The organism is Amycolatopsis sp. NPDC028719 (assembly GCF_055565395.1).
The window spans coordinates 714,016-771,686 of the sequence record NZ_JBVHUL010000002.1 but is presented as its reverse complement, the minus strand read 5'-3'; the positions used below and the strand labels follow the sequence as shown (position 1 = coordinate 771,686).

The window sequence follows — 57,671 nt, the reverse complement described above, 5'->3', positions numbered from 1 at the left end:
GATCGGCACGATGTGGAAGGGGCACCTGAGCTTCGAGACGCCGATGCTGTGGTCGATCGGCTTCATGGTGACCTTCCTGTTCGGCGGCCTCACCGGCGTGATCCTGGCGTCGCCGCCGCTGGACTTCCACGTCACGGATTCCTACTTCGTCGTCGCGCACTTCCACTACGTGCTGTTCGGCACGATCGTGTTCGCGACGTTCGCCGGAATCTACTTCTGGTTCCCGAAGATGACCGGCCGGCTGCTCGACGAGCGCCTCGGCAAATGGCACTTCTGGACGACGTTCATCGGCTTCCACACGACGTTCCTGATCCAGCACTGGCTGGGTGACATGGGGATGCCGCGCCGGTACGCGGACTACCTGTCCACGGACGGCTTCACGACGCTGAACACGATCTCGACGATCGGCGCGTTCATCCTGGGCGCGTCGACGCTGCCGTTCATCTGGAACGTCGTGAAGAGCTACCGCTACGGCGAGCAGGTCCTGGTCGACGACCCGTGGGGCTTCGGCAACAGCCTCGAATGGGCGACGACGTGCCCGCCGCCGCGGCACAACTTCCTGGACCTGCCGCGGATCCGGTCGGAGCGGCCCGCGTTCGAGCTGCACCACCCGGAGGCCGTCGAGCAGATGAAGGAGGAGCGGTACGTCCGCTCCAAGCGGGCCCAGGCCCGGGCGCTGGACCGGGGCGGGCAGCCGCCCGCGTCGCGGGAGGGGCACGCGGGCACGGCGGGTTCGTCGCGCTGACCCCGCCGTGCCGGTGGCCGCTCAGGCCGGTGCGTGCTCCGGGGCCGGGGCGGAGAGCGTCAGGCGCCGGTCGGCCTCCGTCACCCGCAGGGCCCGGCGGACCATCGGGTTCGTCCCGGGGATCACCCGCAGGTCCGTGCCGTTCTGTTCGGCCTGCAGTGCCGCGTGCAGCAGCACGCGGACACCCGCCACGCCGAGGAAGTCCACTTCGGACAGATCGAGGGTCAGCCGCTCCGGGGTCGCCCACAGGCGGTCCGCGAGCAGGGCGGCCAGGTGACCGGCCGTCGCGGTGTCGAGAGCGCCGCGGGCGGTGATCAGCACCGCGTGCGGGGCGGGCCACGCCGTGCGCAGCCGCAGGGCAGGATTTCGAGGTCGGGGGATCATCACCACGCCGGTTCGCCGCCGTCCTGGTACCGCGCGGAGCCAAGGCGCCGCGCTCGGGGTGTTCCGAGCCGGCTGCTGTGCTGAACCGATACCCGAGCCTAACCGGGTGAGAGCCGCCCGCAACCGCCGTTACTCCGAACGGGCGTGTGGCGCGCGACGGCGGTGACCGCTTGTGCCTGCGGTGATCGGGATGCAGTAATCTCGCGTCGGACCCGTTAAAGCGCTAGCGGCCCACTAGTGGCGCGCGCCCGGGTCCTCCCTGGTTGAGAGCGCCCTGAGAACCGAGAAGAGGGGCGTCACCAGGATGACGGGCGGCGATGAGCGGCTCACCGCGCGGTTGGACGAAGTCACGGTAGCGATGGAATCGCTCACCTCCATGCTGGACTCGGAGCTCGATCTCGGTCAGATGCTGCAGGCGATCTGCGACCACGTGGTGCAGGTGGTGCCAGGGGCCGACATGGCCAGCATCACCCTGGTACGCGAAGGCGTGCCGGAGACGGTGGCCAGCACCGACCAGCGGGCGGTGAACTTCGATCGCGAGCAGTACCGGATCGGGGACGGCCCGTGCCTGCGCGCGGCCGAGACCGGGCAGCCGGTGCGCGTGGGTGTCGGCGCCGTCGGCGACGTGTGGCCGCAGTTCGTGTCGAAGGCCGAACAGCTGGGGGTGGCGAGCTTCCTGGCCGCGCCGCTGACCGTGGACGGCGACATGGCCGGCGCGGTGAACCTCTTCGGCTTCGGCGAGCATGGCTTCAGCGAGCTGGGCACGAAGATCCTCGAGCTGTACACGGCGACGGTGGTGTTCGGCCTGCGCAGCGCGCGCCGGTACTTCGCCGCCCGCGAGCTGATCGACCAGCTGAACCGGGCGCTGGAGACGCGCGCGGTCATCGACCAGGCCAAGGGAATCCTGATGGCCGCGCACCGGATCACCGCGGAGGAGGCGTTCCAGCGGCTGGTGAAGCGGTCCCAGGACGGCAACCGCAAGCTGCACGAGGTGGCGGCGGAGTTCGTGGAGGCGGTCGCGACCACGACCGCGTGACGTCCCGCGTACCCGGATAGTCGGCTCACGTACCTGGACAGTCGGTTCGCGTACCTGGACGGTCGGCTCGTGAGCCGACCCTCCGGGTACGTGGCCGACCCTCTGGGTACGGCTAGCCGGCCGGGACCTCGTCCGGGGGTGCGTCCGTTTCCGCCACCGGGTCGGGCCGGTGTCTGCTGCGCTGGCACGTCGTGCAGACCAGGGTGCGGCCGAGCACGGTCCCGTCGTCGCCCACGACCTGGGCCACGTGCATCGTGGGGAAGCCGCAGACTTCGCAGGGCAGCGACCCGTCCTCACGGCTGATGCGGAGCTGGGTGCCCATCCGGCCTCCTGTGTGACGTGGGTCTCACCACCTTGCCGGGTTCCCGGTCGGAGACCGGTGAATTCACTCGTTCGGCCTAGCGTCGGCGGTCTCCGGGAACCCGGTCGGTGCCTCTTGTGTTTGGTGGGGTGAGGCCGGGTAACCGGCCGGCGGAAGGGTTGACCCGGGGATTGCCGGAGGGGAGCGAACATGCGAGACAAGCGGAACGACCTGCGACCGGTGGCGGACCTGCTGCTGGAAGGTGGGGACACGCCGGGGCAGGCCGCGACCCGGCGCCAGGCGGCCTTGGCCGTCGCGGCGAACGCGAAAGACTCCGAAGACTGCGCGCAGCTGCTCGACATGCTGGGTCTGCACCGGGCCGGCGGACGCAGCAGCGAGGTCGCCTGACGCACGACGCACCCCGGAGCCCGCCGAGACCCCCGGTCCGGCGGGCTCCGGCACGTCACCCTCCGCCACCACGCCGCGTTTCGCGGCCCGGCCACGCGGGTATCGCTGCCGGTGAGGAGGTCGAGACATGGCCAGACCGGTGTGGAGCGGCGCGCTGAGCCTGGGGCTGGTCACCGTTCCGGTGGAGCTGTACCCGGCGGTGGCGGACCACACGATCCACTTCCACCAGTTCGAACGCGGGACGTCGGACCGGATCCGCAACCGCAAGGTCAACGAGCGGACCGGCGACGAGGTCACCCAGGACGAGATCGTCAAGGGCTACGACCTCGGCGGCGGTGACCACGTGCTCGTGGAGCCCGACGAGCTGGACGAAATCGCTCCCGAGCGATCCCGGCGGATCGACATCGAGCAGTTCGTCGAGCTCGACGAGATCGACCCGTGGTTCTACGACCGCACGTACTGGCTCAAGCCGGCGAAGGAGGATTTCGCCAAGGCGTACGGCCTGCTGCTGCAGGCGATGGACCGCAGCGAGAAGGCCGGGGTCGCGAAGTTCGTGTTGCGCGGCAAGGAATACCTGTGTGCGGTCCGCGCCGGTGAGGACGTCATGGTGCTCAACACCCTGCACTTCGTCGCCGACCTGCGGAAGCCGAAGGACGTCATGGGCGGCCTGCCCAGCCTCCCGAAGCCGCGGCCCAAGGAACTCGACATGGCGCTCTCGCTCGTCGACGAGATGACCGCGCCGTGGAAGCCGGACGACTACCGCGACGAGTACTCCGAGCGCGTCGAGGACCTGATCAAGGCCAAGAAGCAGGGCAAGGAGATCGCCCACGAAGAGGAGCCGGAGCAGTCGGCCGACGTCGTCGACCTGTTCGAGGCGCTGTCGCGCAGTGTGAAGAACCGCAAGGGCGGCGGCGGCAAGAAGCCCGAGAAGAAGGCGGCGAAGAAGAAGGAGCCCGACCTCGCGGAGCTGTCCAAGTCCGACCTGGACAAGCTGGCCCGCGAGCAGGGCGTGAAGGGCCGGTCGAAGATGACGCGCGCCGAGCTGGAGAAGGCGCTGAAGGCCTCGTGACCAAGGTGACCGGACCCGGCTGGCGCGAACCGACCCTGGCCACGCTCACCGGCCGCCGGTTCTCCGACGAGGACTGGCTCTACGAGCGGAAGCTGGACGGCGTCCGGGCGATCTGCGTGCGCGACTCGGGGACGCCGACGCTCTACTCGCGCAACCACAAGGTGATGGACAACGCCTACCCCGAGCTCGTCGAGGCCCTCGCGGCCCAGGGCGGGGCGCGGTTCGTGGCCGACGGCGAGATCGTGGCGTTCGACGGCGGCAACACCAGCTTCGCCGCGCTGCAGCCCCGGATCCACGTAAGCGATCCAGGCCGCGCGCGGGCGACCGGCGTGCGCGTCTACTACTACCTGTTCGACCTGTTGTACTACGACGACCAGGACACGACCGGGCTCCCGCTGCGGCAGCGGAAGGCGTTGCTGCGCGACGCGTTCGACTTCGAAGACCCGCTCCGGCTGTCGGCGCACCGCAACACCGAGGGCGAGAAGTTCTACGCGGAAGCCTGCCGGCGGGGCTGGGAGGGCGTCATCGCGAAGCGGGCCGACGCGCCGTACCACCACGGGCGGTCACCCGACTGGCTGAAGTTCAAGTGCGCGCAGGGGCAGGAGCTCGTCATCGGCGGCTTCACCGATCCGCAGGGCGCCCGGCACGGCTTCGGTGCGCTCCTGCTCGGTTACCACGAGGACGGCGGCCTGAAGTACGCCGGCAAGGTCGGTACCGGGTTCGACGAACGGCTGCTGTCGTCCCTGCACGCACAGCTGCGCGAGCGCGAAACGAAGCGGTCGCCGTTCGCCGGGGCGGTGAAGGAACCGGGCGCGCACTGGGTCCGGCCGGACCTGGTCGCGCAGATCGACTTCTCCGAATGGACGCGCGACGGGCGGCTGCGGCACCCTCGGTTCGCCGGGCTGCGCGAGGACAAGAAGGCGGCGGACGTGGTGCGGGAGCGGGCGTGAGCGACGAGATTTCCCATGCGGACAAGGTGTACTACCCCGCCGACGGGCTCACGAAGGGCGACGTTGTCGAGTACTACCGGACGGTCGCCGAGGTGATGGTGCCGCACCTGCGCGGCCGCCCGCTCACCCTGCGGCGGTTCCCCGACGGCATCGACGGGCAGGGCTGGTTCCAGAAGCACCCGGGGGAGCACTTCCCGGACTCGATCCGCGTCGAGAGCGTCCCCCGGCGGGGCGGCGGCACGGACGACTACGTGGTCTGCGACGACGCCGGGACGCTGGACTACCTGGCGCGGCAGGGCACCCTGGAGTTCCACGTCTGGCTGTCCACGGCCGACGCACCGGAGCGGCCCGACCGGCTGGTGCTGGACCTCGACCCGCCGGACGGCACGCCGGTCGCCGAGCTGCGCGCGGTCGCGCGGCGGATCCGCGACCACTACGAGCGGGCCGGGCTGACGCCGTTCGTCCAGGCGACCGGCGGCCGCGGCTTCCACGTGCTCGCGCCCCTCGACGCGAAGTCGGACACCGAGGTCGTGCTCGAGCTGTCCCGCGCGCTGGCCGACGCCGTCGCCGCGGACGACCCGGACCGCCTGACGACGGCCCAGCGCAAGGACAAGCGCGGCGACCGGATCTTCCTGGACGCCAACCGCAACGGCTACGCGCAGACGTTCGTCGCGCCGTACTCGCTGCGCGCCCGCCCCGGCGCGGCGGCCGCGACTCCGCTGGACTGGCGCGAGCTGGGCAAGGCCGAGCCGGACGGCTGGAGCCTGGCCAAGGAGAAGCAGCGCTTGGCGCGCAAGGAGGACCCGTGGCGAAATCTGGACGAGCACGCGGGGTCGGCGGAAGCGGCGCTGCAGCAGCTCACTTGAGGGTCTTGCCCGCCGCCTTCAGGTCCGCGACGAAGGCCGCGTAGGCCTCGTCGCGGTCCGGGGCGCGCAGGACGGCCGACGGGTGCACGGTCGCGACCGCCGACGGCACCAGCTCGGCCACGTCTTCGGGTGCTTCGACGGGTTCGCCGCGGTGGGCCGTCAGCCGGAACTTCGGGCCCAGCAACGACTGCGCGGCCGTCGCACCCAGCAGCAGCACCAGCTCCGGGCGCACCGCGCGCAGCTCGGCCAGCAGCCACGGCCGGCAGGCGACCACCTCGGTGCGGCCGGGCTTCTGGTGGATGCGCCGCTTCCCGCGTTCGTCGCGCTTGAACTTGAAGTGCTTGACCGCGTTGGTGACGTACATCGCCTGCCGGTCGAACCCGGCTTCTTCGAAGGCCCGGTCCAGGAGCCGCCCGGCGGGGCCGACGAACGGCTCGCCCGCGAGGTCCTCCTTGTCACCCGGCTGCTCGCCGACGACCAAAACCTTCGCCTTCTTCGTCCCCTCGCCGAAAACGGTCTGCGTCGCGTCCTGGTACAGGGCGCATCCGTGGCAGCCGGCCGCGGCCGACCGCAACGTGTCGAGATCGGTGCTGTCCGGCGGTTCCGCTCCGTGCGTCTGCGGCATGAGCGGGGAAGTTCCCCGTTCCGCGGCCGGGTAAACCACGGTTCCGGCCCGCGCGGCTCGGGTACCCGCTGTCCATGCCCCGGAGCCGAGGAAAGATCGAAGTCGCGACGCGCGTCATCCTGGACACCCCCGACGACCTGGCCGAGCACTACACGCCGGGCGTCGCGGAGCAGGCGAAGCGGGTCACGGACGATCCGTCGGCGCTCGCCCGCGAGACCGTCAAAGCGAACTCCGTCGCCATCGTCTCCGACGGGTCGGCCCTGCTCGGGCTCGGTGACCGGGGGCCGGCCGCCGCGCTGCCGGTGATGGAGGGCAAGGCGGCGCTGCTCAAGCGGTTCGCTGACGTCGACGCGTGGCCGATCTGCCCGGTCAGCCGCGAACCCGACGACCTCGTCCGCACCGTCAAGGACCTCGCGACGTCGTTCGGCGCGATCAACCTCGAGGACATCGCCGCGCCGCGGTGCTTCACGATCGAACGGCGGCTGCACGACGAGCTCGACATCCCGGTCTTCCACGACGACCAGCACGGTACGGCGGTCGTCGTGCTCGGCGCCCTGCACAACGCGCTGAAGCTGACCGGCCGCGAGCCCGGGAAGACGTCCGTCGTCATCGCCGGCGCCGGCGCGGCCGGCAGCGCGATCGCGCGGCTGCTGCTGCGCGCCGGCCACCGCTCCGACGGGATCGTCGTCTGCGACAGCGAAGGCGTGCTGCACCCGGGCCGGGACCTGACGGGGGAGAAGGGGTGGCTGGCGGAGAACACCAACTCCGCCGGAGCCACCGGAAGCGTGCGGGACGCGGTGCGCGGCGCGGACGTGTTCGTCGGCGTCAGCGCGGGCGGCCTCCTCGGCCCGGACGACATCGCCGCGATGGCCGATCGCGCGATCGTGTTCGCCCTGGCCAACCCGGATCCGGAGGCCGACCCCGACGCCGCGCGCGAGCACGCGGAGATCGTCGCCACCGGCCGCAGCGACTTCCCCAACCAGATCAACAACGTGCTGACGTTCCCGGGGATGTTCCGCGGCCTGCTCGACTCGGGCGCGCCGCGGGTCACCGGCGAGATGCTGCTGGCGGCGTCGCGCGCCCTGGCGGACGTGGTGGGGGACGACCTGGACGCGGGCCACATCGTGCCGAGCGTGTTCGACGAGGCTCTGGTGCCGGCGGTGGCGGACGCGGTCGCCGGCGCGGCGAAGGCGGCCGAATAGTCCTTTGTGGACCCTGGGCTCAGTGCGGGCCGGTGGCCGGGGAAGTGCCGTCGGGCGCGGGCTTGCGGGTCGTCTCGGCGCGGGCGATGTGCCACGCGACGAGCGCGCCGGCGCCGACCGTGCCCCAGAGCACGAGCTCGGCGTCGCGGGCGAAGAGGCCGACGACCAGCATGACCACCGCGGTGATGTCGCACAGCACGAGCAGCAGGTTCCACCGCCGGGCTTCGCGCAGGGTGCGGCCGGCGAAGGCGGCCGCGAACGCGGGATCACTCGCCTGCAGTTCCCGCTCGATCTCGTGCAGCGCGTGGCGTTCGCGATCCGGCAGCATGATGGGCCTCCTCGCCTCGGCTGTCTGAGTGGTACCCGCTCCGCGCCCCTTCGAAGCGACACTTTTTCGTGAAAGTCAGTGGTTGTCGCGGGGGATGCCCTTCGTCTTCGCGATCCGCTGGTACGCCACCGCCGGGCGCAGGACCATGCCGTCGCACAGCTGGTCGACCATCGACCGCTGGATCTCCTGCCACGGCGTCTGCGCGTCGGGGACCGGGTACCCGCCCGACTCTGCCAGCTCCTTGTGCCGCAGCGCGAGCTCTTCGTCCGGGATGAGCACGTCCGCGGTGCCGGCGGCGAGGTCGATGCGGACCCGGTCGCCGGTCCGCAGCACGGCGAGCCCGCCGCCCGCCGCGGCTTCGGGAGAGGCGTTGAGGATCGAGGGGGACCCGGACGTACCGGACTGGCGGCCGTCGCCGAGGCACGGGAGTTCGCGGATCCCCTGCTTGATCAGCGCCGCCGGCGGCCGCATGTTGACCACCTCCGCCGCGCCCGGGTAGCCGAGCGGCCCGGTGCCGCGCATGACGAGCAGCGAGTGCTCGTCGGCGCCGAGGTCCGGGTCGTCGATGCGGGCGTGGTAGTCCTCGGGACCGTCGAAGACGATCGCCGTGCCCTCGTAGACGCCACCGCCGAGGTAGCGGCGCCGGAACTCCGGCGAGATCACGCTCGACTTCATGATCGCCGCGTCGAAGAGGTTGCCCTTGAAGACCAGGAACCCGGCGTCTTCGGTGAGGGCCGTGCCGAACGTGCGGATGACGTCCCGGTCGCCGGCCTCGGCGTCGCGGCAGTTGTCGCCGAGCGTGCGGCCGTTGACCGTGCGCGCGTCCTCGTGGACGAGCCCGTGCCGCATCAGCTCGTGCACCACGGCCGGGACGCCGCCCGCGCGGTGGAACTCCTCACCGAGGTACTTCCCGGCCGGCTGGAGGTCGACCAGCAGCGGGACGTGGTGGCCGAGCCGCTGCCAGTCGTCGAGGGGCAGGTCGACGCCGACGTGCCGGGCGATCGCGCCGATGTGGATGGGCGCGTTGGTCGAACCGCCGATCGCCGAGCTCACCACGATGGCGTTCTCGAACGCTTCGCGCGTCAGGATGTCGGAGGGTTTGAGGTCCTCGCGCACCATCTCGACGATCCGCAGCCCGGTGCGGTAGGCCATCCGCGCCCGGTCGCGGTGCGGCGCCGGGATCGCCGCGCAGCCGGGCAGGCTCATCCCGAGCGCTTCGGCGAGCGCGTTCATCGTGGAGGCGGTGCCCATGGTGTTGCAGTGCCCGGGCGACGGCGCGGACGACGCGACGAGCTCCATGAACCCCGCGTCGTCGATCTCCCCGGCGGCGAGGAGCTCGCGGGCCTTCCAGACGATGGTCCCGGACCCGGTGCGCTCGCCGTTGTACCAGCCGTTGAGCATGGGACCGCCGGACAGCACGATGGCCGGGATGTCCACTGTCGCGGCGGCCATCAGGCACGCCGGGGTGGTCTTGTCGCAGCCGGTGGTGAGGACGACGCCGTCGATGGGGTAGCCGTAGAGCGTCTCGACCAGGCCGAGGTAGGCGAGGTTCCGGTCCAGGGCGGCGGTCGGGCGCTTCCCGGTCTCCTGGATGGGGTGCACCGGGAACTCGATGGCGATCCCGCCGGCCTCCCGGATGCCTTCCCGGGTGCGGTCGGCGAGCTGCAGGTGGTGCCGGTTGCAGGGGGACAAGTCGGAGCCGGTCTGCGCGATGCCGATGATCGGCCGGCCGGACTGCAGCTCCTCCCGGGTGAGGCCCCAGTTCATGTACCGCTCGAGGTAGAGGGCGGTCATCCCGGGGTCGGCGGGGTTGTTGAACCAAGCTTCGCTGCGCAGTCCCATACCGGCCAGTCTGTCAACGGCACGGCCGGAGCGCATCCCCCTGCGGCTCGCCGGAAAGCCGTGAATGTCGCATCGAGGGACTTCAAGTCCCTCGATGCGACATTCACGGACTTCGCCGGTGGGTCAGCCCAGGCCGTTCAACCCGATCACCCGGGAGTACCAGTGGGCACTGCGCTTCGGCGTCCGGACCTGGGTCTCGTAGTCGACGTGGACCAGCCCGAACCGCTTCGCGTACCCCTCGGCCCACTCGAAGTTGTCGAGCAGCGACCAGTAGAAGTACCCGCGCAGGTCGACGCCCGCCGCCAGCGCGTCGTGGGCCGCCCGGAGGTGGGAGTCCAGGAACGCCACGCGGTCGGTGTCGACGATGTCACCGCCGTCGGAGACGACGTCCGGGTAGGCCGCGCCGTTCTCCGTGATGTACAGCGGCACCCGGCGGTAGCCGCGGTGGACCTGCAGCAGCGACTCGGTCAGCCCGGCCGGCTGGACCTCCCAGCCGGAGTCCGTGCGGGGAGCCGCCGGATCCGGGACGAAGTGGACGTCGCCCGCGCCGACCCACTCGGGGCCCGCCGGCTCGCTGCCCGGCACCGGACGCCCCGCGACGCGGTAGTCGCGGTAGTAGTTCACGCCCAGCCAGTCGACGTGCGCCGCGATGATCGCGCTGTCCTCGGGCTCGACGACGTCGGCCAGCCCGAACGGCTCGAGGTCGGTCACCAGGTCGTCCGGGTAGCCGCCGCGCAGCACCGGGTCGAGGAACAGCCGGTTCTGCAGGCCGTCGATCCGCCGGGCCGCGGAGACGTCGGAGACGTTCGCCGGGTCGTGCGGCACGACCGGGTAGAGGTTGAGCGTGATCCCGGCCGGGGTGCCCGGCGCGTGCCGGCGGATGATGTCCATCGCCAGCCCGTGCCCCAGCAGCAGGTGGTGCGTGGCGGCGACGGCGGCCCGGTGGTCGGAGCGGCCGGGCGCGTGGATGCCGCCCGCGTAGCCGAGCATCGCCGCGCACCACGGCTCGTTCAGCGTCGACCAGCTGGCGACGCGGTCACCGAGGCGCTCCAGCACCGTCTCGGTGTACTCGGCGAACCGGTACGCGGTGTCCCGGTTCGTCCAGCCGCCCTGCTCCTCCAGCGTCTGGGGCAGGTCCCAGTGGTAGAGCGTCGCCCACGGCTGGATCCCGGCCTCGAGCAGGCAGTCGACCAGCCGGTCGTAGAAGGCGAGCCCGGCGGCGTTCGGGGCGCCGCCGTCCGGGCGCACCCGCGGCCAGGCCAGCGAGAAGCGGTAGGCGCCGAGGCCGAGCCGGCGCATCAGGCCGACGTCCTCGGAGTACCGGCGGTAGTGGTCGGCGGCCGGGTCGCCGGTGTCGCCGCCCACGACCGCGCCCGGGCGGCGGGCGAAGACGTCCCAGACCGAGTCGGTGCGGCCGTCGGCCGTGGTGGCTCCTTCGACCTGGAACGCGGCGGTGGCGGCGCCCCAGACGAAGCCGGGCGGGAACATCAACGCGGCGCTTTCCCGGTCCTCTGTCGCCCGAACGCTGTCGGGATGTACGGACATGTTCACCCTTTCACGGCACCTTGCATGATCCCGGCCACGATCTGGCGGCCGAGGAGGACGAAGACGATGAGGATCGGGATGGTGGCCAGGGTCGTGCCGGCCAGCACCAGCGAATAGTCGACGTAGTAGCCGCTCTGGAGCTTCTCCAGCGCGACCTGGACGGTCGGGTTGCCCGCGTCCAGGACCACCAGCGGCCACAGGAAGTCGTTCCAGGACATCATGAACGTGAACATCGCGAGGATCGCCGCGGCCGGGCGCACCGCGGGCAGGCAGATGTTCCAGAAGATCCGGATCATGCTGCAGCCGTCCACGCGCGCGGCCTCGATCAGCTCGTACGGCAGGGCATCCACTGTGTACTGCCGCATCCAGAACACGCCGAACGCGGTGACCAGGTTGGGCACGATCACCGCCGTCAGGGTGCCGGTCCAGCCCAGTTCGGACATCGCGATGAACAGCGGGATGATGCCGAGCTGGGTGGGCACCGCGAGCGTGACGACGATGAACACGAACAGCTTGTCGCGTCCCCGGAAGCGCAGTTTCGCGAAGGCGAACCCGGCCAGCGAGGAGAACAGCACCGTCGTCAGGGTCACCGTGCCCGAGACGAGGACGCTGTTGCCCAGCGCCTTCCAGAACGGCACGGTGTCGAACACCCGCGCGGCGTTGGCGAAGAAGTTGCCGCCGGGCACGAACGGCGGGATGCGCTCGGTGAGCATCCCGTTGTCGCGGCTGGCCACGAGGAACGACCAGTAGAACGGGAACAGCGAGCCGAGGACGAAGATCGCCAGGACGATGTAGGTCGCCTTGCGTGGCTTGCCGAGCGTGGCGACCTTCTGCCGGAATCCCGGTTTCCGGACGTCATCGCTGATGTCACTCTGGAGGGTGGTCATTTCTTCTTCACCGCCGGGGTGCGGGCGATCCGGCCGGTGAGGAAGAAGTTCACCAGCGCGATGAGCACGATGATCAGGAACAGCACCCAGGCGATCGCCGAGGCGTAGCCGAGATCGGCGTTCTGGAAGGCCGTCTGGTAGAGGTACAGCGTCACGGTCTGGAATTGGTTGGTGGAGCCGCCGTTGTTCGACCCGGGCATGGCGTCGAACAGCTTCGGCTCGGTGAAGATCTGCAGGCCGCCGATCGTCGAAGTGATCGTGACGAAGATCAGCGTCGGCTTCAGCAGCGGCAGCGTGACGTTGAAGAAGCGGCGCCACGTGCCCGCGCCGTCGATCAGCGCCGCCTCGTGCAGCTCCTTGGGGATGGCCTGCATGGCCGCCAGCACGATCAGGGCGTTGTAGCCCGTCCAGCGCCAGTTCACCATGATCGCGATCGCGACGTGGCTGCCGAACCGGTTGGCCTGCCAGTCGACCGGGTCCAGCCCGATGGTCTGCAGCACGCCGTTGATCAGCCCGTACTTCGGGCCGAAGAGGTTGGCGAAGATGATGCCGATGGCGACGAGGCTGGCCGCGTACGGCAGCAGGATGCCGACCCGCCAGCCCGTCGCGCCGCGCAGCCGGGCCCCGAGCAGCGCCGCCAGCAGCATCGCGATGATGAGCTGCGGGACGCTGGAAAGCAGGAAGATGCTGATCGTGTTCGTCAGCGCGTTCCAGAACTGCGCGTCGGCGAAGAGCTCCTTGAAGTTGTCGAGGCCGATGAAGTCGGGGTCGTCGCTGCCGGCTTCCCACTTGAACAGCGAAACGTACGCGGTGTAGAGCAGCGGGAACAGCCCGACGATCCCGAACAGGATGAAGAACGGCGCGATGTAGAGGTACGGCGAGACCTTGACGTCCCACCGGCTCAACCGGTGACGGAAGGTGGGCCGGGGAGACACTCGCTCCCCGGCCTTACTCCCTTCCGGCGCGATCTTGTCGATGACGGTCATCTGCTCAGCGCGTGATCTTCTTCGCGGCTTCGACCATCTGGTTCCAGCCGTCCGCAGCCGACTTGCCCTGCTCGACCGCCTGCAGGGCCGGGCTGGACGCGTTCTCCTGGATCTGGCCGTCGCCCGGGCCCTTGTACTGCGGCTTCTGGACCTTCTTGGCCTGCTCGGCGAACAGCTCGCCGACCTTCGTGTCACCGAAGTAGTCGTCGGTCTTGCTCAGCAGCGCGGGGTCGGTCAGCGCCTTGACCTGGCTCGGGAAGGTGCCCTTGGCCTGGAACGCCTTGATCTGCTGCTCCGGGGCGGTCAGCCAGGCCGCGAGCTCGGCGGCTTCCTTCGGGTGCTTCGACTGCGTCGGGACGGTCAGGTACGAGCCGCCCCAGTTGCCGCCGCCGCCGGGGAAGGCCGCGGTGACGGCCCACTTGCCGGCGTTCTCCGGGCCGGCCTGCTCCTTGATCACGCCGAGCATCCAGGCGGGGCACACCTTCGTGGCGAACGCGCCCTGCTTGAAGCCGGTGTTCCACTCGTTGCTGAACGCGGTCAGCTTGGCCGACTCGCCCTTGGCGACGGCGTCGGTGACCTTGGTCCAGGCGTCCTTGATGCCCTGGTTGCCCTCGACGGCCAGCTTGTCGTCGGTGCCGATGTAGCCCTGGGGGAGCTGGTTGACCATGGCGTTGAAGTTCTGCGCGGCCGAGTCGAACCAGGCCTTGCCCTTGCTCTTCTGCACGAAGTCCGCGCCGGCGGAGAAGTAGCTGTCCCAGGTGGCGAACAGCGGCTTGACCGCTTCGGGGTCGTCCGGCAGGCCGGCGGCCTTGAACATGTCCTTGCGGTAGCACATGGCGAGCGGGCCGATGTCGGTCCCGTAGCCGATGAGCTTGCCGTCCTTGGTCTTGGCGGCTTCGTACTTCCAGTTCAGCCAGCGGTCGGGGGAGGCGTCGGCCGGGCCGATCTTGCTCAGGTCGTTGAACTTCGAGCCCTTGTCGAGGAAGTCCGACAGGTGGCCCTCTTCGAGCGCCGTCACGTCGGCGAGGCCCGAGCCCGCGGCCATCTTGGTGACGAGTTCCTCGTGGTACGGGCCGCCCTGGCCGGTCTTGCGGTGGGTGATCTTGATGTTGGGGTGCAGCCGCTCGTACTCCGGGATGAGGGCCTCGTACCCGAACTCGGTGAACGTCGCCAGCGTCAGGTCGACGTGCTCGTTCGGAGCCGCCGCGGGCGGGGTCGCGTCACCGCCGCTGCCGCAGGCTGTGGCGCCGAGCGCCGTCATCGTGATGCCCAGTGCGAGGACCAGGCCGTTCCGGATCGTTCTCACGTGTCCAACCACCTTGTTGACGGGAATGAGCGCTCTCACTGCTGGGAGCCGATCTGGGAGCGCTCCCAGGTGTCGCAGAGTCTGCTGGGGCCCTTCACCGGTGTCAAGGGGTCGTAACCGGAGTGTTTCCTGCGAGGAGCGCTCCCGGACGTGCGCGGGCGTGAACGTTAAGCTGGGGCGGTCAGGGTGGTAACGGGTGGATGAGGGCGGTGCCGTGGGGCCTCGAGCAGGGGATGAAGAACGGCCGACGCTGGAGGACGTCGCGGCGTTCGCCGGCGTGTCGCGGTCGACGGCGTCCCGCGCGTTGAACGACGACGCGTACGTCAGCGCGGCGGCGCGCGAGAAGGTCCTCGCCGCGGCACGCGACCTGGGCTACTCCCCGAACCAGGCGGCCCGCTCCCTGGTCACGCGGCGGACCGGGGCCGTGGCGGTGGTGCTGTCGGAACCGGAGTCCCGGCTGCTCGACGACCCGTACCGGGCCGCCGTCATGCGCGCCGGCTACCGGGAGCTCGCCGACGTCGGCCGCCAGATGGTGCTCATCTTCAGCGACATCCGCGAGGACCTGAGCCGGACGGTCCGCTTCCTCGAAGGCGGCCACGTCGACGGCGCGCTGGTGTTCGCGCCGCACCGGGCCGACCCGCTGCCCAAGGCGCTGCGGCTGCTGCGCATCCCGGTGGTGTTCGGCGGCCAGGCGGCCGGCATCCGCCGCGGCGTGCACGTCGTCGACTTCGACAACGAGGGCGGCGCCCGGCTCGCGGTCGAGCACCTGGTCGCGTCCGGGCGGCGGCGGATCGGCACCATCGCCGGGCCGCAGGACCAGGGTGCCCCGATCGACCGGCTCGCCGGCTGGCGCAAGACCCTCCTGGACGCCGGGCTCGACCCCGCCGACCTGGCCGAAGAGGCCGACTTCACGCTGTCCGGCGGCGCGAACGCGATGGCCGCGCTGCTGGCCCGCCACCCGGACCTCGACGCGGTGTTCGTCGCGAGCGACATGATGGCGGTGGGCGCGCTGCGCACCCTCGACTCGGCGGGCCGCCGCATCCCCGAGGACGTCGCGGTGGTCAGCTTCGACGACAACGCGACGCTCGCCCCGGCGATGGACCCGCCCCTGACCTCGGTCCACCAGGACCCACGCGAGCAGGTCCACGCGATGGTCGAGACGCTGATGCAGCTGCTCGACGACCAGAACCTCAAGCCCCGGCAGCAGATCCTCCCGACCTCCCTGGCGGTCCGCGCCTCGAGCTGACTCCGTGGCGACCCTCCGATCACGCGTGTCGACCCTTCGCGTCCGTGCCCGGCCGGCGAACTCGCGTGCCCAGAGGGTCGGCTCGTGTGATTGAAGGGCCGGCACGCGTGATTAGAGGGTCGACACGGTCGCGGGCGGCGGTGGCTGGGAGCGGTCCCGGCTGAGGTGCACGCCTTTGGCGCTAAACGGCGTTTCCTCAGCACGCCGCGTGACCAAGTCGCTGGGCCGTTCGAGTGGTGGGGCGACCATCGGCCGCGGCTGTTCAGGAACGTTCAGTGAGCCGTCGTGCGCCGGGCGCGCAGATGTGACGTCTTCGTCCGAGGTGTCCTTCTGACTCGATTCTTTACATCCACGTTTCCGGCTGGCTACCGTCTGCGCCTGGAAGCGCTCCCAGATCGCTGGCTCCCTACGGACAAAGGAGTTCCGCAGCCATGCGTTCCTCTCCCCGATGGCGCCGTGTGCGCCGAACGCGCTGGTTACGCGGCCGCGCGCTGGCCCTGGCTTCGGCCGTGGTCGCGCTCACCGCCGGGCTGGTCGCCCCACCTTCGGCGCTCGCCGCCGACGTCGCCTGTTCCGTCACCTACACCACCAACGACTGGGACTCCGGGTTCACCGCCAGCGTCTCGCTGCGCAATGACGGCGCGGCCCTCGACAGCTGGAAGGTCGGCTGGACGTTCCTCGACGGCCAGAAGGTCCAGCAGGGCTGGAGCGCCACCTTCGCCCAGACCGGCACCGCGGTCACCGCCACGAACCTCTCCTACAACGGCCACCTCGACACCGGGGCGAGCACCAGCTTCGGCTTCAACGGATCCAAGGGCTCCGCCAACCGCCCACCCACCGACTTCTCCGTCAACGGCACCGCCTGCACCGGCGCCAACAAGGCCCCCACCGTCAGCCTGACCTCACCGGCGTCGACCGGCACCTACTACGCCCCGGCCACCGTCCCGCTCGCCGCCACCGCCGCCGACAGCGACGGCACGGTCAGCAAGGTCGAGTTCTACGCCGGGGACACCCTCCTGGCCACCGACACGGCCGCGCCGTTCGAAGGCAGCTGGGCGAACGTCCCGGCCGGGACGTACTCGATCACGGCCAAGGCCTACGACAACAAGAACGCGTCGACGACGTCCAGCCCGGTGAGCGTGAAGGTCCTTTCCGGACCCACGATCGTCGCGGCTCCCGCGACCGCGCAGGTCAAACAGGGCGGGACGGGCACGTTCGCCGTCTCCCTCGCCGGCGCGCCCACCGGCCCGGTCACCGTCGCCCTGGCCAGGACGGCGGGCAGCACCGACCTGACGGCGAGCCCCACGAGCCTCACCTTCACGACGGCGAACTGGAGCACCCCGCAGAACGTCACCGTGCAGAGCGCCGACAACGGGGGAGCGCTGGGCAGCGCGACCTTCACCGCCAGCAGCAGCGGGTACACCGCGGCGACGGTGACGGTGAACGAGATTTCGTCGTCCACTTCGGACTACCAGCTCGCGTTCCTGACCCAGTACAACAAGATCAAGGACCCGAACAACGGCTACTTCCGCAAGTTCGGCAACATCCTGGTGCCCTACCACTCGATCGAGACCCTGATCGTCGAGGCGCCGGACCACGGCCACGAGACGACTTCGGAGGCGTTCAGCTACTACCTGTGGCTGGAAGCGTCCTACGGGCGGATCACCGGGGACTGGGCACCGTTCAACCAGGCGTGGACGTCGATCGAGACGTACGCGATCCCGTCGGCGGCCGACCAGCCGGGCAACTCGGGCTACAACGCGAGCAAGCCCGCCACCTACGCGGCCGAATACCCGAGCCCGAAGCAGTACCCGTCGCAGCTGCAGTCCGGCGTGTCCGTCGGTGCCGACCCGATCGCGGCGGAGCTGAAGGCGGCCTACGGCTCGGCGGACGTCTACGGCATGCACTGGCTGCTCGACGTCGACAACATCTACAAGTTCGGGCACTGCGAGGACGGCACTAACACCGCGCCGGCGTTCATCAACACCTTCCAGCGCGGTTCGCAGGAGTCGGTCTGGGAGACGATCACCCAGCCCAGCTGCGACGTCCTGAAGTTCGGCGGCAAGAACGGCTACCTCGACCTGTTCACCGGCGACACGTCCTACGCGAAGCAGTGGAAGTACACCAACGCACCCGACGCGGACGCCCGCGCCGTGCAGGTGGCCTTCCAGGCCGAGAAGTGGGCCGCCGCGCAGGGTAAGAGCTCGGACATCGCGGCCACCGTCAAGAAGGCCTCGAAGATGGGCGACTACCTGCGGTACTCGCTGTTCGACAAGTACTTCAAGAAGATCGGCAACTGCGTCGGCGCGTCGAGCTGCGCCGCCGGCACCGGAAAGGACAGCGAGCACTACCTCGTCTCCTGGTACTACGCCTGGGGCGGCTCGATGGACTCGTCCAGCGCGTGGGCGTGGCGCATCGGGGACGGTGCGGCGCACCAGGGTTACCAGAACCCCTTGGCGGCGTACGCCTTGTCGACGGATCCGGGCCTGAAGGTGACGTCGGCGACCGGCGCGAGCGACTGGGCGACCAGTCTCGGCCGGCAGCTGGAGTTCCTGCAGTGGCTGCAGTCGTCCGAAGGCGGGCTCGCCGGCGGCGCGACCAACAGCTGGGAAGGCCAGTACGGCACCCCGCCGTCCGGCACGCCGACGTTCTACGGGATGTTCTACGACCAGCAGCCGGTCTGGCACGACCCGCCGAGCAACCAGTGGTTCGGCTTCCAGACCTGGGGCATGGAACGGATCGCCGAGTACTACCAGGCGACCGGCGACGCCCGGGCGAAGAAGATCCTCGACAAGTGGGTCCCGTGGGCGATCGCGAGCACCACGGTCGGGGCCGGCGGCAGCTTCCAGATCCCGGCCGACCTGACGTGGAGCGGCGCGCCGGACACCTGGAGCGCCACCAGCCCGGGCTCGAACACCGGCCTGCACGTCACCGTGAAGAACTACAACAACGACGTCGGGGTCGCCGCCTCACTCGCCAAGACGCTGCTCTACTACGCGTCGGGATCGAGCAACGCCCAGGCCAAGTCGGTCGGGGAGCAGCTGCTCACGGCGCTCTCGGCGAACGCCGACACCAAGGGCATCACGGTGCCGGAGACCCGGTCCGACTACGACCGGTTCGACGACACCTACAACGCCACCACGGACCAGGGGCTGTACGTGCCCACGGGCTGGACGGGCACGATGCCGAACGGCGACGCGATCAACTCCAGCTCGACGTTCACCTCGATCCGCTCCTTCTACAAGAGCGACCCGCAATGGCCGAAGGTCCAGTCCTACCTGGACGGTGGCGCCGCACCGACGTTCACCTACCACCGGTTCTGGGCGCAGTCGGAGATCGCCACGGCGTTCGCCGCGCACGTCGCCCTGTTCGGCTGAAAGGCACTCGATGAAGCGACTGCTCTCCCTCGCGGTCGCCGCACTGGTCGGGGGCGCCGTACTCACGGCGTCCCCGGCCACCGCGGCCCCCGCTCCGGCACTTTCCCGTGAAAGTGCCGCCCTGGCCGGAACCGGGACCGGTTTCTGGCACGCGAACGGGTCCCAGCTCGTCGACGCGACCGGGACCCCGGTCCGGATGACCGGCGTCAACTGGTTCGGCGCCGAGACCGGCAACTACTCGCCGCACGGCCTGTGGAGCCGCAACTACAAGGACATGCTCGACCAGATGGCGAGCCTCGGCTACAACACGCTGCGGCTGCCGTACTCCAACCAGCTCTTCGACTCCGGCGTCAAGCCGACCAGCATCGACGCCGTCCAGAACCCGGACCTGCAAGGGCTTTCCGGGCTCCAGGTGCTCGACAAGATCATCGGGTACGCCGGAACCAAGGGCATGCGCGTGATCCTCGACCGGCACCGGCCGGACTCCGGCGCGCAGTCCCCGCTCTGGTACACCAGCGCCTACCCCGAAAGCCGCTGGCTGTCCGACTGGACGATGCTCGCCCAGCACTACAAGGGCAACACCACGGTGATCGGCGCCGACCTGCACAACGAGCCGCACTCGATCCAGGGTGGCGGCGGCGCGTGCTGGGGCTGCGGCGACACCGCGACCGACTGGCGCCTGGCCGCCGAACGCGGCGGCAACGCCGTGCTCGCCGCCAACCCGGACTGGCTGGTCATCGTCGAGGGCGTCGACTGCGTCAGCGGCACCGGCGACCCGCAGTGCGGCTGGTGGGGCGGCAACCTCTCCGGCGCCCGCCAGTTCCCGGTGCGGTTGTCCAAACCGGACAAGCTCGTCTACTCGGCGCACGAGTACGCCACGTCGGTGTTCGCGCAGCCGTGGTTCTCCGACCCGTCGTTCCCGGCGAACCTGCCGGCGCTGTGGGACCACTTCTTCGGCTACCTGCACAAGGAGCACATCGCGCCGGTGCTGCTCGGCGAGTTCGGCAGCACCCTCGCCGACCCGCGTGACAAGACCTGGCTGCAGGAGCTGATGAAGTATTCGGGCACCGGCACGACCGGGATGAGCTTCACGTACTGGTCGTGGAACCCCAACTCGGGTGACACCGGCGGCATCCTCAACGACGACTGGACCACGGTCAACCAGGCCAAGCAGGCGATCCTGCAGCCGTACCTGATCCCGCCGACGGGCTCGGGCGGCGGCACGACCGATCCGCCCGCGGTGAGCTGCGGGGTCACCTACCACGTCGACAACACGTGGCAGGGCGGTTACGTCGCCTCCGTGACGCTCAAGAACACCGGCACCACGCCGCTGAAGACCTGGGCGCTCGGCTGGACCGTGCCGTCCGGGACGCAGATCACCGGCGGGTGGGGCGCCACGATCACCCAGTCCGGGCAGCAGGCGACGGCCAAGGCACCGTCGTGGGCGCCCGACCTGGCCGGCGGCGCTTCGACGTCGATCGGTTTCCAGGCGACCGGCGCCTCGACCGGCTCGCCCGGCGGCTTCGCGGTCGGCGCGACCGCGTGCACCACCTGACCCGTCCACCGAACACGAAGGAGCACACTCGATGAAGAGTGAATTCTGGAACCCGAGGAGGAAGGTGCGGCTCGCCGCGGCTTCCTCGGTGACGGCCGCCGCGGTCGTCGCGGGGCTGCTGGTGGCCGGCGGCAGCCCGGCGACCGCCGCTTCCGGCTGCAAGGTGACCTACACCGTCAACCAGTGGGACACCGGGTTCACCGCGAACGTCGCGGTGACCAACCTCGGCGACGCCGTCACGAGCTGGGACGTCCAGTGGGACTTCGCCGGCAACCAGCAGGTGCAGCAGGGCTGGAGCGCCACGTTCAGCCAGAGCGGCAAGCACGTGAGCGCGAAGAACCCGTCGTGGGGCGGCGCGCTCGGGTCGAACGCGTCGGCGAGCTTCGGCTTCAACGGCTCGTTCTCCGGCACGAACGACATCCCGGCGTCGTTCTCGCTCAACGGCGTCCACTGCGACGGCGGCACGACCACCACGACCACGCCCACGACGCCGACCACCCCGACCACCCCGACGACACCCACCACCCCGACGACCACGACCACGCCGCAGCCGGGCACCCACGTGGACAACCCGTACGCCGGCGCGAAGGGGTACGTGAACCCGGACTGGTCGGCCTCGGTGACCGCGGCGGCCGCGGCCAAGGGCGGCACGCTCGGCGCGCAGATGGCCAAGGTGGCCAACACGTCCACGGCCGTGTGGCTCGACCGGATCGCGGCGATCGAGGGCACCTCGAGCGCCCGCGGCCTGCGCGGGCACCTCGACGCGGCGCTGGCCCAGCAGAGCGGCGGCACGCCGGTGACGATCCAGATCGTCGTCTACGACCTGCCGAACCGCGACTGCGCGGCGCTGGCGTCCAACGGTGAGCTGCAGGCGGGCTCGGGCGGCCTGGCCCGGTACAAGAGCGAGTACATCGACCCGATCGCCTCGATCCTGTCGGACTCGAAGTACGCGCCGCTGCGGGTCGTGGCGGTCGTCGAACCGGACTCGCTGCCCAACCTGATCACCAACACCGCGACGGCCAAGTGCGCCGAAGCGCAGTCGACCGGGGCGTACACCCAGGGCATCCAGTACGCGCTGAACAAGCTGCACGCGATCTCCAACGTCTACAACTACCTGGACATCGCGCACTCGGCGTGGCTGGGCTGGGACAGCAACTTCGGCCCGTTCGTCAACCTGGTCAAGCAGACGCTCCAGGGCACGACCGCCGGGGTGAACAGCATCGACGGGTTCATCAGCGACACGGCGAACTACACCCCGCTGACCGAGCCGAACCTGCCGGACTCGAACCTGAACGTCGGCGGCCAGCCCCTCCGGTCGGCCACGTTCTACCAGTGGAACCCGTACTTCGCCGAGGTGCCGTTCGCCACGGCGATGTACAACGCGTTCGTCTCCGCGGGCCTGCCGAGCGGCATCGGCATGCTGATCGACACCTCCCGCAACGGCTGGGGCGGCTCGGCGCGGCCCAGTGGCGCCTCGGGGTCCACAGTGGACAGCTACGTGAACTCCGGCCGGATCGACCGGCGGCTGCACCGCGGCAACTGGTGCAACCAGAGCGGGGCCGGGCTCGGCGTGCGGCCCACCACGGCGCCCGCGGCGCACTTCGACGCCTACGTCTGGATCAAGCCGCCGGGTGAGTCCGACGGCGCGAGCCAGCAGATCCCGAACGACGAGGGCAAGGGCTTCGACGGGATGTGCGACCCGGCCTTCCACGGCAGTGAGCAGGCCAACGGCGGCAACCTGACCGGCGCCCTGCCGAACTCGCCGCTGTCCGGCAAGTGGTTCCAGGCCCAGTTCGAGGAACTGGTCCAGAACGCCTACCCGCCGGTGCAGTAGCAAGTCTCCCGGGCCGGGCGGTGCCGCGCAGCCGCCGTCCGGCCCGGGTCTCCACTCCGTCCCTTCGAGCAGAGGAGCTCCCATGAAGAACCGGCTACGGGCCACACTGGCGTCGTTCGGAGCCGCGACCGTGCTGCTGTCCGGCGGTGTCCTGGTCACCGCGCCCCCGGCGGCCGCGGACACGCAACTGTGCGACAAGTACGGCTCGCTGCGCATCCAGGGCGGCAAGTACATCGTGCAGAACAACAACTGGGGCGACGACACGACCCAGTGCCTTTCGGTGTCCACCACCGGCTTCACCATCACGACGGCGTCGCACAACCGGCCGACCAACGGTGCTCCGGGCAGCTACCCGTCCGTCTACGCGGGCTGCCACTACGGCAACTGCAGCAGCAACAGCGGCCTGCCCCGCCAGGTCCGGTCGCTCGGGTCGCTGCGGTCCCAGGTGAACTACACGACCGTCCAAGCGGGACAGTGGGACGCCGCCTACGACGTCTGGTACGACCCGTCGCCGAACCCGTCGGGCCAGAACACCGGCGCCGAAGTGATGATCTGGGGCAACCACCGGGGTGCCCCGCAGCCGGTCGGCAGCGTGATCGGCACCGTGCAGCTCGCCGGCGCGACGTGGACCGTCTGGTTCGGCAACATCGGCTGGAACGTGATCTCCTACGTCCGGAACTCCGGCACGGACAGCCTCGACGTGAACCTGTCCGACTTCACCCGGGACGGCGTGAACCGCGGGAAGATCAGCGACTCCTGGTACCTGACCAGCGTCCAGTTCGGGTTCGAGCCGTGGCAGGGCCAGACCGGGCTGGGCGTGCGCTCGTTCAGCGTGTCGGGCTAGAGGTCCTTCCGGAAGGACAGCCGGTCCAGCCCCGGCCCGTCGTAGTCGGGCTGGACCGGCAGCCCGTCGAACTCCTTCGGTCCCGGCTCGGTCACGAAGCCCATCCGGGTGTGGAAGGCGTGTGAACCCTTGTTCACCGGCGACGTGATGGCGCGGACGGTGCTGCGCCCGTTCTCGCGGCTGTAGGCGAAGAAGCGTTCGTACAGGGCGGCGCCGAGGCCCTTGCCGCGTTCGGCGGGGTCGACGCCGACGAAGTGGACGTAGCTTTCCGCCGGCCGGGACGGCGAGAGGAACCCGATCAGGAACGCGACGATCCGGTCGTCGCCGGTCACCAGGAAGCTGCTGCCGGTGAAGTGCTGGAACATCAGCTTCGGGAGGAGCAGGGCCCGCTGGCGGGAGCCTTCGTCGCCGCCGAGCCCGCCCCACCAGGAGTCGAGGACGGCGAGGACGGGCAGGTGGTCGTCCGGGCCGGGGTGGCGCACGGAATGGCCGGCGAGCGGCGTGAGGTCGGGAGTCGTCACCGGGCCAGGGTGCCGGACGGGGGAGGGGAACGCGACCGGGTTTCTCCGCCGGTCCACTGTGTCCGAACCGTCGACAGGAGCTCACCGGGTGTCCGTCCCCGAAGAAAATCCGTCCCGGACCGCCGAAGGATCAGGGCACCACCTGGTGCACCCCGATCAGCACCTGCTGCCAGACGGCGGCCGGGTCGGCCCCGCCCTCGACCGCCTTGAGCGCGGGCGCGACCACCGTCTCCTGGATCTTGCCGTCGCCCGGGCCCTTGTACTGCGGTTTCCCGACCTTCTGGGCCTGCGCGACGAAGACCTGCCCGGCCAGCGCGCCGCCGAAGTAGCCGTTCATCTCGCTGAGCAGGTCGGGCGAGGTGAAGGCGTCGACCTGGCTGGGGAAGTTGCCGCTCACCCGGAACGCGTGCAGCTGCTGCTCCGGCGCGGTCAGCCAGGCGGCGAGCGCGGCGGCTTCCTTCTGGTGCTCGCTCGCGGCCGGCACGGTGAGGTAGGAGCCGCCCCAGTTGCCGCCGCCGTCCGGGAACGCGTCGGTGATCGCCCACTTGCCGGCGTTGCCGAGCCCGGCCTGCTGCTCGATGACGCCGAGCATCCACGAAGGACAGACCTTCGTCGCGAAGGCGCCGAGGCGCAGGCCGTCGTTGCCGTCCTCGGCGAAGGCGGTGAGCCCGGCCGACTGCCCCTGCTTCACGGCGGTGGTGACCTGGTCCCACGCGCTCCGGAGCGCGGTGTTCGACTCGAGCGTCGAATGGTCTTCGCGGTCGAGGTAGCCGACCGGCAGCTGGTTGACCATGGCGTTGAAGCTCTGCGCCGCGGAGTCGAACCAGGCTTTGCCCTTCGAGCGCTTGACGTACTTCTCGCCGGCCTTGAAGTAGCTGTCCCAGCTCGCGAACATCGTCTTGACCGAACCCGGGTCGGTCGGCAGCCCGGCCGCCTCGAGGAGGTCCTTGCGGTAGCACATCGCCAGCGGTCCGATGTCCGTGCCGTAGCCGATGAGCTTGCCGTCCTTGCTGCGGCCGGCCTCGTACTTCCACTCCAGCCACCGGCCCGGTTTCACGTCGGCCGGGCCGATCTCGCCCAGATCGGCGAACTTCGCGGACTGCGCGAGGACGTCGGAGAGGTGACCCTCCTCGACGGCCTGGATGTCGGCGAGGCCCTGCCCGCTCTGCAGCTTGCCCAGCAGGTCCTGGTGGTAAGGGCCGCCCTGGTCGGTCCGCACCTGGCGGACGTCGATCCCGGGGTGGGTGAACTCGTACCCGGGGATCAGGTCGTCGTAGCCGAACTCGCCGAACGTCGCCAGGGTGAGCGTGATGTGCTCGGGCGTGCTCGGGCCACAGCCGCCGGTGAAGACGAGCAGGACGACAGCGACGGCGAAAGCCAGCCGTCTTCGGATCAGCCTCATGCGCTCCCCCTCCAGGGCTCACTCCCTCGTGATTGGGAGCGCTCCCGGTCGGAGTGTTGTTTCCGGGACCACCGGGTGTCAAGGTGCGCGACGGCGGGTGTCCGTGCGGACACGCTTGCGTGCTCGAAACTTTCGCGTGAGGAAGGACTGCGATGAAGCGTCCGACGATCACCGACATCGCACGGGAGGCCGGCGTGTCGAAGGGTGCGGTGTCCTACGCGCTCAACGGGCGTCCTGGCGTTTCGGAGGCGACCCGGCGCCGGATCACGCGGATCGCCAGGGAGCTGGGGTGGTCGCCGAGCAGCACGGCGCGCGCCCTGTCCGGCGGCCGCGCCGGGGCGATCGGGCTGGTCCTCGACGGACCGTCCGAAGTGGTCGTCCCGGCCCTGCTCGACGGGTTCTCGCCGGAGCTCGTGGTGCAGGTCGCCACCAGTCACGACGCGGCGCTGGCGGTCTACCGGCGCTGGCGCGCGGAGCGCAAGGTGGACGGCGTGCTGCTGATGGGCCCGGACTGCGCGGCGGAGCTGGTCCGGATCGGCCTCCCGGCGGTGGTCCTCGGCGGCCCGGGCGGGCTGCCGGGCGTGCCGTCGGTCCGGGTGGACGACACCGCGGCGGCGGCCGAGGTACTCGAGTACCTGGCGGCGCTGGGACACCGGCACGTGGTCCGGATAGTGGGGCCGGCGGCGTTCGCGGAAGAGGAGGAGAGGGAAGAAGCGTTCACGGTCGAAGCCCGGCGGCTGGGGTTGACGGGTGCGGGGGCCACCGGTGGGGCGGGCGCTCTCACGGACCGCCGGAGTGGAGGCGGCGGGCCGGTCGCGCTGCCGGCCGCCGGCGCCGACGATTCGCCGGCCGGCGGCTTGCCGGCGGCCGGCCGGCGTGACCGGGGCGGGCTTTTCGGCGTGGATCCGGTCGCCGATTTCGGAATCCGGGCCGCGGGGCTCGCGAGTCGTGCCGGTATTTCCGCCGTGACCCCGGCTTTCCGGTGGGGAGACCCCAGCGCCCATCCCGTCATGGCCCGCATCGAACCCTCGGCGGACGCGGTCCGGCACGTCCTGACCGCGTGCCCCCGGCCCACCGCCCTCCTCTGCGACACCGATTCCCTCGCCGTCGCCGCGCTCGTCGCCGCCCGGGAGCTCGGGCTGGCCGTGCCCGGTGATGTCTCCGTCGTCTCCTGGGACGATTCCGCGCTCTGCCGCCTCGTCCGCCCGGCTCTCACCGCGATCCGGCGCCCCCTGGCGGAGCTCGGCGGGCTCGCCGCGTCGATGCTGCGGGACCTGATCGCCGGCGAAGAGGTCGGCGACGGCTGGGCCTCCCGGCCGCGCCTGATCACCCGCGGCAGCACCGGCCCCGCCCGCTGACCGGGGCCGGTGCTGCCGGCCCCTCAGGTGCCTTGGCAGGTGAGCGACGGCTGGGCCGGGTTGCTCCCCGACGCGTTCACCACCAGCCCGAACGTGGTCGTCCCGTCGGGGGCGACGGCACCGTTCCAGTCGGCGTTGCGGACCGTCACCGTCGAGCCGGACTGGCTCAGCGTGCCGTTCCAGACGCTGCCGATCGTCTGGCCCGCCGGCAACGTCCAGCCCGCCTGCCAGCCGCGGTAGGCCGCGGTGCCGTGGTTCATCACCGTCACCGTCGCCTGGTAGCCGCCGTTCCAGGTGTTCGTGACCTCGTACATCGCCATGCACGAGCCGTCCGGGGGCGGCGTGGTCGTCGGCGTCGTCGGCGTGGTCGTCGGGCTGCCCGGCTCGTGGACGCCCGTCACCTCGCCGTGCCCGCCGTCGAACGTGACGTCGGAGCAGCCGTAGAACGTCTCGGCGCTGTCGGAGCGCTTCCACACCGAGTAGATGATGTGGCGTCCGGACTTGTTCGCCGGCAGCGCGCCGCTCCACTTGTACTGCCCGTCCACCGTGCCGACCTGGCCGGTCACCGGCGGGTGGTCCACCGTCAGGAACGGCTGGTCCTCCAGCGAGTCCCACGTCAGCGGCCGTGACGGGTCCCAGCCGTCCTTCGTCACGTACGTGTAGAACCAGCCCGGGTGCGCGGCCCACGCGTTGTACGAGAAGTCGAACGTGGCCCCGGCGGTGAGGTGGGTCAGCGGCCAGTCGCCGACCTGGTCGAAGCCGGCGTAGCCCGGGTTGCCGCCGGAGCACAGCTTCCCGTCCGGGATGAAGCCGCGCGTGCGGCCGGCGCCGTCGGACCGCAGCACGGCGAACCAGTTGTACAGCGAGTTGGCGCCGCTGGTGGTCACCGCGGCCGCGCAGGCGGGGTTCTGCGGGATGATCTGGCCGGTCGAGCTGAGCCCGTCCTGCCAGCACAGGAACGTCCGGCTGCCCGGCTTCATCATGGCGCCGTGTGCTTCGGCCGTGCCGGTGTTCAGCAGGATCGCCGTCAGGCTCGCCAGCAGCACGGTGACGGCGGCGAGGATCGTACTTCGTCTCCTGGTCACGTCTGTCCCTTCGTCGGGTAGCGTGCGTCGAAGACTGGGAGCGCTCTCACGATCAGGATACGCGGTGGTGGTCGCTTCCGGAATCCCGCGGTGACGACCGGCGGTGCCGTGGCCTACCTTGGCGGGGGGAGCCGATCACCGGGCCGGCCGTGGAGAAGGGCAGAGAGTGGACAGTCCGTCATCGGTTCCGGCCTGGGTGCGCGCCGAACCCGCCCGCCTTCTCGGCTTCGCCGCCCACGCGGCCCACCCCGCCGGCGGCTTCGCCTGGCTCGACGACGCCGGGCGCCCGGTCCTCGACCGGCCCGTCGAAACCTGGATCACCTGCCGGATGACGCACGTCTTCGCGCTGGCGTCGCTGCAGGGCTCCGACACCGGGGAGCAGGTCGCACACGGCGTCTTGGCACTGACCGGCCCGCTTCGCGACCCGGAGCACGGCGGCTGGTATGCCACGACAACGTTGTCAGAGAAGCGCGCCTACGAGCACGCCTTCGTCGTCCTGGCCGCCGCGAGCGCGGTCGCCGCCGGCGCCGAGGGCGCGGAACCGCTGCTGGCCGAGGCCCTCGAGGTCGTCGAACGCCGGTTCTGGGAGCCCGGCCCGGGCCGCGTCGCCGACGTCTGGGACCGCGGCTGGACGGAGCTCGAGGCCTACCGCGGGGCCAACGCCAACATGCACACGGTCGAGGCGTTCCTGGCCGCGGCCGACGTCACCGGCGACCGGGTCTGGGCCGGGCGCGCGCTGTCCATTGTGGACCACCTGGTGCACGGCGAAGCCCGGGCGCACGGCTGGCTGCTGCCGGAGCACTACGACGCGGGCTGGCACGTCGAGCTCGAGCACAACCGCGACGAGCCCGCCCACCCCTTCCGGCCGTTCGGCGCCACCATCGGCCACCTCTTCGAATGGGCGCGGCTGGCCGTGCACCTCAAGCGCGCACTCGGCGCGGGCGCGCCGGCCTGGCTGGTCCCGGACGCGGAAGCGCTGTTCGCGACCGCGGTCCACCGCGGCTGGGCCGTCGACGGCCGCCCGGGATTCGTCTACACCACCGACTTCGCCGGGACGCCGGTCGTGCGCACGCGCCTGCACTGGGTCGTGGCCGAAGCGATCGCCGCGGCGTGGACGCTGCACCAGGAGACCGGCGAAACGGCCTACCTCGACCGGTTCCGGGAGTGGTGCGAGCACGCCGACACGTGCTTCGCCGACCGCGAACTCGGTTCGTGGCACCACGAGCTGGACCCCGAGAACCGCCCCGCGGCGGCGGTCTGGGCGGGCAAGCCGGACGTCTACCACGCCTACCAGGCGACGCTCCTGCCCGCGTTGCCGCCCGCCGCGTCGTTCGCCGGCGCGCTGATCGCCCGCGGCTAGACTGCGCCGGACCCCGCTGACAAGGAGAACGATGTCGCCTTACGCCGCCGCCGAAGACCGGTACGCGGGCATGCCGTACCGGCGGGCCGGGCACAGCGGGCTGAAGCTGCCCGCCGTGTCGCTGGGCCTGTGGCACAACTTCGGGGACGACAAGCCCCTCGACGTCCAGCGCGCGGTGCTGCGCCGGGCGTTCGACCTCGGCGTGACGCACTTCGACCTGGCCAACAACTACGGTCCGCCGCCCGGGGCGGCGGAGACGAACTTCGGCCGGCACTACGCCGCCGACTTCCGCCCGTACCGCGACGAGATCCTGGTGTCGTCCAAAGCCGGCTACCTGATGTGGGACGGCCCGTACGGCGAGTGGGGCTCGCGCAAGAACCTCCTGGCCAGCCTGGACCAGAGCCTCGCGCGGACCGGCCTGGACCACTTCGACGTCTTCTACTCCCACCGCCCGGACCCGGAGACGCCGATCGAGGAGACCATGGGTGCCCTCGACACCGCGGTCCGGTCCGGGAAAGCGCTGTACGCGGGCATTTCCAACTACTCGCCGGAGCAGACCGAAGCCGCGATCGCCGCGCTGAAGGAGCTGGGCACGCCGCTGCTGATCCACCAGCCGTCGTACTCGATCCTGAACCGCTGGGTGGAAGATGGCCTCCAGGACGTCCTCGACGAGCACGGCGTCGGCTCGATCGCGTACTCGCCGCTGAGCCAGGGCTTGCTGACCGACCGCTACCTCGACGGCGTCCCCGCCGACTCGCGGGCGGCCGGCGCCAGCCCGTTCCTCACCCGCGAGCGGCTCACCGAGGAGACCCTGACGACGATCCGCGCGCTGGACGACGTCGCGAAGCGGCGCGGGCAGACGCTGGCCCAGCTGGCCATCGCCTGGGTGCTGCGCCGCGGCCGCGTCACGTCCGCGCTGATCGGGGCCAGCAGCGTCGCCCAGCTCGAGAACACCGTGGCGGCGACCGCGAACCTGGACTTCACCGACGACGAGCTGGCCGAGATCGACCGGATCGTCGCGGCCTAGCAGCCGATGCGCGCGGAGCCCCAGGCCACGTCGTCGAACCAGAGCGTGTCGGGGTCGGTGCCGTAGCTCTCCCAGCCGAGCCGCAGGTCGGTCACCGCGGGGTGCCAGGCCCGGCCGAGCCACTGCTGGTCGACGTCGGGGGTGGGCACGCCGTCGACGACGAGCCCGGGCACCTCGGAGCCGCCGAGCCACGTCCGCAGCTGCCCGGCCGCGCCGTCGATCGCGAACTCGAAGCAGGACCACGTGCCGGTCGGCAACGGGACGCTCTGGGCGACGCCGGCCGGGCTCTGCGCGGGCAGCGTCGCGTCGTCGGACTCGCGGTTCCACTGCAGGGCCTGGTTCTGCCCACCGGCCCGCAGGTCGCGGCCGCCGTCCGCGGTGTCGCGCAGGGCCATGAACGTGACGTGCGCGGCGGGCAGCGGGGTCGTGTGGCGAACCCAGAACCGGCCGTACAGCGCGCCGGAGCCGGGCACGCTCGCGCCGAAGAAGGCGTGGTTGCAGTAGCCGCCCGGGCTGGCGACCTTCACCGAGCGGCTGCCGGAGTGCGCGACCGCGGTGTCGACGGTGACCGTGCCGGCGCCCTGGCAGTTCGCCGCGCCGACGGTCCACCGGCCGGCCGGGGCGGTGCCGGTCTGCTGCTCGAAGTCGTCGCAGACCGCCGCGTCCGCGCATCCGGCGGGCGGTGTCGTGGTCGTCGGTGTCGTGGTGGTCGTCGGGGCGGTCGGCGTCGTGGTCACCGGGGGAGTGGTGTCGCCGCAGGAGACGCCGTTGAGCGCGAAGTCCGTCGGCTCCGCGTTGGTCCCGCTGTAGGTGCCCTGCACGCCGAACGAGACGGTGCCGCCGGCGGGCAGTGCGGCGTTGTAGGGCAGGCTCTCCGCGGTGACCGCCGTGCCGGACTGGCGGACGGTGGCGTTCCAGCCGGAGGTCACGGACTGGTTCCCGGCGTAGTGCCAGGTGAGCGCCCAGGACGTGAGCGCGGAGGCGCCGTTCGTCACGGTGATCTCGGCGGTGAACCCGGTCTGCCACTGGTTGACGCGGTAGCCGACCTGGCAGGCCGGCGCGGCCGTGGCCGGCCCGGCGGCGACGACCGCGGTCGTCGCGGCGGCGGCGAGGCAGACTGCGGCGAGGGCGGCGGCGAACCTGTGCATCGGGGCCTCCCGGGGACGCGGACAGGGGCGCCGCGGCTCGCGCCACGGCGCCCCTGGGTGGTGGCCGCGTTCTGACGAGGCGACCTGGCATGGGAGCGCTTCCAGCCGCCGGAAAGGTAACCCCCGTGTGTCGTCGTTGTAAAGCGCGACCCGGACGCGAGCCGATCCGGTGGTCCGTTTCCGGATGTGCCCGAGGGGCTCCGCGTGAACTGAACGCTCCTGAACGGACGAAGCCGTTGGGCGGTAAAGCATCCTGTGGTGGCCGTACGCCACCGGCCGGAGGGCCCCGATGCCGCCGTTGGAGTGGATTCCGCGAATCCTTGCCGAAGATCACGACGGGGTCCACCGCGCCGGACTTCCCCGTGTACTCCACCCGGCTGGGAGCGCTCTCACGGGCTCCGTCCACCCGCCGCCCTGCCCAAAAGCCGTGAAGGCCTCCTTACCGGCGCTCATGGCCGGTAAGGAGGCCTTCACGGCTTTCAGCTGGTCGCGCAGACGCTGCCGTTGAGCGCGATCGAGGTGGGCTTTCCGTTGGTGGCGCCGGAGGTACCGGTGAAGCCGAACTCGGCGCTGCCGCCCGCCGGGATCGCCTTGTTCCACCCCGCGTCGACCGCCGACACCGCCGCCCCCGTCTGCATCACCTGCGCGTTCCACGCCTGCGTCACGCGCTGACCGTCGGCGAAGGACCAGGTGACGGTCCACCCGCTCACCGGCGCGGTCCCCGTGTTCCCGACCTTCACCGCGGCCTGGAAGCCGCCCTGCCACTGGTTCGTCACGCCGTAGGCCGCCGTGCACGACGAAGACGGCACGGGGGTCGTGGTGGTCGTCGGGGAAGCGGACGTGGTGGTGGTGGTCGTCGTCGTGGCCGGCGGCTGGTCACCGCCGGACTCGCCCACGATCACCCCTCGCCCGTTCGTGCCCACGTACACCCTTCCGTACACCCGCGGATCCCCGGTCAGCGCCGCCCCGATGTTGCCGTACTGGTGCCGGTCGTCGTTGATCCGCGTCCACGACCCACCCGCGTCGTCCGACCGGAAGATCCCGCGCACCCCGCCGATCTTCGCGATGGCGTATAACGCCGCATACGTCCGGCCTGGAGCAGCCTTGCCGAACCCGATGTTGTCGGCTTCGGTGACACCGCTCAGTTTCGTGAAGGACGCTCCGGAGTCGGTCGAGTGCCAAAGGCCGTACGTCGTGCCGGAGCCGCCGGCCAGCCAGACGTCGCCGGTCACGCCCGCCATCGCCTTGAAGTGCGCCGAAGAGGCGGGCAGCCCGGTGGCGGCGGTCGCGGTGAACGTCGCGCCGCCGTCGGCGCTGACGTAGAACCGGCCGGCGGCGAACCCGTAGAACCGCTTCGGGTCCACGCGGTCGGCCTCGACCACCGCGCCCGCCGGGATGCCGGCCGACGCCGTCCACGACGAACCGAAGCCCACGGAATAGCTGACGCCGGTGCCGTCCGGGCTCCACACGAAACGGCTGCCGTCGGCGGCCGCGGCCACCGTCCCGCCGCTCGCGCCGCCGCCCGGTTCGGCGCCCTGGAACCAGTTCTTGCCGCCGTCGGTGGAGAAGGCGACGCGGTTGTCGTTCGGCCGGGCGGCCCGGTCGAGCGTGCCGGTGCGGACGATGGTCGCCGGGTTCAGCTCGGCGTAGTCGAGGCTGGTCGTGGTCGTGAAGACCGGGGAGGTGAACATCGTCGACGGGACGGCGTCGAGGCTCTCGTGCCGGAACCCGCCGATGTCGCCGAGTCCGGAGAGCAGCGGCGCCCCCGACGGCGGGCTGATCAGGTCCAGCACCGCGGTCTCCTCGAGGCCGCCGACGACCGGCTTCAGCGTGATCTTCCCGCCGCTGTCCCACTTCGTCAGGTCGGACGTGCCGTAGATGGTCGCGCCGGTGCCGTAGAGCAGGTGGTCGGAGTCGAACGGGTCGATCTCCACCGACTCGGTCATCCAGCCGAGCTTGGGCGAAGGCACCGGGGGAGCGGCCTGGACGCCGAAGGTCAGCCACGGCACCGACGAGATGTCCTGGGTGTACCGCAGCGAGCGGTCCGGGTAGCTCGTGAAGTCCCAGATCCGGCTCCAGGTGGCGCCGCCGTCGGTGCTGCGGAAGAAGATGACGTCCGGCCACCACGACACCTGCGTCGCGACCATCAGCGTGCCCGGGTGCTGCCGGTCGATCGTGAGGCCGCTGTAGCCGAAGTAGTCGTCGGCGCTGTCGGAGGCGATCGGGCTGATCCGCGTCCACGCACCGGTCTTCGTCGCGTACTTCCAGACGTCGCCCTTCGCGCCGTCGTAGGGCCCGCCGGTGTCGCTGGTGGCGAGGTAGAGGTAGCCGCCGACCGGGTCGAGGACGCCCTTGTGCGCCAGGAACCCGGTGGGCTGGCCGGCCAGCCGTGCCCACGTCGTGCCGCCGTCGGTGCTGCGGTAGACGGTGTTCGCCTTGTCCGCGACGCCGACGTAGATCGTCTGCGTGGTGCTGCCGCGGGTGCCGGTCGACGGGTCGAACGTCACCCAGGTGACGCCTTCGTTGTCGCTGGAGTAGCCCGTCGGGTCGTTCGGATCGGGCGCGTAGTCGCCGGGGTTGGGGAAGGCGGTCACCTTCGCCCACGTGACGCCGGAGTCGGTGCTGCGCCAGAGCCCGTTGCCGCTCGGGGCGCCGAGGTAGAGGACGCTGTCGCGGTTCGGGTCGATCGCGAGCCGCTCGCCCATGCCGCGCCCGGGCATGTTGCCACCGAGCTTGAACGGCAGCGCCGAGGCCTGCCAGGTCGCGCCGCGGTCGGCCGAGCGCAGGACGGCGCCGTTGTTGGGGTCCCAGCTGTTGGTGTACATCCCGGCCGCCGCGTAGACCCGGTTCGGGTCCACCGGGTCCGTGGCCAGGCTGACGACGCCGTTGTGGCCCCAGTCGGCCCAGCCGACCGAGTCCAGTAGCGGGATCCAGCGCCCGGTGGCGGCGTTCCAGCGATACGCGCCGCCGATGTCGGTGCGGGCGTAGGCGAGGCCCGGCTCGGCCTGGTTGAAGACGATGCCGGGGACGAACCCGCCACCGCCGATCTCCGCGTTGCGCCACGTGGTGGCCGCAACGGCGGCGGGGGACGCCGGCGCACCGGCGACGATGACCGCGACGGCGGCCGGCACGACGAAGGCGAGCGTGCCCGCCAGCAGTCGTCTGAGGGAACGGGGTGATGAGCTGCGCACGTCTGCCTCCAGGATTCTGGGAGCGCTTCCAGAGGAAGGTAGACCGGCGCTCGGAGCGTTGTAAAGGGTCCTCCGTCGGGGTCTGGACCAGGGAAAACGGCTTCGACGATTTCGCTTGCCCGGCTGTGTCCACAGTGGATTGAGTGAACCGGCGGCCGGTTCCCGGCGTGTCCATTGTGTACCGATGAGCGACCGGAAAGGAGGGTGTGGCGGATGGAGCAACGATGTGCGCCGGTCGGTATCACATATGTGAACGGCGATCACGTTTCTGAATCGTTATCAACGACTGTCTTGCCCGGCTTTTTCCGGCGTGTGAGTGTGGTGCCCGCTGGCTGGACTGGACCTACGAAAGAGGCGACCCGGCAATGACGCAGACAGCCCCGGCGCGGCATATCGGCCGAACCACCTTGTACTTCTTCGGCGCGCTCGGCGGCATTTTGTTCGGCTACGACCTCGGGGTGATCTCCGGGGTGCTCCCGTTCATCGGGAAAGCCTGGTCGCTGACCGCCTGGGACAAGGGCGTGATCACCGCCAGCCTGTCGGTCGGTGCCATCGTGGGTGCGCTGCTTTCCAGTCGCATCAACGAAGCACTCGGCAGGCGGCGCACCATCATGGTCGCCGCGGTGATCGTCATCGTGGGGACGCTGGCGGCGAGCTTCTCGCCGACGTTCGCGCTGCTCGTGATTTCACGGCTGGTGATCGGCCTCGGCATCGGCGTTTCGTCGTCGACCGTGCCGACGTATTTGTCCGAATTGGCTCCCGCCCGGTTGCGGGGCGCGATGGGCGCGCTGAACCAGATCTTCATCGTGCTCGGCATCCTGATCGCGTTCCTGGTCAGCTACTGGCTCGGCCCGATCTCCGCGTGGCGCTGGATGTTCGCCGGCGCGATCGTGCCCGCCGTGATCCTGCTCGTCGGGCTGGCGTTCCTGCCGGAGACGCCGCGCTGGCTGCTCAAGAACGGCCGGGAAGCGGAAGCCCGGCGGGTCCTGGAGAGCGCGCACGGCAACACCGTGAACCTCGACGAGGAGATCGCGACCATCCGCGAGGTCATCCAGATGGACACCGAGGGCAAGCCGCGTTTCCGCGACCTGTTCTCCGGCTTCGTGCGGCCGATGATGATCGTCGCCATCCTGCTCGCGGTCGGCCAGCAGTTCAGCGGGGTCAACGCGATCAACGCCTACTTCCCGACGATGCTGATCGGCCTCGGCTTCGCCACGCAGGCCGCGCTGCTGTCCGGCGTACTGCTGGGTGTCACGAAGTTCCTGTTCACCGCGTGGGTCGTGTTCGTCGTCGACCGCTGGGGCCGCAAGCCCCTGCTGCTCATCGGCAACGTGATCATGGTGATCACGCTGGTGGCCGCCGGGCTCGTGGTGCTGAACGTCCACGACACCGGCACGCGCGGCATCCTGATGCTGGTGATGATGGTGCTGTACCTGGTCGGCTACGAACTCGGCTGGGGCGCGGTCGTCTGGGTGATGATGGCCGAGGTGTTCCCGCTGAAGTACCGCGCGGCGGGCATGGGCGTCAGCAGTGTCATCCTCTGGGCGGCGACGGGCATCGTGAGCGCGGTGTTCCCGCTCATCTCCGCCGTGGGTTCGCTCGGCATCGGTGGTTCGATGTTCCTGTTCGCCGGCATCAACGTGGTGCTCTTCGTGCTGACGAAGTGGCTCGTGCCGGAAACCAAGGGGCGCTCGCTGGAGCAGATCGAGCTCGACCTCCGGGCGCGGCAGGGGGTCGCGGCCAAGAGCTGACCCCGGGGGGTCTCGGCGGCGGGGCCCGGATGCGTCCGGGTCCCGCCGCACTTTCGCGTAAATCGCTTGCCCCGCCGCGTCCGGCGCTGCACTGTGACCGGACCACGAGCCAGGGGAGCAGCACCGCCGATGGAGATCCGTCCCACGACCGAGCAGGACCGCGAGGTCTTCGTCGACACGCTCTTCGCCGCGTTCGGACGGTTCCCGGAGCCTCCGGGCGAAGCGGAACGGGTCTGGTCGGCCCTGGAAATGGACCGCGCCCTGTTCGCCGTGACGGCGGAGGGCCGCCCCGTCGGCACCGCCGCGGCGTACTCGTTCGAGCTGACCCTCCCCGGCGAAACCGTGGTCCCGGTCCCCGGCGTGACGGCCGTCGGTGTCCTGCCCTCGCACCGGCGCCAGGGCGCGCTCACCGCGATGGTGCGGCAGCACTTCGCCGACGCACGGGCGCGCGGGGAGTTCCTCTCCGTGCTGCTGGCCAGCGAGGCGGTGATCTACCGCAGGTTCGGCTACGGCCCGGCGACCACCACGCACCGGCTGACGGTGCCGCGCCATCAAGCTGCCTTCGCCGCCCCGAGGGCGACGGCCGGTCCGGTGCCCGGTTCGATCGAGGTGCTGCGGCGCGCCGACTGCGCCGACATCCTGGAAGACGTCTACGACCGCTACCGCCGGACCCGCCCGGGTGCGCTGTCCCGGCCGCACCACTGGTGGGCCCGGGGCGCGGGCCGGCCGCCGGTCGCCCCGGCGCAGCGCTACGTCGCCGTCCACCGCGACGCCGACGGCGTCCCGGACGGGTACGCGACCTACGTGCTCGAAGGGGCGGGCGCGATGACGGTCGACGAGACGATCGCGGCCGACGACGCGGTCGCCACCGCCCTGGCCCGGTTCCTGCTCGACCACGACCTGGCCACCGAGGTGGTGTTCCGGCAGTGCCCGCCGGGGCACCCCCTGCGCTGGCAGCTCGAAGACGTCCGCGCGGCGCAGGTGAGCGACGAAACGGACTGGCTCTGGGTGCGGATCCTGGACATCCCGCGAGCGCTGACCGCACGCGGCTGGACGACCGACGGCGAGCTGGTCCTCGAGGTCGCCGACCCGTTCGCCGGCGAGCGAGGCCGCTACCTGCTGACGATTCGCGACGGCAAGGCCGAGTGCGGCCCGACGGACCGCGACCCCGACCTGTCCCTGGACGTGAGCGACCTGGGGTCGCTGTACCTGGGTGGAACCGCCCCGAGCACGCTGGTCCGGGCGGGGCACGTCCGGGCACACCACCCGGGCGCGGCCTCCCTTGCCGACGCGCTGTTCCGTGCCGAGCGGGAGCCGCACTGCCTGCACTGGTTCTGACCCGTTCGGAAGGAGGGATGACCGCCGGTCCGAGCCTCGGCCTGCTCCGGCGACCGGTTCGGCAGGGTGACCGCACGCTTGTGGGCGAGTGGAGGTGCGTCGCGCGGCACCGCCCCGAGCACGCTGGTCCGGGCGGGGCACGTCCGGGCGCACCACCCGGGCGCGGCATCGCTTGCCGACGCGCTGTTCCGCGCGGAGCGGGAGCCGCACTGCCTGCACTGGTTCTGAGGGGCGCTCCGGGCGGCGTCAGCGAGCGGTGGCGGCGACCAGCCCGAGCTTCCCGGCCAGCCGGCCGATCCAAGCCTCGACCTCCTCCGGGGACCGGTCCGGCAACCCGAAGATCGTCTCGGTCACGCCGAGGGAATCCAGGTGGGCCAGCCGGTCCCGGTCGGGCCGTTCGCCGAGTGCGCAGATCCGCGGCGCGCCTGAACGGCCCTCGGCGAGCCAGATCTCCTTCAGCAGCGCCACGTGCCCGTCGAGGTCGGAGTCCGCCGGGGTCGTGATCCAGCCGTCCGCGTGGCGGGCGATCCAGCGGAACGTCTTCTCCGTCGGGCCCGCGCCGAGCAGGACCGGGATGTGGGCCTGGGCCGGCTTCGGCCACGCCCAGCTCGGGCCGAACGAGACGAACTCGCCGTCGTAGGAAGCTTCTTCGGACGTCCACAGTGCATTCATCGCTTCGAGGTACTCGCGCAGCGCCGTGCGGCGGCGGTTGCCCGGGACGCCGTGGTCGGTCAGTTCGTCGACGTTCCAGCCGAAACCCGCGCCGAGCGTCACGCGGCCGCCGGAGAGGTGGTCGAGGCTTGCGATCGTCTTGGCGAGCGTGATCGGGTCGCTCTCCACCGGGAGGGCCACCGCCGTGGACAGCCGGATCCGCGACGTCACCGCGGCCGCCGTCGCCAGCGCCACCCACGGGTCGAGGGTGCGGCTGTAGCGGTCGTCGGGCAGGGACGCGTCGCCCGTGCGCGGGTGCGGCGACTCGCGCTTGACCGGGATGTGCGTGTGCTCCGGCACGTAGAAGGTGGCGAACCCCGCGGCTTCCGCGGCACGCGCCGCGGAAGCCGGGGTGATGCCTCGGTCGCTGGTGAACAGCACGATTCCGTAGTCCACGCGGGGAGCGTATTAGAACGTGTTTCAGTTTTCAAGGTGGATGCCTGGTTACTCCGCGTATTCAGTCCACTGTGGACGGCCACTGTCCCAGCAGGTGGGAGAACCGGGTGGGGCGGGATGGTGTGAGCCGTCCGGTTTCCAGTACTCTTGACCACAGGTCGAGAGGCGCTGCAACGGACCACGGGTCCGCCACGCTCGGCCGGATCCACCGAACCAAGGGCGCCTCCCGGATGAGGGAGGCTGCCGATGAACCCCAGCGAGTCCGACACCACCAGGCGCTTGCGCGAGCTGCTCGGGCAGCGGGTGGCGGTGCTCGACGGCGCGTGGGGCACCATGCTGCAGGGCGCCGGGCTGACCCCGGCCGACTATCGCGGCGACCGCTTCGGCGAGCACACCCACGACGTCACCGGCGACCCCGACCTGCTGAACCTCACCCGCCCGGACGTCATCCTCGATGTGCACCGCCAGTACCTCGCGGCCGGCGCGGACATCACCACGACGAACACCTTCACCGCCACCAGCATCGGCCAGGCCGACTACGGGCTGCAATCCCACGTCCACGAGATGAACGTCCGCGGCGCGCAGCTGGCCCGCCAGGCCGCCGACGAGCTGGGCGGCAAGTTCGTCGCCGGGTCGATCGGCCCGCTGAACGTCACGCTCAGCCTCTCGCCGAAGGTGGACGACCCGGCGTACCGCGCCGTGACGTTCGAGCAGGTCAAGGCCGCGTACGCGGAGCAGATCGCCGGGCTCGCCGAAGGCGGCGTCGACCTGCTGATGATCGAGACGATCTTCGACACGCTCAACTGCAAGGCGGCCATCGCGGCCGCCCGCGAAGTCGCGCCCCACCTGCCGCTGTGGATCTCCGTCACCATCGTCGACCTGAGCGGCCGGACGCTCTCGGGCCAGACCGTCGAAGCGTTCTGGAGCTCGATCGAGCACGCCGAGCCGCTGGTCGTCGGGGTCAACTGCTCGCTCGGGGCCGAGGAGATGCGCCCGCACGTCGAGGAGCTCTCGCGGATCGCCGGCACCTACGTCGCCTGCCACCCGAACGCCGGGCTGCCCAACGCGTTCGGCGGCTACGACCAGACGCCGGAGGAGACCGCCGGGCTGATCGGCGGGTTCGCCCGTGAAGGCCTGGTCAACCTGGTCGGCGGCTGCTGCGGCACGACCCCGGCGCACATCGCGAAGATCGCCGCCGCCGCGAAGGGCGTCACGCCCCGCGAGGTGCCCGCGCCGCCGGTCCGCACCCGGTTCAGCGGGCTCGAGCCGTTCGGCATCGGCGCCGACACCGGGTTCGTGATGATCGGCGAGCGCACCAACGTCACCGGGTCCAAGCGGTTCCGGCGGCTCATCGAGTCCGGCGACCACCAGGGCGCCGTCGACGTCGCGCTGGAGCAGGTCCGCGGCGGGGCCAACCTGCTCGACGTCAACATGGACGCCGACCTGCTCGAGTCCGAGCAGGCGATGACGACGTTCCTCAACCTCATCGCCACCGAGCCCGAGGTGGCCCGCATCCCGGTGATGGTCGACAGCTCCAAGTGGAGCGTGCTCGAAGCCGGCCTGCGCTGCCTGCAGGGCAAGGGCGTGGTCAACTCGATCAGCCTCAAGGAGGGCGAGGAGCCGTTCCTCGCCCAGGCCCGCACCATCCGCGACTACGGTGCCGGCGTCGTCGTGATGGCCTTCGACGAGCAGGGCCAGGCCGACACCGCCGACCGCAAGGTGGCGATCTGCGGCCGCGCGTATGACCTGCTGACGCAGAAGGCCGGGTTCGCGGGCGAGGACATCATCTTCGACCCGAACGTCCTGGCCGTCGCCACCGGCATCTCCGAGCACAACGGGTACGCGAAGGCGTTCATCGAAGCGCTGCCCCGGATCAAGGAGCGCTGTCCCGGCGCCCGGACCAGCGGCGGCATCTCGAACCTCTCGTTCTCCTTCCGCGGCAACGACGTCGTGCGCGAGGCCATGCACTCGGCGTTCCTGTTCTACGCCGTGCAGGCCGGGCTGGACATGGGCATCGTCAACGCCGGCCAGCTGGCCGTCTACGAGGACATCCCCAAGGACCTGCTCGAACTGGTCGAGGACGTGCTCTTCGACCGCCGCGAGGACGCCACCGACCGGCTGGTGAGCTTCGCCGAGAACGTCAAGGGCAGCGGCACCAAGCGCGTCGTGGACCTCTCGTGGCGCGAAGGCACGGTCGAGGAGCGGCTGTCGCACGCGCTCGTGCACGGCATCGTCGACTACATCGAAGAGGACACCGAAGAGGCGCGCCTGCTCAAGGCCCGGCCCCTCGAGGTGATCGAAGGCCCGCTGATGGACGGCATGAAGATCGTCGGCGACCTGTTCGGCGCCGGCAAGATGTTCCTGCCGCAGGTGGTCAAGAGCGCCCGCGTGATGAAGCGGTCCGTGGCCTACCTCGAGCCGTTCATGGAGGCCGAGAAGGAGGAGGCCCGGCTGGCGGGCCGGGCCGCGGTGTCGAACGGCCAGGGCAAGGTCGTGCTCGCCACGGTTAAGGGCGACGTCCACGACATCGGCAAGAACATCGTCGGCGTGGTGCTGGGCTGCAACAACTACGAGGTGATCGACCTCGGCGTGATGGTGCCGGCGGCGAAGATCCTCGACACCGCGGTCACCGAGGGCGCCGACGCGGTCGGGCTGTCCGGGCTGATCACGCCGTCGCTCGACGAGATGGTCAACGTCGCCACCGAGATGCAGCGCCGGGGCCTGAAGCTGCCGCTGCTGATCGGCGGCGCCACGACGTCCCGCCAGCACACCGCGGTGAAGATCGCGCCCGCCTACGACAACGCGACGGTGCACGTCCTCGACGCGTCGCGGGTGGTCGGCGTGGTGTCCGACCTGCTGGACCCGGACCGGTCGATCGCGCTGTCGGAGAAGAACCGCGCCGACCAGGAGGTGCTGCGCGAGCAGCACGCGAACAAGCAGCGCCGGCCGATGCTCACCCTCGAGCAGGCGCGGGCGAACCCGGAGAAGGTGCCGTTCGACGAGCTGCCGACCCCGGAGTTCACCGGCCGCCGCGTCGTCGAGCCGAGCATCACCGAGCTGCGCGAGATGGTGGACTGGCAGTTCCTGTTCCTCGCCTGGGAGCTCAAGGGCAAGTACCCGGCCATCCTGGAGCAGCCGGTCGCCCGTGAGCTGTTCGACGACGCGAACACGCTGCTCGACGAGATCATCGCGAACGGCAGCTTCACCGCGAAGGGCGCGTACGCGTACTGGCCGGCGCACTCCGAAGGCGACGACATCCTGCTCGACGGCGAGTTCTCGCACGTCGGGTTCCCGATGCTGCGCCAGCAGACGTCGAAGCCGGCGGGCCGGGCGAACCGCTGCCTGGCCGACTACATCGCGCCGGCGGGCGACCACCTCGGCGGCTTCGCCGTCGCGATCCACGGCGCCGACGAGCTCGCCGCGAAGTACGAAGCCGAGCAGGACGACTACCGCGCGATCATGGTCAAGGCGCTGGCCGACCGGCTCGCGGAGGCGTTCGCCGAGTACATCCACCTCAAGGCGCGCCGCGGGTGGTTCGAGCCGGACGCCGACCCGAAGCTGGAAGACCTGCACGCGGAGCGGTTCCGCGGCATCCGGCCGGCGCTCGGCTACCCGGCCAGCCCCGACCACAGCCAGAAGCGGGAGCTGTTCGAGCTGCTCGAGTCGGATGAGCTGGGCATGGCGCTGACCGAGTCGTACGCGATGATGCCGGCGGCGAGCGTGTCCGGGCTGATCTTCGCGCACCCGGACTCGAAGTACTTCACCGTCGGCCGGCTCGCCCGTGACCAGATCGAGGACTACGCGCGCCGCAAGGGTGTCGAGGTGGCCGAGGTCGAGCAGTGGCTGCGGCCGAACCTGGCCTACGAGCCCGGGGCGTAGTCCTTCAGCTCGATGTCCGTGGCGAAGTTGTCGGTCGCCTTGAGCATCATGCGGAGCAGGAAGCGTGACTTGAACGTCCAGTCCCGCAGCTTGATCCGCAGCCGGGACGGCGGCGCGAGGAACGGGCCCGCGCTGCCGCGCTGCGAGACCTTCGCGTAGCCGCGGAAGAGTTCTTCGTAGCGCGCGAAAGCGGCGCGATGGTCGCCACCGGCCGCGAGCAGCTCGCCGGCGAGCACGTACGCGCCGACGACCGCCAAGCCGGTGCCGAAGCCGCCGAGGGTGTTGCCGTAGGCGGCGTCGCCGAGCAGGACGACCCGGCCGCGGGAATAGCGGTCGATCGTGACGCGCGCGAGTGAGTCGAGGTAGAACTCGCGAGCCTGTGGGAGCTTCTCGATCAGTTCGGGCACCCGCCAGCCGGCGTCGCGGTAGGCGGCGGCCACCAGCTTCCGCTGGGTGCCGGTGTCCGTGCGGTCGTAGTCCAGCTCGGGTGAGGCGAAGACGAAGAACGCCGACGCCTTCGGCCCGCCGACCGCCGCCATCCGGCCCGGCTCGTTGTACATCACGGCTTCCCCGTCGGCGACCTGCTCACCCAGCTCGGCCAGGGCGTAGTAGTGGCCGAGGAAGGTGACGTAGCCGCGTTCCGGGCCGAAGGCGAGCCGCCGGACGGTCGAGTGGATGCCGTCGGCGCCGACGACGAGGTCGAACCGGCGGGGCGCGGCGTCGGCGAAGGTGACGTCGACGCCGCCGGCCGTCTCGGTCAGCGACGTGATGGTGTCGCCGAAGAGGTACTCGCAGTACGGAGCGGTGCGCTCGTACAGGAGGTCGGCCAGGTCGCCGCGGCGGATCTCGATGTCACCGCCGGTGAATTCGCCGGGGATCACGGCCTGGGGCCGCCCCTCGGCGTCGATGATCGTCTGGTCGGTGCCGCCGGTCTGGCGGGCGATGACGTCGTCGAGGATGCCCATGCGCTCCAGCACGGTCCGGTGGGTGGCGCCCTTGAAGTCGACGGCCTGCCCGCCCGGGCGCACCGACGGGGCGCGCTCGACGACGGTGACGGTGCAGCCGTAGCGGGACAGCCAGAGGGCGAGGGCGGGGCCGGCGATGCTCGCGCCGGAGATCAGGACAGTCAGGTTCTTCATGCCGCCGAGCATCGCCAGGGCGGCTTACCGGTCGCTGGCGAAGCGCTGACGGCCGCCGTCAGCGACGGTCGCGAGTGGACCGCGCGCCGACCGTGACGGCGGAAAATTCCCGGCCGTGAGCAGGGTTTTCCCGCCGGTTTTCGCACGTTGACCCCGGCCGGTCGCGCGGGCACCATTTGCCGGGGGAGAGGGGGCGGCGATGCTGGACAGCGAAACGCGACCGGCGGCCACCGCACTCGGCGAGCTGCTGCGCAACGGGGAGCGCGCACTCGAGGCCGACGGCGACCTGCGCGCCGGCCGGGAGTGGTTCGACCGGGCGTACCGGGCCGCGGAGGCGGACTGCGACGGGGCCGGGATGGCGCGCGCCGCGCTGGGCCTGGCCGGGCTGTGGGTGCACGAACACCGGAGCGTGCCCGCGGCGGCGTTGCTGCAGGCGCGGTTGCGCAGTGCCCGCACGGCCGTCGACCCGGGGTCGTCGCTGGCCCTGCGGCTCAAGGCGCGGCTCGCGGGCGAGGCCGACTACGTGGCGGGGGAGAGCGACGAGATCCTCGCCGTGCTCGAAGAGGCCAAGCGCGCGGGTGACCCGGTCGCCTGGGCCGAGGCCGCGAGCCTGGCCCACCACTGCCTGCTCGGCCCCGGCCACGGCGGCCGTCGGCGCGCGCTCGCGCAGGAGCTGATCACCGAGGGCTTCCGCACCGGGCGGCGCAGCGACCTGCTGATGGGCCTGCTCTGGCGCACGGTCGACCTCTTCCTCGACGGCGACCCGCACGCCCAGCGCGGGCTCGCCGACCTGCGTGGCCTGCTGGCCGAGCGCGACCACCTCGCGGTCGGGTTCGTGCTCGACGCGATCGACGTCATGCTCAGCATCCGCGCGGGCCGGTTCGAGGAGGCCGAAGCCCGCGCGGCCGCCTGCGCGCTGCGGGGCGAGGAGGCCGGGGACGCCGACGCGATCGGCTGGTACACCGCGCAGCTCGGAGCGGTGCGCTGGTACCAGGGCCGGGTCGCCGAACTGCTGCCGGTGCTGCGGGAGACGGTGCACTCGCCGACGCTCAGCGTGGTGGACAACGCGTTCGTCGCCGGCCTGGCCGTCGCCGCCGCTTCGGCCGGGGACGAGCGCGAGGCGGCCGGCGCGCTGGCCCGGCTGCGCGGGCGGGACCTGGCGCTGCTGCCGCGGTCGAGCAGCTGGCTCGTGTCGATGTACGGGATCGTCGAGTCGGCCTACCTGCTCTCGGACGTCGAGTCGGCGCTCGCCGCCTACGCGCTGCTCACGCCGTTCGCGAGGCTGCCGGTGATGGGCAGCCTCGCCGTCGCCTGCTTCGGCTCGGTGCAGCACGCGCTGGGCGTGGCGATGCTGACCGCGGGCGAGACCGGGCGCGCCACGGAGCACTTCCGCGCGGCGGTGCGCGACAACCTCGCACTGGCCCACTGGCCGGCCGCGGCGTTGTCCCGCGCGCGGCTCGCGCAGGCGCTGGGACCCGGCTCGGCCGAAGCCGGGCGGGAGCTGGCCACCGCGACGCGCGAGGCCGCGCAGCTCGGGATGGTGCTGCCGGCCTTCGCCACCCGTGTCGCGGACCGCCGGGTCACGTGCCGGCGCCAGGGCAGCCACTGGCTCTTCGCATTGGACGGGCGGTCCGTTCAGGTCGAGCACAGCGTCGGGATGGGCTACCTGGCGACGCTGCTGGACAACCCGGGCCACGAGCTGACCGCGGTCGAGCTGGCGCACGGGGTGGTGGCCGAGGTGACGTCCGCGCAGCCGGTGCTCGACCCGGCGGCGTCCGCGCACTACCGGCGCTGGCTCGCGAACCTCGAGGCCGAGCTCGACGAGCACGAGGCCAACCACGACGCGGGCCGGGCGGAGCGGGTGCGCACCGAGCGCGACTGGCTGCTGGGCGAGCTGTCGGCCGCGGCGGGGCTCGCGGGCCGCGTCCGCGAGTTCGCGGGCGCGGAGGAGAAGGCGCGGATCGCGGTGGGCAAGGCGATCCGCCGCGCGCTGACCCGCATCGCGGCGGCGGACGCGGCGATCGGCGACGTCCTGCGCGGCGGCGTCCGCACCGGCACCCGCTGCTCCTATCACCCCACCTGACCCGCCTCGCTTGGGGCCGGTGACTACTCGACGGCGCCGTTCTGGGTCAGCAGGGTTTGATACCAGGCGTCGTACGGGTGGTTGGTCGCCGGGTAGTTCGCCAGGGGCGACGTCGCGTCGCCCGCCGAGTCGAAGTCCCAGCCGCGGACCAGCTTGCCCGACTGGCGGGCCGAGGTGATGAACGCCGACTCCGTCGCGGGTGCCCCGTAGAACAGCGCGCCCTGCTGCAGCTCCGCGCTGTCGCCCTTCTGGAACTCGTCGAACGCGACCTGGCGGTAGCGGACGCGGTCGCCGGTGACGCTCGCGGTGTCCACGCGCAGGGTGTTCGACGGCGTCGGCCCGTCGGCGCCGGTCCACACCTTCACGCGGCGGGTGCCGCTGGTGGCGGTGTCCTTGGCGAACCGCGCGTCGGACGTCTTGGCGTTGCCGGTCCACGCCACCGTGGTGGCCGACAGGGTGCCGTTCCAGGTCCAGTTCTGGCTGCCGCTCTGGCTCTGGTGGATCTCCCGCAGGTGCGTCCCGTCGGTGAAGGCGACCGTCGGCTGGACGCCGTTGTCGTACTGGTGGCTGGCCTGCCAGGTGATCTCGCCGTCCGCACCGAGCTTGCCGACGTGGTACCAGAGCGTGGTCGCGGTCGGCGACTGGTGGACCTCGACGAGGTCGCCGTCGTCGTTCAGCGCGACGGCCGGCGTCTGGCCGCTGTCGTACTTCCCGTGCCGCAGCCAGGTGACGCGGCCGTCGGCGCCGTAGGTCCCGGTCCAGTACCAGAGCGCGCCGCCGCCCGAGTCGTGCACCTCGACGATCTGGCCACGGCCGTTCAGCGCGACCGCCGGGTGGTACCCGACGTCCCGCTTGTACTCGCCGCGGCTGCCGCCGTCGCCCGACAGCAGCGGCAGCACGCGCCCGCGCAGCGCGTCGACGGTCGGCGAGCCGGCCGGGTAGTCCTGCGCCCGCAGCAGCCGGGCGCCGAACACCGACTCCAGCTCCTGGTTGACCGCGACGAGGTTGCCCGCCGCGAAGTTCGCGTTGTCGGTCAGGTCGTCCTTGAGGTCGAGCATGACGACGATCGGCGCGGCCGAGGGGTGGGCCGCCGACCAGGTGTTCACCACCGACAGCCAGTCCCGCAGGTTGTTCGACGCCGGGTTGCCGCCGCTGTGGTCGACGGCGTTGCCGGGCGAATCGTGGCCGACGCCGTAGTCGTGGGTCGTGGCGTAGCCGTTGTCGTGGATGTCGTACTCGATGAACCGGACGCCGTGGTCGAGCTGGTAGGTGATCGAGTTCTTCGCCCCGTCGACGCTGCCCGAATAGCTGTTGTGGGTCGCGCGGAAGACCGAAGAGGTGAACGGCGGGCTCGCGGCTTCGGCGGTGCCGCCGGTCAGCAGCGCGGCGGCCGTCAAGGCAGTGACGGCCAAAGCGGGCAGTCGGGTCATCCTCGGGTCCTCACGTCGGGAGCGGGTGCCGATCATCCTGGCCGTCCGGAGCGGTCGTTGTCCCGAACATCGGGTGGAACGTGGTGGAACGCGAGTGGAACGCCTAGAAGGCGACAGCTGGACGTTCGAGGGAGGAAACGCCATGACCCAGACCGGTGGACCCCAGTACCCGGACCCGGCCCGGCCGGTGCCGCCGCAGGCGGGGATGCCCGGACCGCCGCCCCCACCGCCCGCGCCGAAGAAGTCGAAGCGGCGGCAGAAGATCGTGCTCACCGTGTTCCTGATCCTCGTCGCGGGGGTCCTCGTGCTGGCCTGGGTGGCCACGCGGTCCAACGGCGAGAACGCCCAGACCGGCAATTGCGTCACCGAGAGCGGCGAGAACTCCGTGAAGATCGTCGACTGCGGAACGCCCGAGGCGACGCTCAAGGTCGTCGCACGCGTCGAGGACAAGACCCGGATCGAAGCGCAGATCAGCGCGTGCACCCCATACCCGGACGCCGACCAGGTGTTCTGGCAGGGCAAGGAGGGCGAGACCGGCGTCGTGCTCTGCCTGGCGAAGACCGGCAAGTAGCCCGATGGCGGGCGGGAAGTTCTCGTTCACCGGCTCCGGCGAGGTCCGGGTATCGAGCGGCGGGCGCACGCTCGCCGCGGCGGGTGACGTGATCGTCATCGGTGACCGGACCTTCCGGCTGGCCGAAGTGGACCGGGTCGCCTACCACGCGGCGGCCCGGCCGCACCAAGCCAGCTACGCGCTGGGCCTGGCCCGGGGCCGGGTGCGGAGCCGGTTCGTGTTCGACGCCTTCCGCGGCGGCGAACTCGAGGACGCCCGCGAAACGTGGCGGCTGCTGGTCGAACTGGTCGAATCGGTGGCCTGCCCGCGGCTCGCGCGGGCCGCGGTCGACGCCATCGCGGGCGGCGCCACCGCCCGGTTCGGCGGGGGCGGGCACCCGCGGATCGACGCCGACGCCGAAGGGCTGCGCCGCCGGCGGTGGTTCGCGCCGAAGGTGCCGTGGTCCCGCGTGCTCGGCGTCGACTTGCGCGCGGGCGAGGTGCGCGTGTGGACCGGCGGCCCGGAACCGGAACTCGTCACCGCCATGGCCGGCTGGAACGCGGTGGTGCTGCCGCGCGTCGTAGGAATGATGGTCGGCCACGAAAAAGAATCACCGGGAAGTCGTTGATCACGGATTCCCTGGAATGGCCGGGAAACGTTCACGAAATCGGAGATCGGCTGTCCGTTGTGTCGCATTCGCGGCGCCGTTCATCGATTTATGCCAAATCGCCGCGCGGATCCGGTACTTGGCCGGGCTCCGCGTAGTCATTATCCGAGGAACGAGTGTGCGCGGGCCGCGGAAAGCCCGTGAGGGGTTGGGGAGGCAGTGGGTGTGGCGAACGACTGGCCGCTGGTCGGCCGCGAACAGGAACTGGCGTCGGCGCGCCGGGCGCTGGGCGATCCGGAGGTCTGCGGCCTGCTGCTGACCGGGCGCGCCGGCGCCGGCAAGACCCGGCTGGCCAAGGTGCTGCTGGCCGAGCTGGCCGCCGGCGGGGCCCGCACGCACTGGGTGCGCGCGATGTCGTCGGCGTCGACGATCCCGTTCGGCGCGTTCGCCCACCTCCTGCCCGGCAACGCGGACGGCACGGGGGACCGCGCGCACCGGCTCAACCAGGTCGCCGGGCACCTCACCCGTGGCGCGGAGGGGCGCCGGCTGGTGTTGTGCGTCGACGACGCGCACCTGCTCGACGACCTGTCCGCGACCCTGGTGCACCAGCTGGCGGCGACCGCGTCGGCGTTCGTGCTCGTGATCGCGCCGCACGGCGTGAGCGTGCCGGACCCGGTGTTCGCGATGTGGAAGGACCGCGTCGCCGAGCGTCTCGACGTCGGTGAGCTCACCCGCCCGCAGACCACCGAGCTGATCACCGCGGCGCTGGGCGGGCGGCTCGACGACGGCGCGGAGCACCGGCTGTGGCACCTGACGCTGGGCAACCCGCTGTTCCTGCGCGAGCTGGTGCAGGGCGGGCTCGACAGCGGCTCGCTGTCGGCCGAGGACGGCGTCTGGCGGTGGAGCGGGGCCCTGCTGGCGACCCCGCGGCTGGTGGAGCTGATCGAAACCCGCATCGACCGGGTCGACGCCGACGAGCGGCGGCTGCTGGAACTGCTCGCCTTCGGGGAGCCGCTGGGCAGCGAACCGCTGGTGCGCCTCGGCGCCGCGCGCGTCCTCGCCTGGGCCGAGCAGGCCGGGCTGGTCGTTTCGGAACGGACCGGGCGGCGGCTGAACGTCCGCCTCGCGCACCCGCTCTACGCCGACGTGATCCGGCGCCGGACGTCGCCGCTGCGCCAGCGCGACACCTACCGGATCCTCGCGCAGACCCTGGACCTCACCGGCGCGCGGCGCGCGGAGGACAAGCCGCGGCTGGTGCGCTGGCGGCTGGCCGCCGGGCTGCCGACCGACCCGCAGCTGATCCGGGCCGCGGGGGAGACGTTGCTGCGCAAGGACTTCCCGCAGGCCGAGCAGCTGGCGGCCGAAGCCGCCCGGATGGGCGGCGGCTTCGGCGCGAAGTTCCTGCTCGCCCAGGTGCGGGTCGCGGGCGGCCGGCACGCCGACGCCGACTCGCTGCTCGCGGACCTCGCGGGCGAAACGGTGTCCGACGCGCAGCACGCCCGCGTCGCCGCCACCCGGGCCCGGAACCTGGCGTTCGGCCTGAACCGGTCCGAGGAGGCCGCCGCGGTGCTGGACACGGCCGAGACGGCGGTGTCCGGCGCGGTGGCTTCGGACGAGCTGGCGACCGCCCGGGCGGCCCTGCGCGCGGCGGCGGGGTCGTCGCGCGAGGCCCTTGACCTGCTCGGGCCGGTGCTGGACCGCAACCGCCGGGGCGACGCGCTCCGGCTCGCGGCGCTGGTGGTCGCGGCCGGGGCCCTGGCTTCGACCGGGCGGACGGAGGCGTGTCTCGGCGTCGTCGACGAGGGCCTGGCCATCGCGGAGCGGATTTCGGACGCGTCCGCGCCCGGTGCGCGGGTCCGGCTGGAGCACGCCCGGATCGCCGCGCTGTGCCGGGCGGGCCGGCTGGAGGAGGCCGAAGACCGGGCCGGGGACGGCTACCGGGACGCCGTCCGCGACCGGTGGGGTCCGGCGGTCGCGGGCGCGGCGGCGTCGCTCGGGACGGTCGCGCTCGCCTACGGCAACGTCCGCGGCGCGATCCGCTGGCTGCGCGAGGCCCTGGCGGCGGACGCGCACGACCAGCCGCACGAGTTCCGCCCCGCCGTCGCCGCGGCGCTGGTCCGGGCGACGGCGATGAGCGGACGCGTGGCGGAGCCGCTCGGCGACTGGGACGGCGCATGGGTGGCCGCGGCGCGGGGTGAGCTGACCCGGGCCCTGGCGCTGGGTGCCGCCGCCGCTTCGGCCGCTTCGGAAGACGGCAGGCTCGCGGTCGCCGCCGAGATCCGCCACGACCTCGTCCGGTTCGGGGGCGAGCCGGGGGAGATCCCGTCGGCGGGCGGGATGGCGGAGCTCTACTCGGCCCACGCTTCGGCCGTCTCGGACGCTTCGGCGCTGGACTCGGTGGCCGCGTCGTTCGCCGACGCGGGCGCGCGGCTGCTGGCGGCGGAGGCTTCGGCCCAGGCGGTGCGGGTGCATCGCCTGGAGGGCAGGAACGGCAGCGCGGCGATGTCCGCCCAGCGCGCGCGGGCGTGGCTGGCGTCCTGTGAGGACGCTGCGACGCCGGCGCTTTCCTCGCTGGACACGCCGTTGGACCTGACGGTCCGGGAGCTGGAGATCGCCCGCTTGGTGGCCACGGGGCTGACGAGCCGGGCGGTCGCGGACCGGCTCGTGGTTTCGGTGCGCACGGTCGACAACGTGCTGCACGGCGTCTACGCGAAGCTGGGTATTTCCGGGCGGCGCGAGCTGGCCTCGGTGGTAGGCCCGCTCGTCTCGGGGAGTAGTCCCGGCGACGGTCCTTAGGTAGTCCGCGGCGGTGACAGGGCGGAAGCCGAGTAGGCCGCTACTCATGACCCGGACGCCCGCCGGCCCAAGACTGGAGACAACGGAGGGGCGAGGGCTTCACCGATCCGAGTGTCAGGAGTGCACAGGATGACGACTTCATCGGGCGACGTTTTCCAGAACGAGCAGGGTGCCGGTGGTTCGGGCGGGAATCAGTTCAACGAGCAGGCCTCGACCGGGGGTTCGGGGAACATTTTCCAGAACGAGCAGGGGTCCGGTGGCCACGGCGGGAATCAGTTCAACGAGCAGGCTTCGACGGGTGGCGGCGGTGGCGACATCTTCCAGAACCAGCAGGGTTCCGGTGGCCACGGTGGGAACCAGTTCAACGAGCAGGCCTCGACCGGCGGCGGCCGTGGCGACATCTTCCAGAACGAACAGGGCTCGGGTGGTTCGGGGGACAACCAGTTCAACGAGCAGGCCTCCACGGGCGGCCGCGGCGGCGACATCTTCCAGAACGAGCAGGGCTCCGGCCGCGGCGGCAGCCAGTTCAACGAGCAGGCGTCCGCCGGCCACCACGGTGACGTGTTCCAGAACGAGCAGGGCTCGGGTGGCCACGGTGGGAACCAGTTCAACGAGCAGGCCTCGACCGGCGGCGGCGTGGGAGACATCTTCCAGAACGAGCAGGGTTCCGGTGGCCACGGTGGGAACCAGTTCAACGAGCAGGCCTCGACCGGCGGCGGCGTGGGAGACATCTTCCAGAACGAGCAGGGCTCGGGTGGCCACGGTGGGAACCAGTTCAACGAGCAGGCGTCCACGGGCGGCCACGGCAACATCTTCCAGAACGAGCAGGGTTCCGGTGGCCACGGTGGGAACCAGTTCAACGAGCAGGCGTCCACGGGCGGCAGCGGGAGCATCTTCCAGAACGAGCAGGGTTCCGGTGGCCACGGTGGCAACCAGTTCAACGAGCAGGCGTCCACGGGCGGCAGCGGGAGCATCTTCCAGAACCAGCAGGGCTCGGGCGGCCACGGCGGCAACCAGTTCAACGAGCAGGCCTCGACCGGCGGCCACGGCAACATCTTCCAGAACGAGCAAGGCGCCGGTGGCCACGGCGGCAACCAGTTCAACGAGCAGGCCTCCACGGGCGGCCACGGCAACATCTTCCAGAACGAACAGGGCGCGAGCGGCCACCACGGCGGAAACCAGTTCAACGAGCAGGCGTCCACCGAGCACCACGGCCACGAGCGCGAGCACCACCACGGCGGCGGGCACCACCACGACCACGACGCCGATCACCACCAGCACGACGTCGACCACTACTGAGCCGGCGCAGGCAAGAGAGCACTGAGGAGCGGTCATGCAGGAGCCGAGCGGCGGGGGGCACATCGCCCTCGACACCCCTCGACCTCGCGGTCAAGGGGGCGAAGGCCTACGGACGGGACGATCTCGTCCAGCGCCTCACCGACGCCCGGCGCCTGCTGTCCGAGCCCGACGTCACCGTCTACGTCGTCGGGGAGTTCAAGCAGGGTAAGAGTTCGCTCGTCAACGCCCTGCTGACCGCGAAGATCTGCCCGGTCGACGACGACATCGCGACCGCGGTGCCGACGGTCGTCCGGTTCGCGCCGGAGTCCGGGGCTCTGGCGACCTACGAGCCGGCCGATCCGTCGTCACCGCCGTGGACCGAGCGGATCTCGCTCGATGACCTGCCGACCCACGTCAGCGAAGCCGGGAACCCGGGCAACGTCCGGAAGCTCAAGTCCGTCACCGCGTCGATCAGCCGCCAGCTGCTCTCCGGCGGGCTGGTGCTGGTCGACACCCCCGGCGTCGGCGGCCTCGGCTCGCTGCACAACGCCGTCACGGTCAGCTCGCTGCCGCGAGCGCACGCCGTCCTCTTCCTCTCCGACGCCTCCCAAGAACTCACCGCCGCCGAGCTGCGGTTCCTGCGGACGGTGAAGGAACTCTGCCCGAGCGTCTTCTTCGTCCTCACCAAGATCGACCTCTACCCGCAGTGGCGGCGCATCCTCGAGCTCAACGCCGGCCACCTCGCCGCGTGCGGGATCGCCATCGACACCGTCGCCGTCTCCTCGGAGCTGCGCACCGTCGCGGCGCGCTCGGCCGACCAGGAGCTGAACGTCGAATCCGGGTTCCCCCAGCTGGTCAAGTGCCTGCAGGGCGTGGTCGGCGACGCCGAACGCTCGGCGCTCAACGCCGTCGGCCTGCACGTCGGGTCCGCGGTCGGCCAGCTCAACGCGGCCCTGCGCGCCCGCCGTACCTCGCTCGCCCACCCCGAGCAGTCCGCCGAGCTCGTCGCGGAACTGACCCGGGTCAACGACCGCGTCGACGCGCTGCGCAGCCAGTCCGCGAAGTGGCAGCAGCTGCTCTTCGACGGCTTCGCCGACATCTCGTCCGATGTGGACTACGACCTGCGCGCCCGCTCCCGCGGTGTGCTGCACGAGGCCGAAGAGGCCATCGAAGAAGGCGACCCCGCCAAGAACTGGGCCGATTTCGAGAAATGGCTGCGCCAGCGCCTCGCGAACGAGACGCTCGAGAACTACGCGACCTTCATCAAGCAGGCCCGCGAAATCGCGACGCGCGTGGCCGAGCACTTCGAGCTCGCCGAATCCCAGGCCGTGCTGCCGCGCGAGGTGCAGGCGCCGGTCCAGGTCGTCGAGGAAATCGACATCGATTCGTCGTTCACCGGCGTCAAGACCCGCGGTTCCACGGGGATGGCCGCGTTCCAGAAGGCCTACAGCGGCTTCCTGATGTTCTCCATGCTCACGAAGATGGCCGCGCTGGCCATCCCGACGCCGTTCGGGGTCGCGGCCGGCCTGCTGATGGGCCGCTCCGGCTTCATGGACGAACGCAAGCGGCAGCTGGAAAAGCGCCGCGGCTTGGCCAAGACGGCGGTGCGCCGGTTCGTCGACGAGTTCAACCTCCAGGTCGGCAAGGACTCCCGTGACGCGATGCGGATCGTCCAAAGAGAACTCCGTGACGCCTACAGCGCGCGCGTCGAGGAACTGCAGCGGTCCCTCACCGAAGCGCTGGCGAACGCGAAGAAGGCGGTCGTCGACGACGACGCCGAGGCGGGCGAGCTGAAACGCCTGGAGGCCGACATCGAAGCCCTCGAAGTGCTCGGCCGCCGCGCCGACGAACTCACCCTGCGCAGCGCCTCCAAAGCCGCGCCCGCGCCCGTCCCGGCGGTGACGCGATGACCCCGCTCTACGTCCAGGTCCGCGGGTTCGTCGCCCGCGCGTGCGCCGGGTACGCCGGCACCCCCGCCGAGCCGCAGCTGCGCCGGATCGCCGGCCGGCTGGCCGAACCGCTGCGCGTCGCCATCGCCGGCCGGGTCAAGGCGGGCAAGTCCACCCTGCTCAACGCGCTCGTCGGCCAGGAGCTCGCGGCGACGGACGCGGGGGAGTGCACCCGCGTCGTCACCTGGTACCGCAACGGCCCGACCTACCGGATCATGCTGCACCCGGTCCGCGGGATGCCGCGCCAGCTGCCGTTCGGGCGCCTGTCCGGCACCCTCGGCCTCGAGCTCGGCATGGCGCCCGGCGACGTCGACCGGCTGGTCGTCGACTGGCCGTCGCCCGCGCTGCGGGTGATGACCCTGATCGACACGCCCGGGCTGGGTTCGGTGCGCTCGGAGGTGTCCGGCCGCACCGAAGCGGCGCTGGTCCCCGAAGGCGACGGAGTCGGCACCGCGGACGCCGTGGTGTACCTGATGCGCCACGTCCACGGCGACGACGTCCGGTTCCTCGACGCCTTCCACGACGACCCGGCGCAGCGGCGCCCGGTGAACACCATCGGCGTGCTCTCGCGGGCCGACGAGGTCGGGCACGCCCGGACCGACGCGCTCGACTCGGCCGCGAAGATCGCCGACCGCTACGCCCGCGACTCCCGCGTCCGCGGGCTCTGCCAGACCGTGGTCCCGGTGGCCGGCCTGCTGGCCAGCTCCGCCGCGTCGCTGAAGGAGTCCGAGTACCGCGCGTTCCGGCTGCTGGCCGCCGCACCGGAAGCGGAGGTCGCCCGGTTGCTGACGTCGGCCGACCGGCTCGCCCGCGCGGAGTCCGAAGTGGACATTCCGGCACCCGAGCGCGCCGAGCTGCTGGCCCGGTACGGCCTGTTCGGCGTCCGGCTGGCGGTCGAGCTGACGCGCGACGGCCTGGTGACCGGCGCCCGGGCGCTGTCGGGCGAGCTGCTGGCCCGCAGCGGCCTGCACCGGCTGCGCTCCCTGCTGACCACCCAGTTCGCCGCGCGGGCCGACGTGCTCAAGGCGCGTTCGGCGCTGCAGGCGGCGGAACTGGTGCTGCGCGCCTACCCGGACCGCACCGGCGGGCTGCTGCACGAATGGGAGCGGATCGTCGCGGGGGCGCACGAGTTCGCCGAGATCCAGCTGATCGACTCCATCCGGCTCGGCGTCGTGCTCTTCACCTCCGACGAGGCCCGCGACGCGGAACGGCTGCTCGGCGCGGCCGGGGTGGACGCGGCGAGCCGCCTGGACCTGCCGGGCAACGCGGGCCGCGCCGCGGTCCGGCAGGCACTCGGCGCGCAGCTGCTGAGGTGGCAGCGGCGCGCCGAGCACCCCGCGTCCCCGCGCGACGTCCGCGACGCCGCCCGCGTGCTGGTGCGCACCTGCGAAGGAATGCTGCTCAGCGAAGCCAGGGCGGAGGTCCTGTCGTGAACGAGCTGCCGAAGAAGATCAAGCGGACGGCCGCGGCCGTCGCCGGCGCCGTCGCGTCGGAGGTGGCGGGCAACGCGCTCACGCCCGGATCGCCCGGTGCGTCGGCACCGCCGCCTCAGCCGGAACCGGCCGCCGCGGAGACTCCGCACGACGTCTCCGCCCACGAGTACGTGCCCGAGGTCGAGACCAGCACCGTCACCCGGGGCGAGGACGGCCACGTCGAGGCGCAGACCGGCACGGTCTGGCACCCGGAGACCGCCGACGGCCTGCCGCTGACGGACCTGCCGACCGTCGAGGAGTTCGAGCAGATCGAAGTCCACGAAGACGAGTTCGGCAACTTCATCATCGACGCGACCGAGCGGTTCGTGGTGCACAACCACGGCCGCGACGAGGTGTACACCGACCACCAGCACGTCGTCGTGCCCGGGGACGGGACGCCGGGCGACACGGACATCGACATCGTCCAGGACGCCGACATCGTCATCCACGAGAACCCGGACGGGACGATCACCGTGGAGCACCAGGGGTCGCTGACCTACGAGCTCACCCCGGACGCGCCGGGGCACGGTGACATCGAGGTGTTCCAGGAGGAGACGGTCATCCTCGACGAGGCCGAAACCGGGCCGCCCGGCATCGACGTCGGGGTCACCGTGGACCAGCAGGCCCGGGCCGACGACCCGTTCGGCGAGCCGGCCGGGCCGACGATCCACCAGACCGAGGTGATCGCCGACAAGGGCCGCGGCGCCACGGTGACCGCGCAGGTCACCGCGCCGGCGCCGTCGCTGCCCGGGACACCGTCGCCGCCGGTCGTGACGTTCGGCCGTCAGCCGTCCACAATGGACACACCGGCGCCGCAGCCGATCGCGGTCGAGTCGACGGCGACGCTGGCGGCGTCGAACTCGCTCGCCGAGCACCCGGTGGTGAAGCACAGTTTCGCCACCGACCGCGAACCGGTGCACCACGACGCCGGCGAGGTCACGGGCACCCGGCCGCACCCCGCGGAGCAAGAGCACCCGTTCGAGCCGCCGCGGCACCACGAACCGCCCTTGGAGTCACCACCCGATCCGCACCACGAGCCGCCGCCGGAACCACCCGGTCCGCCGCTGAACGAAGAGCACGAAGAGCACCACACGCAGGACGGGGAACCGGACCGGGTTCCGGACGAGCACCCGACTTTCGATCACGCGCACACCGGCGGCGGAGGCTGACATGGGCTATGGACTGGGCATCGACCTCGGCACGACCTTCACGGCCGCCGCCGTCGACAGTGCCGGCCACGTCGAAATGGTGTCGCTCGGCGACCGCACGGCGGCCATCCCGTCGGTGGTGTTGCTGCGGGCCGACGGCGGCGTGCTGGTCGGGGACGCGGCGAGCCGGCGCGCGGCCGTCGAGCCGGACCGGGTGGCGCGGGAGTTCAAGCGGCGCCTGGGTGACCCGACGCCCGTGCTGCTCGGTGGCGCGCCGCACTCGGTGGCGTCGCTGATGGCGCACCTGCTCGGCTACGTGGTGCGGACGGTGGCCGGGCAGCAGGGCGGCCGGCCGGACCGGATCACGCTGACGCACCCGGCGAACTGGGGGCCGTACAAGCGGGAGCTGTTCGAGCAGGTGCCGCGACTGACCGGGATCGACCGCGTCGGCCTGATCACCGAGCCCGAAGCGGCGGCGGCGCACTATGCCGCTCAAGAGAGATTGGACGACGGCGCGGTCGTCGCGGTGTACGACCTCGGCGGCGGCACGTTCGACGCGACGGTGCTGCGCAAGCGCGGCAACGGCTTCGAGATCCTCGGCACGCCGGAGGGCATCGAGGGCCTCGGCGGCGTCGACTTCGACGAAGCGGTGTTCGGGCACGTCGACCGGGCGCTCGACGGGAAGCTGTCGCAGATCGACCCGGACGACGCGGGGG

45 protein-coding genes and 1 riboswitch (2 of these 46 only partly in view) are annotated in these 57,671 nt (G+C 71.3%); of the genes, 28 read left to right on the top strand and 17 right to left on the bottom strand.

Features of this window, described 5'->3' with window-relative positions:
- A protein-coding gene (gene ctaD / locus ACZ4TR_RS11580; protein WP_465286969.1) for an aa3-type cytochrome oxidase subunit I crosses the window boundary here: on the top strand, positions 1-745 show its final stretch. 1,028 nt of this gene lie to the left of the window's left edge; 745 of the gene's 1,773 nt are visible here — the last part of the coding sequence; its start codon lies beyond the left edge, outside the window; it ends in the stop codon at positions 743-745.
- Positions 746-766: 21 nt separating this feature from the next.
- Here the strand turns inward: ctaD and ACZ4TR_RS11575 are convergent, their stop codons facing one another.
- Positions 767-1,129, bottom strand: coding sequence for an STAS domain-containing protein (locus ACZ4TR_RS11575; protein WP_465287350.1), 363 nt, complete (start codon positions 1,127-1,129; stop codon positions 767-769).
- 304 nt (positions 1,130-1,433) lie between these two features.
- Here ACZ4TR_RS11575 and ACZ4TR_RS11570 point away from each other — a divergent pair, with 304 nt between their 5' ends.
- Positions 1,434-2,165, top strand: coding sequence for an ANTAR domain-containing response regulator (locus tag ACZ4TR_RS11570; protein ID WP_364521762.1), 732 nt, complete (start codon positions 1,434-1,436; stop codon positions 2,163-2,165).
- Positions 2,166-2,277: 112 nt separating this feature from the next.
- On the opposite strand, the gene ACZ4TR_RS11565 is transcribed toward ACZ4TR_RS11570, so the two are convergent.
- Entirely contained in the window at positions 2,278-2,487 is a 210-nt protein-coding gene (locus ACZ4TR_RS11565) for a hypothetical protein (protein ID WP_364521764.1), read from the bottom strand.
- Positions 2,488-2,676: 189 nt separating this feature from the next.
- Between ACZ4TR_RS11565 and ACZ4TR_RS11560 the strand changes: the two genes are divergently transcribed.
- From ACZ4TR_RS11560 to ligD (ACZ4TR_RS11545), 4 genes are all read left to right on the top strand, one after another.
- Positions 2,677-2,874: a hypothetical protein gene (locus ACZ4TR_RS11560; protein ID WP_465286968.1), complete on the top strand. Its 198-nt coding sequence runs from the start codon at positions 2,677-2,679 to the stop codon at positions 2,872-2,874.
- 127 nt (positions 2,875-3,001) lie between these two features.
- On the top strand, positions 3,002-3,943 hold the full coding sequence (gene ku, locus ACZ4TR_RS11555) for a non-homologous end joining protein Ku (protein WP_364521768.1): 942 nt from the start codon (positions 3,002-3,004) through the stop codon (positions 3,941-3,943).
- Positions 3,944-3,948: 5 nt separating this feature from the next.
- Positions 3,949-4,893 (top strand): non-homologous end-joining DNA ligase, encoded by a 945-nt coding sequence (gene ligD / locus ACZ4TR_RS11550; protein ID WP_465287349.1) that lies wholly within the window; start codon positions 3,949-3,951, stop codon positions 4,891-4,893.
- A complete protein-coding gene (ligD, locus tag ACZ4TR_RS11545) occupies positions 4,890-5,759 on the top strand; it encodes a non-homologous end-joining DNA ligase (protein ID WP_465286967.1) in 870 nt (289 codons plus the stop codon). The genes ligD (ACZ4TR_RS11550) and ligD (ACZ4TR_RS11545) overlap by 4 nt, the downstream gene beginning before the upstream one ends.
- Here ligD (ACZ4TR_RS11545) and ACZ4TR_RS11540 read toward each other — a convergent pair.
- The gene (locus ACZ4TR_RS11540) at positions 5,752-6,384 is read right to left on the bottom strand and encodes a UdgX family uracil-DNA binding protein (protein ID WP_465286966.1); all 633 of its coding nucleotides are present in this window, start codon (positions 6,382-6,384) and stop codon (positions 5,752-5,754) included. The two genes, ligD (ACZ4TR_RS11545) and ACZ4TR_RS11540, sit on opposite strands and share 8 nt — an antisense overlap.
- 74 nt (positions 6,385-6,458) lie before the next feature.
- Between ACZ4TR_RS11540 and ACZ4TR_RS11535 the strand changes: the two genes are divergently transcribed.
- The gene (locus ACZ4TR_RS11535; RefSeq protein ID WP_465286965.1) at positions 6,459-7,586 is read left to right on the top strand and encodes an NAD(P)-dependent malic enzyme; all 1,128 of its coding nucleotides are present in this window, start codon (positions 6,459-6,461) and stop codon (positions 7,584-7,586) included.
- 19 nt (positions 7,587-7,605) lie between these two features.
- Here ACZ4TR_RS11535 and ACZ4TR_RS11530 read toward each other — a convergent pair whose 3' ends face one another.
- From ACZ4TR_RS11530 to ACZ4TR_RS11505, 6 genes are all read right to left on the bottom strand, one after another.
- A complete protein-coding gene (locus ACZ4TR_RS11530; RefSeq protein ID WP_465286964.1) occupies positions 7,606-7,914 on the bottom strand; it encodes a DUF3040 domain-containing protein in 309 nt (102 codons plus the stop codon).
- Between the two features lie 75 nt (positions 7,915-7,989).
- The gene (locus ACZ4TR_RS11525; RefSeq protein ID WP_465286963.1) at positions 7,990-9,756 is read right to left on the bottom strand and encodes an IlvD/Edd family dehydratase; all 1,767 of its coding nucleotides are present in this window, start codon (positions 9,754-9,756) and stop codon (positions 7,990-7,992) included.
- Positions 9,757-9,879: 123 nt separating this feature from the next.
- Positions 9,880-11,301 carry a GH1 family beta-glucosidase gene (locus ACZ4TR_RS11520; protein WP_364521777.1) on the bottom strand — a complete coding sequence of 474 codons (1,422 nt, stop codon included), beginning with the start codon at positions 11,299-11,301 and terminating at the stop codon, positions 9,880-9,882.
- A 2-nt stretch (positions 11,302-11,303) separates the two neighbouring features.
- Positions 11,304-12,188, bottom strand: a complete 885-nt coding sequence (locus ACZ4TR_RS11515; protein WP_364521779.1) for a carbohydrate ABC transporter permease — start codon at positions 12,186-12,188, stop codon at positions 11,304-11,306.
- Positions 12,185-13,174, bottom strand: a complete 990-nt coding sequence (locus tag ACZ4TR_RS11510) for a carbohydrate ABC transporter permease (protein WP_364521781.1) — start codon at positions 13,172-13,174, stop codon at positions 12,185-12,187. The genes ACZ4TR_RS11515 and ACZ4TR_RS11510 overlap by 4 nt, the downstream gene beginning before the upstream one ends.
- 4 nt (positions 13,175-13,178) lie before the next feature.
- Positions 13,179-14,480 carry an ABC transporter substrate-binding protein gene (locus tag ACZ4TR_RS11505; protein WP_465286962.1) on the bottom strand — a complete coding sequence of 434 codons (1,302 nt, stop codon included), beginning with the start codon at positions 14,478-14,480 and terminating at the stop codon, positions 13,179-13,181.
- A gap of 250 nt (positions 14,481-14,730) precedes the next feature.
- On the opposite strand from ACZ4TR_RS11505, the gene ACZ4TR_RS11500 reads away from it, so the two are divergent.
- The 5 genes from ACZ4TR_RS11500 (at position 14,731) to ACZ4TR_RS11480 (ending at position 23,336) form a co-directional block, all read left to right on the top strand.
- Positions 14,731-15,726: a LacI family DNA-binding transcriptional regulator gene (locus ACZ4TR_RS11500; RefSeq protein ID WP_465287348.1), complete on the top strand. Its 996-nt coding sequence runs from the start codon at positions 14,731-14,733 to the stop codon at positions 15,724-15,726.
- Between the two features lie 431 nt (positions 15,727-16,157).
- Positions 16,158-19,103 carry a glycoside hydrolase family 48 protein gene (locus ACZ4TR_RS11495; protein WP_465286961.1) on the top strand — a complete coding sequence of 982 codons (2,946 nt, stop codon included), beginning with the start codon at positions 16,158-16,160 and terminating at the stop codon, positions 19,101-19,103.
- Positions 19,104-19,113: 10 nt separating this feature from the next.
- Positions 19,114-20,658 carry a cellulase family glycosylhydrolase gene (locus tag ACZ4TR_RS11490; RefSeq protein WP_465286960.1) on the top strand — a complete coding sequence of 515 codons (1,545 nt, stop codon included), beginning with the start codon at positions 19,114-19,116 and terminating at the stop codon, positions 20,656-20,658.
- Between the two features lie 31 nt (positions 20,659-20,689).
- Entirely contained in the window at positions 20,690-22,492 is a 1,803-nt protein-coding gene (locus tag ACZ4TR_RS11485) for a glycoside hydrolase family 6 protein (protein WP_465286959.1), read from the top strand.
- A gap of 82 nt (positions 22,493-22,574) precedes the next feature.
- Complete coding sequence (locus ACZ4TR_RS11480; RefSeq protein ID WP_465286958.1) at positions 22,575-23,336, top strand: GH12 family glycosyl hydrolase domain-containing protein; 762 nt, start codon at positions 22,575-22,577, stop codon at positions 23,334-23,336.
- Here ACZ4TR_RS11480 and ACZ4TR_RS11475 read toward each other — a convergent pair.
- Positions 23,333-23,857, bottom strand: a complete 525-nt coding sequence (locus ACZ4TR_RS11475; protein WP_465286957.1) for a GNAT family N-acetyltransferase — start codon at positions 23,855-23,857, stop codon at positions 23,333-23,335. The genes ACZ4TR_RS11480 and ACZ4TR_RS11475 overlap by 4 nt on opposite strands.
- A gap of 130 nt (positions 23,858-23,987) precedes the next feature.
- On the bottom strand, positions 23,988-25,259 hold the full coding sequence (locus ACZ4TR_RS11470; RefSeq protein ID WP_364521795.1) for an ABC transporter substrate-binding protein: 1,272 nt from the start codon (positions 25,257-25,259) through the stop codon (positions 23,988-23,990).
- Positions 25,260-25,411: 152 nt separating this feature from the next.
- Here ACZ4TR_RS11470 and ACZ4TR_RS11465 point away from each other — a divergent pair, with 152 nt between their 5' ends.
- Positions 25,412-26,617: a LacI family DNA-binding transcriptional regulator gene (locus tag ACZ4TR_RS11465; RefSeq protein WP_465286956.1), complete on the top strand. Its 1,206-nt coding sequence runs from the start codon at positions 25,412-25,414 to the stop codon at positions 26,615-26,617.
- A 23-nt stretch (positions 26,618-26,640) separates the two neighbouring features.
- Here ACZ4TR_RS11465 and ACZ4TR_RS11460 read toward each other — a convergent pair whose 3' ends face one another.
- Positions 26,641-27,702 carry a lytic polysaccharide monooxygenase gene (locus ACZ4TR_RS11460; RefSeq protein ID WP_465286955.1) on the bottom strand — a complete coding sequence of 354 codons (1,062 nt, stop codon included), beginning with the start codon at positions 27,700-27,702 and terminating at the stop codon, positions 26,641-26,643.
- A 166-nt stretch (positions 27,703-27,868) separates the two neighbouring features.
- On the opposite strand from ACZ4TR_RS11460, the gene ACZ4TR_RS11455 reads away from it, so the two are divergent.
- On the top strand, positions 27,869-29,062 hold the full coding sequence (locus tag ACZ4TR_RS11455) for an AGE family epimerase/isomerase (protein ID WP_465286954.1): 1,194 nt from the start codon (positions 27,869-27,871) through the stop codon (positions 29,060-29,062).
- Between the two features lie 31 nt (positions 29,063-29,093).
- Positions 29,094-30,089, top strand: a complete 996-nt coding sequence (mgrA, locus tag ACZ4TR_RS11450; RefSeq protein ID WP_465286953.1) for an L-glyceraldehyde 3-phosphate reductase — start codon at positions 29,094-29,096, stop codon at positions 30,087-30,089.
- On the opposite strand, the gene ACZ4TR_RS11445 is transcribed toward mgrA, so the two are convergent.
- Together ACZ4TR_RS11445 and ACZ4TR_RS11440 are read right to left on the bottom strand one after the other, a co-directional pair.
- A complete protein-coding gene (locus ACZ4TR_RS11445; protein WP_465286952.1) occupies positions 30,086-31,237 on the bottom strand; it encodes a cellulose-binding domain-containing protein in 1,152 nt (383 codons plus the stop codon). The two genes, mgrA and ACZ4TR_RS11445, sit on opposite strands and share 4 nt — an antisense overlap.
- Before the next feature lie 479 nt (positions 31,238-31,716).
- The gene (locus ACZ4TR_RS11440; RefSeq protein WP_465286951.1) at positions 31,717-34,428 is read right to left on the bottom strand and encodes a cellulose binding domain-containing protein; all 2,712 of its coding nucleotides are present in this window, start codon (positions 34,426-34,428) and stop codon (positions 31,717-31,719) included.
- 365 nt (positions 34,429-34,793) lie between these two features.
- Between ACZ4TR_RS11440 and ACZ4TR_RS11435 the strand changes: the two genes are divergently transcribed.
- The 3 genes from ACZ4TR_RS11435 to ACZ4TR_RS11425 all read left to right on the top strand — a co-directional run bounded on the left by ACZ4TR_RS11435 (position 34,794) and on the right by ACZ4TR_RS11425 (position 37,745).
- The gene (locus ACZ4TR_RS11435; protein WP_465286950.1) at positions 34,794-36,179 is read left to right on the top strand and encodes a sugar porter family MFS transporter; all 1,386 of its coding nucleotides are present in this window, start codon (positions 34,794-34,796) and stop codon (positions 36,177-36,179) included.
- Positions 36,180-36,308: 129 nt separating this feature from the next.
- On the top strand, positions 36,309-37,517 hold the full coding sequence (locus tag ACZ4TR_RS11430) for a GNAT family N-acetyltransferase (RefSeq protein WP_465286949.1): 1,209 nt from the start codon (positions 36,309-36,311) through the stop codon (positions 37,515-37,517).
- Positions 37,518-37,583: 66 nt separating this feature from the next.
- A complete protein-coding gene (locus ACZ4TR_RS11425; RefSeq protein ID WP_465286948.1) occupies positions 37,584-37,745 on the top strand; it encodes a hypothetical protein in 162 nt (53 codons plus the stop codon).
- 18 nt (positions 37,746-37,763) lie between these two features.
- Here ACZ4TR_RS11425 and ACZ4TR_RS11420 read toward each other — a convergent pair whose 3' ends face one another.
- Entirely contained in the window at positions 37,764-38,624 is an 861-nt protein-coding gene (locus ACZ4TR_RS11420; protein WP_465286947.1) for a TIGR03619 family F420-dependent LLM class oxidoreductase, read from the bottom strand.
- 154 nt (positions 38,625-38,778) lie between these two features.
- Positions 38,779-38,856: riboswitch (S-adenosyl-L-homocysteine riboswitch) on the top strand.
- Between the two features lie 14 nt (positions 38,857-38,870).
- Here ACZ4TR_RS11420 and metH point away from each other — a divergent pair.
- Positions 38,871-42,503, top strand: coding sequence for a methionine synthase (gene metH / locus ACZ4TR_RS11415; RefSeq protein WP_465286946.1), 3,633 nt, complete (start codon positions 38,871-38,873; stop codon positions 42,501-42,503).
- Here the strand turns inward: metH and ACZ4TR_RS11410 are convergent.
- Positions 42,485-43,642 (bottom strand): FAD-dependent monooxygenase, encoded by a 1,158-nt coding sequence (locus tag ACZ4TR_RS11410; RefSeq protein WP_465286945.1) that lies wholly within the window; start codon positions 43,640-43,642, stop codon positions 42,485-42,487. The two genes, metH and ACZ4TR_RS11410, sit on opposite strands and share 19 nt — an antisense overlap.
- Positions 43,643-43,841: 199 nt before the next feature.
- Between ACZ4TR_RS11410 and ACZ4TR_RS11405 the strand changes: the two genes are divergently transcribed.
- A complete protein-coding gene (locus ACZ4TR_RS11405; protein ID WP_465286944.1) occupies positions 43,842-45,725 on the top strand; it encodes a hypothetical protein in 1,884 nt (627 codons plus the stop codon).
- Positions 45,726-45,748: 23 nt separating this feature from the next.
- Here the strand turns inward: ACZ4TR_RS11405 and ACZ4TR_RS11400 are convergent, their stop codons facing one another.
- Entirely contained in the window at positions 45,749-47,155 is a 1,407-nt protein-coding gene (locus ACZ4TR_RS11400; protein ID WP_465286943.1) for a PI-PLC domain-containing protein, read from the bottom strand.
- 142 nt (positions 47,156-47,297) lie between these two features.
- On the opposite strand from ACZ4TR_RS11400, the gene ACZ4TR_RS11395 reads away from it, so the two are divergent.
- The 8 genes from ACZ4TR_RS11395 to ACZ4TR_RS11360 all read left to right on the top strand — a co-directional run.
- Positions 47,298-47,726 carry an LppU/SCO3897 family protein gene (locus ACZ4TR_RS11395; protein WP_465286942.1) on the top strand — a complete coding sequence of 143 codons (429 nt, stop codon included), beginning with the start codon at positions 47,298-47,300 and terminating at the stop codon, positions 47,724-47,726.
- 4 nt (positions 47,727-47,730) lie between these two features.
- Positions 47,731-48,333 carry a hypothetical protein gene (locus tag ACZ4TR_RS11390; protein ID WP_465286941.1) on the top strand — a complete coding sequence of 201 codons (603 nt, stop codon included), beginning with the start codon at positions 47,731-47,733 and terminating at the stop codon, positions 48,331-48,333.
- A 204-nt stretch (positions 48,334-48,537) separates the two neighbouring features.
- A complete protein-coding gene (locus ACZ4TR_RS11385; protein WP_465286939.1) occupies positions 48,538-51,108 on the top strand; it encodes a helix-turn-helix transcriptional regulator in 2,571 nt (856 codons plus the stop codon).
- Between the two features lie 129 nt (positions 51,109-51,237).
- Positions 51,238-52,407 (top strand): glycoprotein, encoded by a 1,170-nt coding sequence (locus ACZ4TR_RS11380; protein ID WP_465286938.1) that lies wholly within the window; start codon positions 51,238-51,240, stop codon positions 52,405-52,407.
- On the top strand, positions 52,404-54,296 hold the full coding sequence (locus ACZ4TR_RS11375) for a dynamin family protein (protein WP_465287347.1): 1,893 nt from the start codon (positions 52,404-52,406) through the stop codon (positions 54,294-54,296). The genes ACZ4TR_RS11380 and ACZ4TR_RS11375 overlap by 4 nt, the downstream gene beginning before the upstream one ends.
- Entirely contained in the window at positions 54,293-55,768 is a 1,476-nt protein-coding gene (locus tag ACZ4TR_RS11370) for a dynamin family protein (RefSeq protein ID WP_465286937.1), read from the top strand. The genes ACZ4TR_RS11375 and ACZ4TR_RS11370 overlap by 4 nt, the downstream gene beginning before the upstream one ends.
- Positions 55,765-56,976 (top strand): hypothetical protein, encoded by a 1,212-nt coding sequence (locus tag ACZ4TR_RS11365; RefSeq protein WP_465286936.1) that lies wholly within the window; start codon positions 55,765-55,767, stop codon positions 56,974-56,976. The genes ACZ4TR_RS11370 and ACZ4TR_RS11365 overlap by 4 nt, the downstream gene beginning before the upstream one ends.
- A 1-nt stretch (position 56,977) precedes the next feature.
- On the top strand, positions 56,978-57,671 hold the 5' end (the start) of the coding sequence (locus tag ACZ4TR_RS11360; protein WP_465286935.1) for an Hsp70 family protein. Its footprint extends 863 nt past the window's final position; only the first 694 of its 1,557 coding nucleotides appear in the window; the start codon lies at positions 56,978-56,980; the stop codon falls past the right edge of the window.

Excerpts from the sequence above, each read along its gene's own strand:
- ACZ4TR_RS11575 (WP_465287350.1), bottom strand. The coding sequence starts at position 1,129 with ATGATCCCCCGACCTCGAAATCCTGCCCTGCGGCTGCGCACGGCGTGG.
- ACZ4TR_RS11570 (WP_364521762.1), top strand. The coding sequence starts at position 1,434 with ATGACGGGCGGCGATGAGCGGCTCACCGCGCGGTTGGACGAAGTCACG.
- ACZ4TR_RS11565 (WP_364521764.1), bottom strand. The coding sequence starts at position 2,487 with ATGGGCACCCAGCTCCGCATCAGCCGTGAGGACGGGTCGCTGCCCTGC.
- ACZ4TR_RS11560 (WP_465286968.1), top strand. The coding sequence starts at position 2,677 with ATGCGAGACAAGCGGAACGACCTGCGACCGGTGGCGGACCTGCTGCTG.
- ku (WP_364521768.1), top strand. The coding sequence starts at position 3,002 with ATGGCCAGACCGGTGTGGAGCGGCGCGCTGAGCCTGGGGCTGGTCACC.
- ACZ4TR_RS11540 (WP_465286966.1), bottom strand. The coding sequence starts at position 6,384 with ATGCCGCAGACGCACGGAGCGGAACCGCCGGACAGCACCGATCTCGAC.
- ACZ4TR_RS11535 (WP_465286965.1), top strand. The coding sequence starts at position 6,459 with ATGCCCCGGAGCCGAGGAAAGATCGAAGTCGCGACGCGCGTCATCCTG.
- ACZ4TR_RS11530 (WP_465286964.1), bottom strand. The coding sequence starts at position 7,914 with ATGCTGCCGGATCGCGAACGCCACGCGCTGCACGAGATCGAGCGGGAA.
- ACZ4TR_RS11525 (WP_465286963.1), bottom strand. The coding sequence starts at position 9,756 with ATGGGACTGCGCAGCGAAGCTTGGTTCAACAACCCCGCCGACCCCGGG.
- ACZ4TR_RS11520 (WP_364521777.1), bottom strand. The coding sequence starts at position 11,301 with ATGTCCGTACATCCCGACAGCGTTCGGGCGACAGAGGACCGGGAAAGC.
- ACZ4TR_RS11515 (WP_364521779.1), bottom strand. The coding sequence starts at position 12,188 with ATGACCACCCTCCAGAGTGACATCAGCGATGACGTCCGGAAACCGGGA.
- ACZ4TR_RS11510 (WP_364521781.1), bottom strand. The coding sequence starts at position 13,174 with ATGACCGTCATCGACAAGATCGCGCCGGAAGGGAGTAAGGCCGGGGAG.
- ACZ4TR_RS11495 (WP_465286961.1), top strand. The coding sequence starts at position 16,158 with ATGCGTTCCTCTCCCCGATGGCGCCGTGTGCGCCGAACGCGCTGGTTA.
- ACZ4TR_RS11490 (WP_465286960.1), top strand. The coding sequence starts at position 19,114 with ATGAAGCGACTGCTCTCCCTCGCGGTCGCCGCACTGGTCGGGGGCGCC.
- ACZ4TR_RS11485 (WP_465286959.1), top strand. The coding sequence starts at position 20,690 with ATGAAGAGTGAATTCTGGAACCCGAGGAGGAAGGTGCGGCTCGCCGCG.
- ACZ4TR_RS11480 (WP_465286958.1), top strand. The coding sequence starts at position 22,575 with ATGAAGAACCGGCTACGGGCCACACTGGCGTCGTTCGGAGCCGCGACC.
- ACZ4TR_RS11470 (WP_364521795.1), bottom strand. The coding sequence starts at position 25,259 with ATGAGGCTGATCCGAAGACGGCTGGCTTTCGCCGTCGCTGTCGTCCTG.
- ACZ4TR_RS11465 (WP_465286956.1), top strand. The coding sequence starts at position 25,412 with ATGAAGCGTCCGACGATCACCGACATCGCACGGGAGGCCGGCGTGTCG.
- mgrA (WP_465286953.1), top strand. The coding sequence starts at position 29,094 with ATGTCGCCTTACGCCGCCGCCGAAGACCGGTACGCGGGCATGCCGTAC.
- ACZ4TR_RS11445 (WP_465286952.1), bottom strand. The coding sequence starts at position 31,237 with ATGCACAGGTTCGCCGCCGCCCTCGCCGCAGTCTGCCTCGCCGCCGCC.
- ACZ4TR_RS11435 (WP_465286950.1), top strand. The coding sequence starts at position 34,794 with ATGACGCAGACAGCCCCGGCGCGGCATATCGGCCGAACCACCTTGTAC.
- ACZ4TR_RS11430 (WP_465286949.1), top strand. The coding sequence starts at position 36,309 with ATGGAGATCCGTCCCACGACCGAGCAGGACCGCGAGGTCTTCGTCGAC.
- metH (WP_465286946.1), top strand. The coding sequence starts at position 38,871 with ATGAACCCCAGCGAGTCCGACACCACCAGGCGCTTGCGCGAGCTGCTC.
- ACZ4TR_RS11410 (WP_465286945.1), bottom strand. The coding sequence starts at position 43,642 with ATGAAGAACCTGACTGTCCTGATCTCCGGCGCGAGCATCGCCGGCCCC.
- ACZ4TR_RS11405 (WP_465286944.1), top strand. The coding sequence starts at position 43,842 with ATGCTGGACAGCGAAACGCGACCGGCGGCCACCGCACTCGGCGAGCTG.
- ACZ4TR_RS11400 (WP_465286943.1), bottom strand. The coding sequence starts at position 47,155 with ATGACCCGACTGCCCGCTTTGGCCGTCACTGCCTTGACGGCCGCCGCG.
- ACZ4TR_RS11395 (WP_465286942.1), top strand. The coding sequence starts at position 47,298 with ATGACCCAGACCGGTGGACCCCAGTACCCGGACCCGGCCCGGCCGGTG.
- ACZ4TR_RS11390 (WP_465286941.1), top strand. The coding sequence starts at position 47,731 with ATGGCGGGCGGGAAGTTCTCGTTCACCGGCTCCGGCGAGGTCCGGGTA.
- ACZ4TR_RS11380 (WP_465286938.1), top strand. The coding sequence starts at position 51,238 with ATGACGACTTCATCGGGCGACGTTTTCCAGAACGAGCAGGGTGCCGGT.
- ACZ4TR_RS11370 (WP_465286937.1), top strand. The coding sequence starts at position 54,293 with ATGACCCCGCTCTACGTCCAGGTCCGCGGGTTCGTCGCCCGCGCGTGC.